General features: G+C 67.0%; 51 protein-coding genes (2 of these 51 only partly in view). 31 read left to right on the plus strand and 20 right to left on the minus strand.

The window, feature by feature from the left end:
- The 3 genes in view from QLQ15_RS12640 to QLQ15_RS12650 are tightly spaced (at most 16 nt apart) and all read left to right on the plus strand, a layout consistent with a single transcriptional unit that may run on beyond the window.
- Positions 1–131, plus strand: partial view of an efflux RND transporter periplasmic adaptor subunit gene (locus tag QLQ15_RS12640; RefSeq protein ID WP_283213121.1) — the 3' end only. It extends 1,006 nt beyond the left edge of the window; the window shows 131 of its 1,137 coding nt (coding positions 1,007–1,137); its start codon lies off the left edge, out of view; its stop codon occupies positions 129–131.
- A 16-nt stretch (positions 132–147) separates the two neighbouring features.
- Entirely contained in the window at positions 148–3,618 is a 3,471-nt protein-coding gene (locus QLQ15_RS12645) for an efflux RND transporter permease subunit (protein WP_283213122.1), read from the plus strand.
- A gap of 13 nt (positions 3,619–3,631) precedes the next feature.
- Positions 3,632–6,739, plus strand: a complete 3,108-nt coding sequence (locus tag QLQ15_RS12650; RefSeq protein WP_283213123.1) for an efflux RND transporter permease subunit — start codon at positions 3,632–3,634, stop codon at positions 6,737–6,739.
- Positions 6,740–6,951: 212 nt separating this feature from the next.
- Here the strand turns inward: QLQ15_RS12650 and QLQ15_RS12655 are convergent, their stop codons facing one another.
- The 9 genes from QLQ15_RS12655 to ykgO form a co-directional block, all read right to left on the minus strand.
- Positions 6,952–8,157: a TraB/GumN family protein gene (locus QLQ15_RS12655; RefSeq protein WP_283213124.1), complete on the minus strand. Its 1,206-nt coding sequence runs from the start codon at positions 8,155–8,157 to the stop codon at positions 6,952–6,954.
- 176 nt (positions 8,158–8,333) lie between these two features.
- Positions 8,334–9,257 carry an alpha/beta fold hydrolase gene (locus QLQ15_RS12660; RefSeq protein WP_283213125.1) on the minus strand — a complete coding sequence of 308 codons (924 nt, stop codon included), beginning with the start codon at positions 9,255–9,257 and terminating at the stop codon, positions 8,334–8,336.
- An 18-nt stretch (positions 9,258–9,275) separates the two neighbouring features.
- Positions 9,276–9,884, minus strand: coding sequence for a TetR/AcrR family transcriptional regulator (locus QLQ15_RS12665; RefSeq protein ID WP_283213126.1), 609 nt, complete (start codon positions 9,882–9,884; stop codon positions 9,276–9,278).
- Positions 9,885–9,949: 65 nt separating this feature from the next.
- Positions 9,950–10,513, minus strand: a complete 564-nt coding sequence (locus tag QLQ15_RS12670; RefSeq protein ID WP_283213127.1) for a GNAT family N-acetyltransferase — start codon at positions 10,511–10,513, stop codon at positions 9,950–9,952.
- A 30-nt stretch (positions 10,514–10,543) separates the two neighbouring features.
- A complete protein-coding gene (locus tag QLQ15_RS12675; RefSeq protein ID WP_283213128.1) occupies positions 10,544–11,398 on the minus strand; it encodes an SDR family oxidoreductase in 855 nt (284 codons plus the stop codon).
- Positions 11,399–11,479: 81 nt separating this feature from the next.
- Positions 11,480–12,367 carry a carbon-nitrogen hydrolase gene (locus QLQ15_RS12680; RefSeq protein ID WP_283213129.1) on the minus strand — a complete coding sequence of 296 codons (888 nt, stop codon included), beginning with the start codon at positions 12,365–12,367 and terminating at the stop codon, positions 11,480–11,482.
- Between the two features lie 118 nt (positions 12,368–12,485).
- Complete coding sequence (locus tag QLQ15_RS12685; protein ID WP_283213130.1) at positions 12,486–13,523, minus strand: agmatine deiminase family protein; 1,038 nt, start codon at positions 13,521–13,523, stop codon at positions 12,486–12,488.
- Positions 13,524–13,527: 4 nt separating this feature from the next.
- Positions 13,528–13,857 (minus strand): hypothetical protein, encoded by a 330-nt coding sequence (locus QLQ15_RS12690; RefSeq protein WP_283213131.1) that lies wholly within the window; start codon positions 13,855–13,857, stop codon positions 13,528–13,530.
- A 217-nt stretch (positions 13,858–14,074) separates the two neighbouring features.
- Entirely contained in the window at positions 14,075–14,200 is a 126-nt protein-coding gene (gene ykgO, locus QLQ15_RS12695; protein ID WP_010342887.1) for a type B 50S ribosomal protein L36, read from the minus strand.
- Between the two features lie 182 nt (positions 14,201–14,382).
- Here ykgO and cmk point away from each other — a divergent pair, with 182 nt between their 5' ends.
- The 11 genes from cmk (at position 14,383) to QLQ15_RS12750 (ending at position 24,719) form a co-directional block, all read left to right on the plus strand.
- Positions 14,383–15,075: a (d)CMP kinase gene (cmk, locus tag QLQ15_RS12700; RefSeq protein ID WP_283213132.1), complete on the plus strand. Its 693-nt coding sequence runs from the start codon at positions 14,383–14,385 to the stop codon at positions 15,073–15,075.
- Between the two features lie 189 nt (positions 15,076–15,264).
- A complete protein-coding gene (rpsA, locus tag QLQ15_RS12705) occupies positions 15,265–16,953 on the plus strand; it encodes a 30S ribosomal protein S1 (RefSeq protein WP_283213133.1) in 1,689 nt (562 codons plus the stop codon).
- A gap of 94 nt (positions 16,954–17,047) precedes the next feature.
- Positions 17,048–17,350, plus strand: a complete 303-nt coding sequence (locus QLQ15_RS12710) for an integration host factor subunit beta (protein WP_283213134.1) — start codon at positions 17,048–17,050, stop codon at positions 17,348–17,350.
- A gap of 77 nt (positions 17,351–17,427) precedes the next feature.
- Positions 17,428–17,691: a lipopolysaccharide assembly protein LapA domain-containing protein gene (locus tag QLQ15_RS12715; protein ID WP_283213135.1), complete on the plus strand. Its 264-nt coding sequence runs from the start codon at positions 17,428–17,430 to the stop codon at positions 17,689–17,691.
- A 3-nt stretch (positions 17,692–17,694) separates the two neighbouring features.
- Complete coding sequence (gene lapB, locus QLQ15_RS12720; protein WP_283213136.1) at positions 17,695–18,873, plus strand: lipopolysaccharide assembly protein LapB; 1,179 nt, start codon at positions 17,695–17,697, stop codon at positions 18,871–18,873.
- A gap of 3 nt (positions 18,874–18,876) precedes the next feature.
- Positions 18,877–19,845: an MraY family glycosyltransferase gene (locus QLQ15_RS12725; protein WP_283213137.1), complete on the plus strand. Its 969-nt coding sequence runs from the start codon at positions 18,877–18,879 to the stop codon at positions 19,843–19,845.
- A 25-nt stretch (positions 19,846–19,870) separates the two neighbouring features.
- Positions 19,871–21,781, plus strand: a complete 1,911-nt coding sequence (locus tag QLQ15_RS12730) for a polysaccharide biosynthesis protein (protein WP_283213138.1) — start codon at positions 19,871–19,873, stop codon at positions 21,779–21,781.
- Positions 21,781–22,680, plus strand: coding sequence for a UTP--glucose-1-phosphate uridylyltransferase GalU (galU, locus tag QLQ15_RS12735; protein ID WP_283213139.1), 900 nt, complete (start codon positions 21,781–21,783; stop codon positions 22,678–22,680). The genes QLQ15_RS12730 and galU overlap by 1 nt, the downstream gene beginning before the upstream one ends.
- Before the next feature lie 90 nt (positions 22,681–22,770).
- Positions 22,771–24,072: an NAD(P)/FAD-dependent oxidoreductase gene (locus QLQ15_RS12740; protein ID WP_283213140.1), complete on the plus strand. Its 1,302-nt coding sequence runs from the start codon at positions 22,771–22,773 to the stop codon at positions 24,070–24,072.
- Positions 24,069–24,410: a tRNA-binding protein gene (locus tag QLQ15_RS12745; protein ID WP_283213141.1), complete on the plus strand. Its 342-nt coding sequence runs from the start codon at positions 24,069–24,071 to the stop codon at positions 24,408–24,410. Before QLQ15_RS12740 ends, QLQ15_RS12745 begins: the two co-directional genes overlap by 4 nt.
- Before the next feature lie 99 nt (positions 24,411–24,509).
- The gene (locus tag QLQ15_RS12750; RefSeq protein WP_283213142.1) at positions 24,510–24,719 is read left to right on the plus strand and encodes a hypothetical protein; all 210 of its coding nucleotides are present in this window, start codon (positions 24,510–24,512) and stop codon (positions 24,717–24,719) included.
- Positions 24,720–24,791: 72 nt separating this feature from the next.
- Here QLQ15_RS12750 and QLQ15_RS12755 read toward each other — a convergent pair whose 3' ends face one another.
- The 3 genes from QLQ15_RS12755 to QLQ15_RS12765 are packed head-to-tail and all read right to left on the minus strand — an operon-like array spanning position 24,792 to position 29,058.
- Positions 24,792–26,000: an acetyl-CoA C-acyltransferase gene (locus tag QLQ15_RS12755; protein WP_283213143.1), complete on the minus strand. Its 1,209-nt coding sequence runs from the start codon at positions 25,998–26,000 to the stop codon at positions 24,792–24,794.
- 26 nt (positions 26,001–26,026) lie between these two features.
- Entirely contained in the window at positions 26,027–28,402 is a 2,376-nt protein-coding gene (locus QLQ15_RS12760) for a 3-hydroxyacyl-CoA dehydrogenase/enoyl-CoA hydratase family protein (protein ID WP_283213144.1), read from the minus strand.
- A gap of 35 nt (positions 28,403–28,437) precedes the next feature.
- Entirely contained in the window at positions 28,438–29,058 is a 621-nt protein-coding gene (locus QLQ15_RS12765; protein WP_283213145.1) for a TetR/AcrR family transcriptional regulator, read from the minus strand.
- 215 nt (positions 29,059–29,273) lie between these two features.
- Here QLQ15_RS12765 and ndk point away from each other — a divergent pair, with 215 nt between their 5' ends.
- The 10 genes from ndk (at position 29,274) to moeB (ending at position 39,229) form a co-directional block, all read left to right on the plus strand.
- Complete coding sequence (gene ndk / locus QLQ15_RS12770; RefSeq protein WP_283213146.1) at positions 29,274–29,699, plus strand: nucleoside-diphosphate kinase; 426 nt, start codon at positions 29,274–29,276, stop codon at positions 29,697–29,699.
- A 19-nt stretch (positions 29,700–29,718) separates the two neighbouring features.
- A complete protein-coding gene (gene rlmN / locus QLQ15_RS12775) occupies positions 29,719–30,987 on the plus strand; it encodes a dual-specificity RNA methyltransferase RlmN (protein WP_283213147.1) in 1,269 nt (422 codons plus the stop codon).
- Positions 30,984–31,820 carry a type IV pilus biogenesis/stability protein PilW gene (gene pilW, locus QLQ15_RS12780; RefSeq protein WP_283213148.1) on the plus strand — a complete coding sequence of 279 codons (837 nt, stop codon included), beginning with the start codon at positions 30,984–30,986 and terminating at the stop codon, positions 31,818–31,820. The genes rlmN and pilW overlap by 4 nt, the downstream gene beginning before the upstream one ends.
- Positions 31,820–32,632, plus strand: coding sequence for a helix-turn-helix domain-containing protein (locus QLQ15_RS12785; RefSeq protein ID WP_283213149.1), 813 nt, complete (start codon positions 31,820–31,822; stop codon positions 32,630–32,632). Before pilW ends, QLQ15_RS12785 begins: the two co-directional genes overlap by 1 nt.
- Before the next feature lie 101 nt (positions 32,633–32,733).
- Positions 32,734–33,363, plus strand: a complete 630-nt coding sequence (locus tag QLQ15_RS12790; RefSeq protein WP_283213150.1) for a YfgM family protein — start codon at positions 32,734–32,736, stop codon at positions 33,361–33,363.
- Complete coding sequence (gene bamB / locus QLQ15_RS12795; protein WP_283213151.1) at positions 33,363–34,562, plus strand: outer membrane protein assembly factor BamB; 1,200 nt, start codon at positions 33,363–33,365, stop codon at positions 34,560–34,562. Before QLQ15_RS12790 ends, bamB begins: the two co-directional genes overlap by 1 nt.
- 201 nt (positions 34,563–34,763) lie before the next feature.
- The gene (der, locus tag QLQ15_RS12800; protein WP_283213152.1) at positions 34,764–36,164 is read left to right on the plus strand and encodes a ribosome biogenesis GTPase Der; all 1,401 of its coding nucleotides are present in this window, start codon (positions 34,764–34,766) and stop codon (positions 36,162–36,164) included.
- Positions 36,165–36,265: 101 nt separating this feature from the next.
- A complete protein-coding gene (mobA, locus tag QLQ15_RS12805; RefSeq protein WP_283213153.1) occupies positions 36,266–36,844 on the plus strand; it encodes a molybdenum cofactor guanylyltransferase in 579 nt (192 codons plus the stop codon).
- Entirely contained in the window at positions 36,841–38,064 is a 1,224-nt protein-coding gene (locus tag QLQ15_RS12810) for a molybdopterin molybdotransferase MoeA (protein WP_283213154.1), read from the plus strand. Before mobA ends, QLQ15_RS12810 begins: the two co-directional genes overlap by 4 nt.
- A 28-nt stretch (positions 38,065–38,092) precedes the next feature.
- Positions 38,093–39,229 carry a molybdopterin-synthase adenylyltransferase MoeB gene (gene moeB / locus QLQ15_RS12815; RefSeq protein ID WP_283213155.1) on the plus strand — a complete coding sequence of 379 codons (1,137 nt, stop codon included), beginning with the start codon at positions 38,093–38,095 and terminating at the stop codon, positions 39,227–39,229.
- A 6-nt stretch (positions 39,230–39,235) separates the two neighbouring features.
- Here moeB and QLQ15_RS12820 read toward each other — a convergent pair whose 3' ends face one another.
- A complete protein-coding gene (locus QLQ15_RS12820; protein ID WP_283213156.1) occupies positions 39,236–39,994 on the minus strand; it encodes an alpha/beta hydrolase in 759 nt (252 codons plus the stop codon).
- Between the two features lie 17 nt (positions 39,995–40,011).
- Positions 40,012–40,323, minus strand: coding sequence for a DUF1244 domain-containing protein (locus tag QLQ15_RS12825; protein ID WP_283213157.1), 312 nt, complete (start codon positions 40,321–40,323; stop codon positions 40,012–40,014).
- A gap of 111 nt (positions 40,324–40,434) precedes the next feature.
- On the opposite strand from QLQ15_RS12825, the gene folD reads away from it, so the two are divergent.
- The 4 genes from folD to QLQ15_RS12845 all read left to right on the plus strand — a co-directional run bounded on the left by folD (position 40,435) and on the right by QLQ15_RS12845 (position 45,333).
- Positions 40,435–41,340 (plus strand): bifunctional methylenetetrahydrofolate dehydrogenase/methenyltetrahydrofolate cyclohydrolase FolD, encoded by a 906-nt coding sequence (gene folD / locus QLQ15_RS12830; protein WP_283213158.1) that lies wholly within the window; start codon positions 40,435–40,437, stop codon positions 41,338–41,340.
- 348 nt (positions 41,341–41,688) lie between these two features.
- Positions 41,689–43,146, plus strand: a complete 1,458-nt coding sequence (guaB, locus tag QLQ15_RS12835) for an IMP dehydrogenase (protein WP_283213159.1) — start codon at positions 41,689–41,691, stop codon at positions 43,144–43,146.
- Positions 43,147–43,220: 74 nt separating this feature from the next.
- Positions 43,221–44,786 (plus strand): glutamine-hydrolyzing GMP synthase, encoded by a 1,566-nt coding sequence (gene guaA / locus QLQ15_RS12840; protein WP_283213160.1) that lies wholly within the window; start codon positions 43,221–43,223, stop codon positions 44,784–44,786.
- Between the two features lie 37 nt (positions 44,787–44,823).
- A complete protein-coding gene (locus tag QLQ15_RS12845) occupies positions 44,824–45,333 on the plus strand; it encodes a hypothetical protein (protein ID WP_283213161.1) in 510 nt (169 codons plus the stop codon).
- Positions 45,334–45,590: 257 nt separating this feature from the next.
- On the opposite strand, the gene prpF is transcribed toward QLQ15_RS12845, so the two are convergent.
- From prpF to acnD, 3 genes are all read right to left on the minus strand, one after another.
- Entirely contained in the window at positions 45,591–46,778 is a 1,188-nt protein-coding gene (gene prpF, locus QLQ15_RS12850; RefSeq protein ID WP_283213162.1) for a 2-methylaconitate cis-trans isomerase PrpF, read from the minus strand.
- A gap of 213 nt (positions 46,779–46,991) precedes the next feature.
- Positions 46,992–47,441 (minus strand): SRPBCC family protein, encoded by a 450-nt coding sequence (locus QLQ15_RS12855; RefSeq protein ID WP_283213163.1) that lies wholly within the window; start codon positions 47,439–47,441, stop codon positions 46,992–46,994.
- 38 nt (positions 47,442–47,479) lie between these two features.
- Positions 47,480–50,089 carry a Fe/S-dependent 2-methylisocitrate dehydratase AcnD gene (acnD, locus tag QLQ15_RS12860; RefSeq protein ID WP_283213164.1) on the minus strand — a complete coding sequence of 870 codons (2,610 nt, stop codon included), beginning with the start codon at positions 50,087–50,089 and terminating at the stop codon, positions 47,480–47,482.
- Positions 50,090–50,300: 211 nt separating this feature from the next.
- On the opposite strand from acnD, the gene tadA reads away from it, so the two are divergent.
- Positions 50,301–50,789 (plus strand): tRNA adenosine(34) deaminase TadA, encoded by a 489-nt coding sequence (tadA, locus tag QLQ15_RS12865; RefSeq protein WP_283213165.1) that lies wholly within the window; start codon positions 50,301–50,303, stop codon positions 50,787–50,789.
- Positions 50,790–50,795: 6 nt separating this feature from the next.
- Here the strand turns inward: tadA and QLQ15_RS12870 are convergent, their stop codons facing one another.
- Positions 50,796–51,281 carry a DUF2721 domain-containing protein gene (locus QLQ15_RS12870; RefSeq protein ID WP_283213166.1) on the minus strand — a complete coding sequence of 162 codons (486 nt, stop codon included), beginning with the start codon at positions 51,279–51,281 and terminating at the stop codon, positions 50,796–50,798.
- An 81-nt stretch (positions 51,282–51,362) separates the two neighbouring features.
- Here QLQ15_RS12870 and orn point away from each other — a divergent pair, with 81 nt between their 5' ends.
- Entirely contained in the window at positions 51,363–51,935 is a 573-nt protein-coding gene (gene orn / locus QLQ15_RS12875) for an oligoribonuclease (RefSeq protein WP_283213167.1), read from the plus strand.
- A gap of 6 nt (positions 51,936–51,941) precedes the next feature.
- Here the strand turns inward: orn and QLQ15_RS12880 are convergent, their stop codons facing one another.
- Both QLQ15_RS12880 and ppsA read right to left on the minus strand, forming a co-directional pair.
- Positions 51,942–52,892, minus strand: coding sequence for a mechanosensitive ion channel family protein (locus QLQ15_RS12880; RefSeq protein WP_283213168.1), 951 nt, complete (start codon positions 52,890–52,892; stop codon positions 51,942–51,944).
- A gap of 105 nt (positions 52,893–52,997) precedes the next feature.
- A complete protein-coding gene (gene ppsA / locus QLQ15_RS12885) occupies positions 52,998–55,379 on the minus strand; it encodes a phosphoenolpyruvate synthase (protein WP_283213169.1) in 2,382 nt (793 codons plus the stop codon).
- Between the two features lie 145 nt (positions 55,380–55,524).
- Between ppsA and ppsR the strand changes: the two genes are divergently transcribed.
- Positions 55,525–56,253: the 5' portion of a posphoenolpyruvate synthetase regulatory kinase/phosphorylase PpsR gene (gene ppsR / locus QLQ15_RS12890; protein WP_283213170.1), read on the plus strand. Its footprint extends 93 nt past the window's final position; only the first 729 of its 822 coding nucleotides appear in the window; it begins with the start codon at positions 55,525–55,527; the stop codon falls past the right edge of the window.

A 56,253-nucleotide genomic window follows, 5' to 3' on the forward strand; every position in this document is an offset into this window, starting at 1 on the left:
AGGAAGGCGAGCAGGTCGTCGTGGCCGGCAAGACCGCGCTGCGCGACGGCACGGTGGTGCAGGTGCTGGGCCAACCGCAGGCGAAGAAGCCCGAAGTCGCGGCTGTCGCCAAGACCGACGACAAGAAGTAATCGCGGAGAGCGCAACGTGACGCAACCTGCGAACACGCAAGGATTCAATCTGGTCGAGTTCTCCACCCGTCGACGGGTAACCGTCATGATGGTGACGCTCACCTTCGTCCTGTTCGGCCTGATCGCGCTGGGCGATCTCAAGGTCAACCTGCTGCCGGACCTGAGCTATCCCACGCTCACCGTCCGCACCGAGTACACCGGTGCGGCGCCGGCGGAAATCGAAACCCTGATCAGCGAGCCGGTCGAGGAAGCCGTCGGCGTCGTGAAGGGGCTGCGCAAGCTCAAGTCGGTCTCGCGCACCGGCCAGAGCGACGTGGTGCTGGAGTTCGCCTGGGGCACCGACATGGACCAGGCCAGTCTGGAGGTGCGCGACAAGATGGAAGTCGTGCAGCTGCCGCTGGAGGCCAAGGCACCGGTGCTGCTGCGCTTCAATCCGTCCACGGAGCCGATACTGCGCATTGCGCTGTCGCCCAAGAACCAGGCGTCCAGCGACACCGAGGCCCTGCGCCAGCTCACGGGCATGCGCCGCTATGCGGACGATGACCTGAAGAAGAAGCTCGAGCCGGTGGAAGGCGTGGCGGCCGTGAAGGTCGGCGGCGGCCTTGAGGACGAGATCCAGGTCGACATCGACCAGCAGAAGCTGGCGCAGCTCAACCTGCCCATCGACAACGTTATCCAGCGCCTGCAGCAGGAGAACATCAACATCTCCGGCGGCCGCCTGGAAGAGGGCTCGCAGCGTTACCTCGTGCGCACGGTGAACCAGTTCGCCAGCGTGCCCGAGATCCGCGAGATGCTGGTCACGACGCAGAACGGTGGCGACAACGCTGCCGCGTCGGCGGCCGCGCAGATGGCGGCGATCGCCGCGCAGACCGGTTCGGCGGCGGCGATGGCGGCGGCCGCCTCGGTGCAGAACGCGAACTCCGGCGGCAGTTCCGTGGTCGCGGGCGGACGTCCCGTGCGCCTGAAGGACGTCGCCGATGTCCGCCAGGGCTTCAAGGAACGCGAGGCCATCATCCGCCTGGCCGGCAAGGAAGCGGTCGAGCTGGCCATCTACAAGGAAGGCGACGCCAACACCGTCGCCACCGCGGATGCAATCCAGAAGCGTCTGAAGGAGATCGAGTCGCAGATCCCGCCGGACATCGAACTGACCACCATCGACGACCAGTCGACGTTCATCCGACACGCCATCAGCGACGTCAAGAAGGATGCGGTGATCGGCGGCATGCTGGCGATCCTGATCATCTTCCTGTTCCTGCGCGATGGCTGGAGCACGTTCGTGATCAGCCTGTCGCTGCCGGTCTCGATTATCGCGACGTTCTTCTTCATGGGCCAGATGGGCCTGAGCCTCAACGTCATGTCGCTGGGCGGCCTCGCGCTGGCGACCGGCCTGGTGGTGGACGACTCCATCGTCGTGCTCGAAAGCATCGCCAAGGCACGCGAGCGCGGGCTGGGCATCCTCGATGCAGCCATTGCCGGCACGCGCGAGGTCAGCATGGCCGTGGTCGCGTCCACGCTGACCACCATCGCGGTGTTCCTGCCGCTGGTGTTCGTGCAGGGCATCGCCGGGCAGTTGTTCCGCGATCAGGCGCTGACCGTGGCGCTGGCCATCGGTATCTCGCTGATCGTGTCGATGACGCTGATCCCGATGCTGAGCGCACTGAAGGGCCGTCCGCCGATGGCCTTCCCGGAGGAAGCGCCGCATCCGCGCTGGGAACCCACATCGAAGCTGCAGAAGCCCATCGCCGCGGTCGAACACGGCATCGGCATCGGCACGCGCGGTGCGTTCTTCGGCCTGGCCTGGGCCATCGTGCGCGCATGGCGCGGACTGGTGGCCGTGGTCGGCCCGGTGATGCGCAAGGCCAGCGATCTGGCGATGGCGCCTTACGGCCGCGCCGAGCGTGGTTACCTGAAGTTGTTGCCCAACGCGCTCAAGCGCCCGTGGCTGGTGCTGGGCTCGGCGGCGGTGGCGTTCGCGCTGACCCTGCTGGCCGTGCCGCTGCTGGGTGCCGACCTCATCCCGCAGCTGGCGCAGGACCGCTTCGAGATGACGGTGAAGCTGCCCCCGGGCACGCCGCTGCGCGATACCGACGCCCTGGTGCGCGAGCTGCAGCAGGCGCACGGCAAGGACGAAGGCATCCGCACGCTGTACGGCGTGAGCGGTAGCGGCACGCGACTGGACGCCAACCCCACCGAAAGCGGCGAGAACATCGGCAAGCTGACGGTGGTGATGGCAGACGGCGGCAGCAAGGAAATGGAGGCCAGCGAAACCGAGCGCCTGCGCGAGACGATGAAGTCGCACGCCGGCGTGCAGGTCGACTTCAGCCGTCCGGAGCTCTTCAGCTTCTCCACGCCGCTGGAAATCGAACTGCGCGGCCAGGACCTGCCCGGCATCCAGCAGGCGGGCCAGCAGATGGCCAAGATGCTGCGCGCCAATCCGCACTACGCCGACGTGAAGTCGACGGTGGAAGAGGGCTTCCCGGAGATCCAGATCCGCTTCGACCAGGACCGCGCCGGTGCGCTCGGTCTGACGACGCGCCAGATCGCCGACGTGGTGGTGAAGAAGGTGCGCGGCGACGTCGCCACGCGCTACAGCTTCCGCGACCGCAAGATCGACGTGCTGGTGCGTGCGCGCGAAACCGACCGCGCGTCGGTGGACAGCATCCGCCATCTGATCGTGAACCCGGGCAGCACGCGTCCGGTGACGCTGGACGCGGTGGCCGACGTGGTCGCCACCACCGGCCCGAGCGAAATCCACCGCGCAGACCAGGTGCGCGTGGCCATCGTCTCGGCGAACCTGCGCGATATCGACCTGGGCACGGCCGTGCGCGAAGTGCAGGACATGGTCAGCGAGCAGCCGCTCGGCGCCGGCGTCAGCATGCATATCGGCGGCCAGGGTGAGGAACTCGCCGAATCGGTCCGCTCGCTGCTGTTCGCCTTCGGGCTGGCGATCTTCCTGGTGTACCTGGTGATGGCCTCGCAGTTCGAGTCGCTGCTGCATCCGTTCGTCATCCTGTTCACCATTCCGCTGGCGCTGGTCGGCGCGGTGCTCGCGCTGCTGATCACCAATTCACCGGTGTCGGTGGTGGTGTTCATCGGCCTGATCCTGCTGGTCGGACTGGTGGTGAAGAACGCGATCATCCTGGTCGACAAGGTCAACCAGCTGCGCGAGGCCGGCGTGCCCAAGCGCGAGGCGCTGGTCGAGGGTGCGCGTTCGCGCCTGCGTCCGATCATCATGACCACCATGTGCACGCTGTTCGGCTTCCTGCCGCTCGCGTTGGCGGTGGGCGAGGGTGCGGAAGTGCGTTCGCCGATGGCCATCACCGTGATCGGCGGCCTGCTGGTGTCCACGCTGCTCACCCTGGTGGTGATCCCGGTCGTGTACGACCTGCTGGACCGTCGCGCCGACGAGTACTACGTCAACCGCGCCAAGCGCACCCACGGCAAGCCGGTCGCGGGTGACGCCGACGGCCAGGTCGAGCCGGTCTGAGGAGCCCACGCAGATGACCATTGCGGAGCTCAGCATCAAACGGCCGGTCACGGCGATCATGTTCTTCGTGTCGCTGTTCGTGATCGGCCTGATTGCGGCGATCCGACTGCCGCTTGAAGCGTTCCCGGAAGTCTCGCCGCCCTTCATCTTCGTGCAGCTGCCGTACACCGGCTCCACCCCCGAGGAGGTGGAGCGCACGCTGCTGCGTCCGGTGGAGGAATCGCTGTCGACGATGACCGGCATCAAGCGCATGGATGCCAATGCGCGTGCCGACGGCGCCGAGATCTTCATGCAGTTCTCGGACTGGAACCGCGACGTCGCCATCGCGGCGTCGGAGGCGCGCGAGCGCATCGACGCCATCCGCGACGATCTGCCCGAAGACCTGCAGCGCTTCAACGTCTTCAAGTTCTCCACCACCGACGAACCCGTCCTGCGCGTGCGCCTGGCCAGCAAGAGCGACCTGGGCGGCGCGTACGACATGATCGACCGCGAGTTCAAGCGGCGCATCGAACGCATCCCGGGCGTTGCGCGCGTGGACGTGACCGGTGCGGCGCCGAACGAGGTGGAGATCGCGATCGACCCCGACCGCCTGACCGCGCACAACCTCAGCCTCAACGATCTCAACAAGCGCCTGAAGGAGGTCAATTTCTCGATCTCCGCCGGCCAGATCGACGATGGCGGACGGCGCCTGCGCGTGCAGCCGGTGGGCGAGATCACCGACCTGCAGCAGCTGCGCGACCTGGTGCTCGACGCCAAGGGCGTGCGCCTGGGCGACATCGCGCAGGTGCGGCTGAAGCCGCAGCGCATGAACTACGGTCGTCGCCTGGACGGCCGCCCGGCGATCGGCCTGGACATCTTCAAGGAGCGCAATGCGAACCTGGTCGATGTGTCCAGCAAGGCGCTGGCGGAAGTGGAGGCGATCCGCAAGCAGCCCGAGATGGGCGACATCCGCGTGATCATCATCGACAACCAGGGCGACAACGTCACCAGCTCGCTGCTGGAGCTGGCCGAGGCCGGCGCCATCGGCCTGGTGCTGTCGATCGCGGTGCTGTTCTTCTTCCTGCGCCACTGGCCGTCGACGCTGATGGTGACCCTGGCCATCCCGATCTGCTTCGTGATGACGCTGGGCTTCATGTACTTCACCGGCGTCACGCTCAACATCCTGTCGATGATGGGCCTGCTGCTGGCGGTGGGCATGCTGGTGGACAACGCGGTCGTCGTGGTGGAGAGCATCTACCAGGAACGCGAGCGCATGCCGGACAACCCGGAAGGGGCCTCGATCCTGGGCACCAAGCACGTGGCCATCGCGCTGTCGGCGGGCACGCTGTGCCACTGCATCGTGTTCCTGCCCAACCTGTTCGGTCCCCGCAACTTCCTCAGCATCTACCTGTCGCAGATCGCCATCACCATTTCGGTGTCGCTGCTGGCATCGTGGCTGGTGGCGGTGAGCCTGATCCCGATGATCTCGGCGCGCCTGAAGACGCCGCCGGCGGTGAAGTCGGAAGGCGGCCTGATCCCGCGCATGCAGAAGCGTTACGCGCAGTTCCTGCGCTGGACGCTGGAGCATCGTGGCAGGGCCGTGCTCGGCATCCTGATGATCATCGCCATCAGCATCGTGCCGTTCAGCCTGACCAAGAAGAACATGTTCGGTGGCGACGACGGCACCGAGACCAACATCTTCTACCAGTGGAAGGGTGCGTACACGAAGGAGCAGATGTCGGCGGAGATTCTCAAGATCGAGAAGTTCCTCGACGCGAACCGAAAGAAGTACAACATCACCCAGATCTACTCGTACTACAGCGAGCAGGGCTGGGGTGGTACGCGAATCACCTTCGACGTCGCCAAGATCAGCGAGTCCAAGGGCATCATCGAGCAGCTGCGCAAGGACCTGCCCAAGTCGGCCCGTGCCAACATCGGTATCGGCAACCAGGGCGGTGGTGGCGGTGGCGGCGGTGGCCCTGGACAGAACGTGCAGGTGCAGCTGGTGGGCGACTCGACCGAGACGCTGGTCGAGCTGGCCAACGACATCGTGCCCATCCTGGCCAAGCGCAAGGAACTGCGCGACGTGCGCGTCGACATCGGCGACCAGAACAGCGAGCTGTCGGTGCGCGTGGACCGTGAACGTGCGGCGTCGTTCGGCTTCAGTGCGCAGGAAGTGGCCAGCTTCGTCGGCCTGGCCCTGCGCGGCGCGCCGCTGCGCGAGTTCCGTCGCGGCGACACCGAAGTGCCCGTGTGGGTGCGTTTTGCCGGTGCCGAGCAGTTCGACACGTCCGATATCGCCGGTTTCACGGTGCGCGCGCCGGACGGCCGCACGGTGCCGCTGCTGGCCATGGTGGACGTGGCGGTCAAGCCGTCGGCCACGCAGATCCAGCGCGCGAACCGCCAGACCACGGTCGCCATCCAGGCCAACCTGGGCGACAAGGTGACCGTGCCCGAAGCGCGCAAGGCGATGGAGGAGGTGCTCAAGGCTGTCGCGTTCCCGGCCGGCTACTCCTTCACCTTCGAATCCGGCGCGTTCGAGGACGAGGCTGAGGCGAACCAGCAGATGATGTTCAACCTGCTGATCGCTCTGGTGATGATCTACGTGGTGATGGCGGCGGTGTTCGAATCGCTGCTGTTCCCGTCGGCGATCATGACCGGCGTGCTGTTCTCGGTGTTCGGCGTGTTCTGGCTGTTCTGGCTGACCGGTACCGAGTTCAACATCATGGCCTTCATCGGCATCCTGGTGCTGATGGGCGTGGTGGTGAACAACGGCATCGTGATGATCGAGCACATCAACAACCTGCGACGCCGGGGCCTGTCGCGTACCGACGCACTGGTCGAAGGCAGCCGCGAACGCCTGCGCCCGATCCTCATGACGATGGGCACGGCGATCCTGGCGATGGTGCCCATCTCGCTGACCAACACGCAGATCGGCGGCGACGGCCCGCCGTACTACCCGATGGCGCGCGCCATCGCCGGTGGTCTGGCGTTCTCGACGGTGGTCAGCCTGCTGTTCCTGCCGACGATCTACGCGATCCTCGACGACCTGCGTACCGGTACCTCGCGTCTGGTCCGACGCGCGCGAGGCAACACCGGCGGCGTACCGGCCGCCACGGTGACGGCGCTGAAGGTGGACTAAGCCCAGCAACCAGGCACGACACGAACGGGAGGGCGAAAGCCCTCCCGTTTTTTGTCTGTGTGCTGCGCGCCTTTCCGGCCCGGTCGCACGGGCGGCCTGCTCATGCGCCTGGCACGCATCCGATGACGCGTCAGGCAGACAGCGGGCGCGGCGGTGAATGGCCCGCAGTCGTCGTGGCGGACGAGACCTCGCCGTCGTCCGCTATGCGATGTTCAGCCCACCAGCTTGCCCAGCATGCGCAGGCCGCCGGTCCACACGCCGATCGCGGTGCCCAGGCTGGTCAGGAAGAAGTTGAGCAGTACGCGCGCCACGCGGTTGCGCCACCAGCCTCGCCAGGTCTGCACGTCGTCGCGCAGGGCCATGAAGTCGGCATATGTGGGCTTGCGGATCCAGGCTTCGGTCAGTGCGCTGAGCGTTCCGGAGGCCAGCGCGGGATGCAGCGGGGTGATGGGCGAGGCGACGAAGGCCACCAGGATGCTGAGCGGATGCCCACCGGCGATCGCGCAGCCGATCGCACCCAGCACGCCGGTCGCCAGGACCCATTGCAGGAGCAGGTCGGAGCCGACGTCGATGCCGCCGCGCCAGAAACCCCACGCGAACCCGCCCAGGACGAACACGGCGAGGAAAATGGTGAACCACGGGATGTCGCTCTTCTTCGGCAGCGACTCCAGCTCGGCGACGATGGTCTCCGGTGCGCGGCTCTCTTCCTTCAGGTGGCGCGCAAGGCCCTGCAGGTGGCCTGCACCGACGACGGCCAGCACTTCGCGGGCGTCGCCGTGGCTGTCGCGCAGGCGCGCGGCCATGTAGCGGTCGCGCTCGGCGATGACGCTTTCGTACAGCTCGGGGCTGTCGCTGGCGAATTCGCTGAAGCTCGATTCGAGCATGTCGCCCTGCTTGAGCTTCTCGATGTCTTCCGCACCCACTTCCTCGTCCACGAACAATGCCGCCAGCAGGCCGCCGCCGAGCTTCGCGCGCGACCACCAGCCCAGCTTGCTGGACGCGCGCTTGAAGGTGAGGCCGACATCGCGGTCGATGAGATGCACGGGCAGGTCGCGCTGGCGGGCTTCCAGCACGGCGCGCTTGAGTTCCGCGCCGGGCTCGATGCCCAGCTGTTCGGCCAGACGTCGCTGGTAGGCGGCCAAGGCCAGGTTGGCGGCGAACAGCGCGGTCTTGCCGGTGCGGATCACCTGCACCAGGTCCAGGCGCGCCAGGGCGTCCGGGTCGGTCAGGGCCTGGAGGCGCTGGGCGTCCAGCTCGACCGCGACCGCGTCGAAGGCGCCGCTGCCGACCGCATCGCGGACGGCTTCGACGCTGGCCTGCGACACATGGGCGGTGCCGAGCAGCGTGTAGCGGACGCCATCGCGCTCGACGATCGCGTGAGGCTGGTGTTCGAGCAGGGCCTGCAGCGATTCGGACATGGAATAGGACCGCGTGAAAGAGGGACGGAAACGAAGGTGCGTGCTCGCGCCGGCGGCTTCAAGCGCCCGGCAGCAAGACGGCGCCCTCAGGCGCCGTCGTCTCGCACTTCGTGTGGCTGCGCAGAGCTTAGGGCCTGCGGCGCGGAGGGGCAATGAAGGCCCGCAGGGCGGGCACGTCAGGCCACGCCGAAGGGCAGATTCGGCGAAGACACCAGGCGTTCGCCCACCGCTTCACCGTGCAGGAAGCGCATCGCGGCGGTAATGACCTCGCCATCGTCCAGCACGCGGCGATGCCCCAGCCCACGCGTGGTCAGCAGGCGTGAATCGGGCCAGTAGCGCGCGTAGCGTTCGCCTTCGGACCACGGCACGTCGCGGTCTTCCAGGTCGTGCACGATCAATGCCGGCCGGCCGATCACCGGAGCGGTGTGGTGCGCCTGCTGCTCGTCGAAGGTGATGCCGATGAGGCCTTCGAAGTAGGCGAACATCCGTTGGACGAGGTTGCGCCCCACCCACATGATGTCGGCGAACCGTTCGGCGGCGGCGACCGGATCGGCCGCAGGCGCGATCAGCACCGCGCGTCGTGCCTGCAACCCGCGTGAGAGCGCATTGGCGGTCGCGGCGCCGCCCAGCGAATGACCGATCACGGCTTCGGCGGGCCCGAAGTGCTTCCCGACCGCGAGCAGATGGCGGGTGAAGTCGGGCAGGGTGGCCTGCCGGCCGGGGCTGCGTCCGTGTGCGGGCTGATCGAACGCGACCACGGCGTACCCATCGCGACGCAACTGCGGCAGCCATGCGGCGATGCGCGTGCCGTGGCTGGACCATCCGTGCGCGAAGAGCACGTACGGCTGGCGCGACGGATCACCCCACACGTACGCGGCGATGGTGTGGCCTTCCACGGTCACGCTGACCTCGCGCGCGTCGTGCGTGGGCGCGGCGAGCGCGCGGCTGCGCGAGGAGGGCAGCGGCGTGCAGAACAGGCGGGCCGCGCGATGAAGCGTAACGTTCGGCGCGACCCGGCTGCCCAGGACAAAGCTGAGGCGAAGCCCGTAGAACGCGATATTACGAACGGTCGTGCTAATTTTGGCGATGAGCGGGTACATGGGGGTGCTCCGCAGGACTCAGGGGTGGGGGGCGTAGGAGCGGATCAGCCGCTCGAGCGCACGGCGGCCGCGATCGGCGGCCCGGTCAAAGCTGAACAGCCCGGCGTCGTGGTGAACCAGCAACGCGATGCCGTACAGCTCGAATGCCATCTGATCGGGATCGGTATCCCGGGCGAGTTCGCCGGTCTCGACGGACAGCCCGATGGCTCGGCCGATTTCCTGCCGCCAGCGCTGCTCGTGCTCGATCAGGCGGTCGCGCAGGGTGCCGGGGCGGTCGTCGTACTCGCTGGCGGCGCTGAGCAGGACGCAGCCGCCTTCGGTGTGCCGGTCCCAGTCGAACCAGGCGTCCATGATCGCCAGCAGCCGCGGCAGGCCGCGCGGATGCTTCAGTGCAGGTCGCAGCACATGCGCGATGAAGCGGTCGCCGGCGGCGTCCAGGACGGCCAGCTGGAGGTCTTCCCGCGAGCCGAAATGGGCGAAGACGCCACTCTTGGACATGCCCACGGCCTGGGCCAGCGGGCCGATGGAGAGCCCCTCCAGGCCGGCGGAGCAGGCGATGCCGTACGCCCGCTCGATGATGGCCTCGCGGGTGGCAGCGCCCTTGCTGGTAGCGGTCAGCGCGTTCACGGCAGGGAAAATAGCACGGCCGTTCGTTTTATTTTGACCGTTCGTCGGTCAGGGGCCGCGGGGCCTCATTCGCCTTGCGGCGAGGATTCATTTCCGGTGCCGAGCGCCAGTTGCATCTGCACCGTGTCCAGCCAGCGCCCATGCTTGCGTCCCAGCCCCTGGAAGACCCCGACGGTGCGAAAGCCCAGGCGTTCGTGCAGCGCGATGGAGGCGGCGTTGGTGACGTCGCCGATCACCGCCACCATCTGGCGCAAGTCGAGCGCCGTGCAGTCGTCGATCAAGCGCTGCAGCAGCGCGCGACCGATGCCGCGTCCGATGAAATGCGGGTGCACGTAGACCGTGTCCTCCACCGTCCAGCGATAACCTTCGCGGCTGCGATAGCTGCTCGCATAGGCGTAACCGGCGAAGGCGCCGTCCCATTCGGCCACGACATACGGATAGCCCTGCGCAACCACGCCTTGCCAGCGGCGCGTCATCTCCGCTTCGTCCGGCGTGTCGTACTCATAAGTGGCGACGTTCTCGTCGACCTCGCGCGCGTACAGCGCGGTGATGGCGACCAGGTCGCCCGCGACGGCGGTGCGGATGGCCAGTTGTGCGGCGGTGGTGGTTTCGGGTGGGAGGCTGGGCATGCGGCGAAGCATAACGCGCCGCCTTCGACCTCATCCAAGCAGCGTGGCGCACTCGCTTGCGTAGTTCGCGAAAGTGCGTGGCGCACGTCCTGTGACAGTCCGGATGTCGTCGGTGACACGCGCCGCGGCACCGGAACGGAAGTAGCGTTCCAGGTCGAGCAGGCGATCCGCGATTTCGTCCGGCATGCCCATGTCGACCAGGCCATAGCGCAGCTCGTTGGGCGGCAGGTCGACGTGGAGGATGGTGCGCCCCGTCGCCTGCGTCAGCAGAGTGGCGAGCTCGTCGTAAGTCAGCGCGTCGGGACCGGTCAGCGTATAGGCCTTGCCTTCGTGTGCGGCGTCGGTGAGCGCGCGCACTGCTACCGCAGCGATGTCGCGCACGTCGACATGGCTGATCCGTGCATCGGCGCTGGCGCTGTAGAACGCCGACTCGGCGCGGATCGTCGGGCTCATGAACGTCATGACGTTCTGCATGAAGCTGTTGGGGCGCAGGAACGTCCACGCCATGCCGCTGGCCTCGATGGCCTGTTCGATGGGGCGATGCACGAGGGCGAGGCTGTAGGCCTCGTCCTGCGCGCCCAGCACCGATTGCTTGACGATGCGACGTACTCCCGCTGCGCGTGCCTGATCCACGGCCGCGATCTCCAGCTCGGTCTGGTCGATCGCGTTGTGGCCGAGCAGGAAGAGTGAGTCGCAACCGGTGAAGGCATCGCGCAGCGTGTCGGGATCGGCGTAGTCGATCGCGACGGCGTCCATGCCCCGCGCGCGTGCCGCGTCGGCCTTGTCGTCGGAGTGGAAGGCCGCGCGCAACGGCGCGCCGGCGGCCTGCAATTGCACGAGGACTTCGCTGCCCAGCGTTCCGCCCGCACCGGTCACGCAGATCATCGCCGCCGCTCCTTCCCGGAAGGAGGGCGAACGTAGCCGGCGTTGGGTGACCGCGACGTGCAGGCGTCGCGGTGAAGGTGCTCAGTCGCGGTAGCGCTTGAGCAGGTCGCCATAGGCGTCGATGCGGCGGTCGCGCAGGAACGGCCAGATGCGGCGAACGTGCTCGCTGCGCTGCATGTCGACTTCGGCCATCAGGATTTCCGGTTCGCTCGTGCTGGCCTCGGCCAGGAACTCGCCCTGCGGCCCCAGCACGTGGCTGCTGCCCCAGAAGTCGATGCCGGCGGCATCCATCGGCGACTGTTCGTGGCCGACGCGATTGCAGCTGAGCACGGGCAGGCCGTTGGCGACCGCATGGCCGCGGTGGCTGAGGATCCAGGCATTGCGCTGGCGGTCCTTCTCGGCCTGCTCATCGCCCGGATCCCAGCCGATGGCGGTGGGGTAGAGCAACAGTTCCGCGCCGGCCAGCGCCATCAGTCGCGCGCCTTCGGGGTACCACTGGTCCCAGCACACCATCAGGCCAAGGCGACCCACCGAGGTGTCGATCGGCTCGAAACCCAGATCGCCGGGCGTGAAGTAAAACTTTTCGTAGAAGCCCGGATCGTCCGGGATGTGCATCTTGCGGTACTTGCCGGCCGTCGAGCCGTCGGCGTCGAAGACCACCGCGGTGTTGTGGTACAGGCCGGCCGCGCGCTTCTCGAACAGCGAGCTGACCAGCACCACGCCATGCTGCTTCGCCAGTGCGCCCAGGCGTTGCGTGCTCGGGCCCGGGATAGGCTCGGCCAGGTCGAATTCGTGCACCGACTCGTGCTGGCAGAAATACGGGCCGTTGTGCAGTTCCTGCAGCAGCACGAGCTTCGCGCCGCGCTTGGCGGACTCGGCCACGCGCTGCTCGATCACGGCCAGGTTCGCATCGGCGTCGCCGTGGTTGCGTTCCTGGACCAGCGCGACGGGGAGGGTGGTCTTCTTCATGGAGATCCCGAATCGTGTGTTGCGCGCGCACGGCGCGAAGCGGCCTGCAATTGTAGGCCGCTTGGATGACGCGGATGAAAACGCGGGTGGAACGCAGCGGCGACGACGCCGCGGACGCTCAGGCCACGACGCCCTTCGGCAGCTGCATCGTGATGCAGTGCAGGCTGCCGTTCTGCCAGATCAGCGCACGGCACGGCACCGGCACGATCTCGCGACCCGGGAAGGCTTGCGCCAGGACGGCCTGCGCCTTCGCATCGGCCTCGTCGCCGTAGGCCGGCATCAGCACCGCGCCGTTGACGATGAGGAAGTTGGCGTAGCTCGCGGCAAGGCGGCGGCCGTCGTCGACGATGGGCTTCGCCCACGGCAGCGGGAACAGACGATACGGCTGGCCGTCCTTCGTGCGCAGCGCGGCGATTTCCTCGCCCATGGCCGTGAGCTCGGCGTAATGCGAGTCGGTCGGGTCGTCGCAGGCCTGGAACGTGATGGCATCGGGGCCGGCGAAGCGGGCGAGGGTGTCGACGTGGGCGTCGGTGTCGTCGCCTTCCAAGTAGCCATGGTCGAGCCACAGCACGCGGTCCTGCTGCAGCCAGCCGGCCAGCTTCGCGGTCAGTTCCTCGCGGGAGGTCTCCGGATGGCGCTCATGCAGGCACTGCCAGGTCGTCAGCAACGTGCCGTCGCCATCGGTGTCGATGGCCCCACCTTCCAGTGCAAAATCAATGGATTGCCGTGAACTCTTCGAGAAGATTCCCGCATCGTGCAGGCGCTCGACCAGAAGGTCGTCCTGGCTGGCGTCGAACTTGCCGCCCCAACCAGTGAAACGGAAGTCCAACAGACGGAAGTCGTCGCCCTGGCGCAGGGTGATCGGGCCGGAATCGCGCAGCCAGGTGTCGTCGTAGGGCGCTTCGATGAAATGCACCTTCGACATGTCGATGCGCGCCGAGGACAGGCGCGCACGTGCGTACGCCTCCACGTCCTCGTCGGCCACGCACACGATCGCGTCCTGGAACCGGGTGATCGCCGTAACGAGCGCGATGTAGGTTTCCTCGACCTCGCCGAGCCGGTCGGCCCAGTCGGTGTCGGCGTTGGGCCAGGCGATCAGGACGGCCGACTGGGGTTCCCATTCGGCGGGAAAGCGTGCGTGTGCGTTCTGGTTCATAACCTCATCGGATGGGCGGCTTGGGCCCGACTTCCTCGGCGCTCGCCTTGTTGGCCACCGCGTCGATCACCTTGTTCTTCTCGAAGTAGACGGTGAAGGACGGATAGACCCAGCGAGTGATGGCGGGCCACTGGCGCTTCTGTCCACCCTCGGCCTCCAGCTTCTGCGCGGGCGCGCCATAGCTGGCTTCGACCTGGGCCATGGTCTGGCCGCGGGCCGGAAGAGTGGCCTGGTTTTCTTCCTGGACGCGCTCGACCAGCAGCGTGTCGGCCGAGGCGACACCAGCGAAGGCGAGCAGAGCGAACAGCGGAACGGCAGCGAAACGATGCTTCATGGCGAGCCCCCTCGTGAGTAGTGCGGGATTGTACGCACAAGCCTTCCGGACGCGGCAGCGCGCTGCCGTCACGTTTTGAGCATCGCGTCGTCGGTATCGCGATGGACGGTCGCGACGGACGGCATGAAGCAGAAAGGCCGCCCTTCGGCGGCCCTTCGGTGAAACCTCGCGTGGTACATCGGACGAGCCGGGCGCCGAAGCGACCGGACCGCCACGATCAGCGCTGACGCGCCTTGAAACGCGGGTTCGACTTGCAAATCACGAAGACCTTGCCACGACGGCGAACGACCTTGCAGTCGCGGTGACGGGCCTTCGCCGACTTCAGGGAGGACAGGACCTTCATGACAGACCTCGGCTACAGGTAAATAGGTGGATACGGAACGAAGCCCGCAATTCTAGCCGGTAAATTCCCCGTCGATCAAGTGGTTGCGGAGAAAAAGGTCGCGGGCCGTCCGTTGGGCCCCGGTCGGCGACCCGATTCCGGGTTCCTTCGGGGCTGGAGCTCCGACACAGCATAATGACCGGATGAACAGCCCACACCCCTCGAACAACGTTCCCGTTCTCACCATCGATGGCCCCTCCGGCTCCGGCAAGGGCACGATCAGCCGTCTCGTGGCCGCCCGCCAGGGCTGGCACTACCTCGATTCCGGCGCTCTGTACCGGGCGGTCGGCGTGGCTGCCGGCTGGGCCGACGTGGATCTCGCCGACCCGGCCGCCCTGGTCCGGTGCACGTTCGACACCAAGATCGAATTCCTCGAGGACCCGGTGAGCCGGGAGCTCCGGATACTGGTCAACGATCAGGACGCCACCGACGAGCTGCGCACCGAGACCGCCGGAGCCGCCGCCTCGGCGATTGCCGCCATCCCCGAGGTCCGGGCCGCCCTGAAGGACCGCCAGCGCGCGTTTCGGAAGGCGCCCGGGCTGGTTGCCGACGGCCGGGACATGGGTACCGTCATCTTTCCGGACGCCCTCTATAAGGTGTTTCTGACCGCCAGTGCCGAAGAAAGAGCGGAAAGGCGCTATAAGCAGTTGAAAGACAAGGGGGTTTCCGTTAATTTAGACGGTCTGCTGCGGGAGATCCTTGCCCGCGACGCCCGCGATGCCAGTCGCGCGGTGGCTCCGTTGCGCCCGGCCGACGACGCCGTGCGTATCGATACCACCGGCCTTGGCATCGATGTCGTCGTCGAGCGCGTGCTGGCGTTGTTGCCGGCGCACTGAATCTCTCGCAACAGAAACGTTCCATCGCACGGCGCCGCAAGGCGACGGGCGATGGGTTAATCCACCAACACATGGCGCAGTGTCATCGCGCCACACAACGGGTGGGTCGACCACGCGCTGCTTGATGCCCTCCGACGCGGATGGCCCTGACAGCCGGTGCGGCCCGTGTGTTCAACAGAGTATTTTTCAATGACCGAATCATTTGCCGAACTGTTTGAGCAGAGCCAGACCAATCTGGCCAAGCTGAAGCCGGGTGCCATCGTCACCGGTGTTGTCGTGGAAGTCCGCGGCGACGTGGTGGTGATCAACGCCGGCCTGAAGTCCGAAGGCATCGTGCCGATCGAACAGTTCCGGAACGACGCCGGTGAAATCGACGTGGGCGTGGGCGACGAAGTCAAGGTCGCACTCGACTCGATCGAAAACGGCTTCGGCGAGACCGTGCTCTCGCGCGAGAAGGCCAAGCGCGCCATGGTGTGGGACGAACTCGAGCAGGCGCTCGAGAAGAACGAGACCATCACCGGCCGCATCAGCGGCAAGGTCAAGGGCGGCTTCACCGTCGACATCAAGGACGTGCGCGGCTTCCTGCCGGGCTCCCTGGTCGACGTGCGCCCCGTGCGCGACTCGGCCTACCTCGAGGGCAAGGAACTCGAGTTCAAGCTCATCAAGCTGGACCGCAAGCGCAACAACATCGTCGTCTCCCGCCGTGCGGTGGTTGAGAGCGAGTACAGCGTCGAGCGCGAGCAGCTGCTCGAGAAGCTGCAGGAAGGCGCGATCCTCAAGGGCGTGGTCAAGAACCTCACCGACTACGGCGCGTTCGTCGACCTCGGCGGCATCGATGGCCTGCTGCACATCACCGACATGGCGTGGAAGCGCGTGCGTCACCCGTCGGAAGTCGTGGAAGTCGGCCAGGAGCTGGACGTCCGCGTGCTCAAGTACGACCGCGAGCGCAACCGCGTCAGCCTCGGCCTGAAGCAGCTGGGCGAGGATCCGTGGGACAACATCGCCCGTCGCTACCCCGCCAACACCCGCGTGTTCGGCAAGGTCTCCAACGTCACCGATTACGGCGCGTTCGTCGAGATCGAGCCGGGCGTGGAAGGCCTGGTGCACGTGTCCGAGATGGACTGGACCAACAAGAACGTCAACCCGTCCAAGATCGTGCAGGTCGGCGACGAGGTTCAGGTCATGGTCCTGGACGTCGACGAGGAGCGTCGCCGCATCTCGCTGGGCATGAAGCAGGTCACGAGCAACCCGTGGGAAACCTTCTCCGTGCTGCACAAGAAGGGCGACAAGGTGTCGGGCCAGATCAAGTCGATCACCGACTTCGGCATCTTCATCGGCCTGGACGGCGGCATCGACGGTCTGGTGCACCTGTCCGACCTCAGCTGGAACACCACCGGCGAAGACGTGGTCCGCAACTTCAAGAAGGGCGACACGCTGGAAGCCGTTGTTCTTGCCGTGGACCCGGAGCGCGAGCGCATCAGCCTGGGCGTCAAGCAGCTTGAGCAGGACCCGATGGGTCACTACGTCGCTTCCAACGCCAAGGGCTCGATCGTCAAGGGCAAGGTGAAGGAAGTCGACGCCAAGGGCGCCGTGGTCGAGCTGGACGGTGGCGTCGAGGGCTACATCGCCGCTCGCGACATCGCCAAGGAGCGCGTCGAAGACGCTTCGCAGTACCTGAAGGTCGGCCAGGAAATCGAGGCCAAGATCATCGGTACGGACCGCAAGGGCCGCTCGATGCAGCTGTCGATCAAGGCCAAGGACGAAGCCGAGCAGCAGGAAGCCCTGGCGGATTACAACCGCGCCTCGGCCGATGCCTCCAGCGGCACGACCAAGCTGGGCGCGCTGCTGCGCGAGCAGCTGGGCAACAAGTCCGAGTAATACCCCCGCAGTAACGTGGTAACCGCGAAGGCGGTCCGGCTCGCCGGGCCGCCTTCCTTTCGAAAGCACAAAACGCGAGCAACCCTTCGCACCCATGACCAAATCCGAGCTCATCGAGATCCTCTCCCAGCGTCAGGCCCATCTGAAGGGCGAGGACGTGGATCTGGCGGTGAAAGCGCTCCTGGAAATGATGGGCGGGTCGCTCGCCACCGGAGAGCGGATCGAAATCCGCGGCTTCGGCAGTTTTTCCCTGCATTACCGCCCGCCGCGCCTGGGTCGCAATCCGAAGACGGGCGAATCCGTCGCGCTGCCGGGCAAGCACGTACCGCACTTCAAGCCCGGCAAGGAACTGCGCGAACGCGTCAGTGGCGTGGTGCCGCTGGACGAGGCGGGCTGACGTCCCTGCGTTCCGCGCTGGACCTGCGCACACGGTCCGTTAAGCTAACGTGGACCGAGTGCGGTCCCGGAGGCTGCATGCGACTGCTTCGATTCCTCATCGCGATCCTCTTCCTCGCGGCCGGTGCCATCGTCGGCGCATTGAACCGTGCACCGGTGGTGATCGATCTAGCATTCGCGCGCATGCCCGCGAACCTGGGTGTGTCGTTGCTGGTCGCGCTGCTGCTCGGCGTGCTGCTCGGCGGTCTGGCCATCAGTGCCAGCGTGGTGCTGCCGCTGCGCCGCCGTCTTGCCCGCGCCGAGCGTCGTGACGCGAGCGCACCCCTTTCTTCCGGAACGTGATGCATGGCCTTCATCAGCGAGTGGTTCTGGTTCTTCCTGCTGCTTCCGATCGCTGCCGTCAGCGGTTGGATCATCGGCCGTCGTGGCGGTGAACGTCACAGCGACACACAGGTCAGCCGGCTGTCGACCACCTATTTCCGCGGCCTGAACTATCTGCTCAACGAGCAGCCCGACAAGGCGATCGAACTGTTCCTGCACATCGCGGAGCTGGACAAGGACACCTTCGAGACGCAGGTCGCGCTGGGGCATCTGTTCCGTCGCCGCGGAGAGGTCGACCGCGCCATCCGCCTGCACCAGGCGCTGGTGCAGCGACCAGGCCTGAGCGATCAGCAGCGCGTGCAGGCATTGCTCGCGCTGGGCGAGGACTACATGCGTTCGGGTCTGCTCGATCGCGCCGAGACCGTCTTCTCCGACCTGGTCGCGCTGGACATGCGCGCGCCGCTGGCACTGCGTCATCTCATCGGCATCTACCAGTCCGAGCGCGACTGGGACAAGGCCATCGAGAACGCACGCCGCTACGAAGAGGCGACGGGCGAACCCATGGGCAAACTCATCGCCCAGTTCGAGTGCGAGCTGGCGGACCGCCATCGCGCCGCGGGTGACGTCGATGCGGCGCGCCAAGCAGTCAAGCGCGCGTACGAGGCCGACGCCAACTCCGTGCGTGCCGGCATGATCGAAGGGCGGCTGGACGTGGATTCGGGCAACGATGCCGGCGCGATTCGCGCCTTCGAGCGCGTCGCCCGCGTGGATCCGGATTACCTGCCTGAAATCCTGCCGCCGCTGCTCGACTGCTATGCGCGTGTCGGCGATGCGCCCGGCGCGCGAGCGTTCCTGGCGGAGATGACCGAACACTACCGCGGCATCTCGCCGGTGCTGGCGCTCACGCGGATGGTCGAGAACGAAGATGGCGTGCCGGCGGCACGCGCTTACCTGGCCCGCCAGTTGAAGGACCGTCCGTCCGTGCGGGGCGAGGCGGCGCTGATCGATCTGACCTTGGCTGAAGGTGCCGACCCCGCCGCGACGTTGCACGACCTCAAGCACATCACCGACCAGTTGCTGGTGCGCAATCCCAGCTATCGCTGCAACCGCTGCGGTTTCGGTGCGCGCAGTCACCACTGGCAATGCCCGAGCTGCAAGGAGTGGGGCACGATCAAGCCGCTGCTGAACTACGCGGTGGTCTGACCGATGCTCGAATGGCTGGTGGTGTACGTCTGCATGGGCGTGGCGGGCACGTGGCTGGCCCGCCGCTATGCCTTGCATCGCGCGTTGATCGACCAACCCGGAGAGCGTCGCAGCCATAGCGTGGCGACGCCGCGCGGTGGCGGGATCTCGATCGTGATCGCGCTGCTGGTGGCGACCGTCGCACTGGGAATCCGCCAGCCCACGCAGGCACCGTTGCTGTTGGCTTTCGGTACGGGTCTGCTGCTCGTGGCCGGCATCGGCTGGATCGATGACCACCGCCCGCTGTCGCCCTGGTGGCGGTTGGCCGTGCACGTGCTGGCGGCGGGGCTGTTCGCACTTGCCGTGGGCGATCTCCACTCATCCTTCACATGGGCGGTGTGCGCGTTCGTCGCGACACTGGTACTGACGAACGTCTGGAACTTCATGGACGGGATCGATGGGCTGGCGGCGAGCCAGGCCCTGCTGGCCGCGGTGGGCCTCAGCGCCTGGGCGGGCGGGGCGTGGGGGTGGCTGGCGCTGGCCCTCGCGGCGGCATGCGCGGGGTTCCTGCCTTTCAATTTTCCCCGTGCCCGCATCTTCATGGGTGACGTCGGCAGTGGCGCGCTGGGCTATGCCCTGGGCGCACTGGTGGCGGTGTCAGCAGTCCGCCTTGAGGGACGGGCCGCGCTCGTCCTGTTGCCCGTTTCGGTCTTCCTGGTCGACGCCACCCTCACCCTTGCGCGGCGAATATTGCGTGGCGAACGGTGGTGGTCCCCGCATACCCAGCATGCCTATCAGGCATGGGCCCGTCGTGCAGGTCACATATCGGTGACTGTTGCCTATGCACTGGTTTCGCTTGTAGTCATAATTTGCGCGTGGGCGCTGGCTTTCCGCGGCGGCGCCTTCATCACCGGTATCACGATCGCGTGGTATACGTGCTGCACTTTTTTCTGGCTGGGCCTGCAAAAGAAGTACGCGGGCGCAGTCTCCTGAGCAGTGGTCGGACGAGGGGCATGGAATGAGCTCATGGCGTGATCGTGTCAAAGGCGGATTGCCGCGCGTCGCGGTGGTCCTGCACGATCTCGGCATGGTCTGGCTCGTCTGGCAGGCGTTGCACCGGTTGCGTTGGGGCATGGAACCCAATGCGCCGAACGTACCGCTCTGGTCGGCCGAGATCGCCCTGGTGCTGGCCGCGCAAGGTCTGGTGTTCTGGCAGGTCGGCTTGTATCGCGGTCTGTGGCGTTTCGCTGGCGTGCCGGACCTGTGGAACATCCTCAAGGCGTCCGTGCTGGGCCTGTTCGCCATCGTGCTAGGCCTGTTCCTCTACAACCGCCTGGGCACAGTGCCGCGCACGGTGCTGGTGCTGTATCCGCTCGTGCTGATGGGCATGCTCGGCGCTCCGCGCCTGCTGTACCGCGCATGGAAGGACAGCCGCGTCGATTCGGCGCACAAGTCGTCGGTGCGTATCCTGATCCTCGGCGCGGGCCATGCCGGCGAAGCATTGGTCCGCGACCTGCGTCGTTCCGGTACGTACCAGCCTGTCGGTTTCCTTGACGATGCGCTGCGCCTTCGCGGTACGAAGGTGCAGGGCGTGCCCGTGCTGGGCCGCGTGCAGGACGTGGCGGAAATCGCACGCGAGACCGCCGCCAAACTGCTGGTCATTGCCATGCCCTCGGCCGATGCCAATGCGCTGCAGCGCGTGGTCGTCGCCTGCGAACGCACGGGCTTGCCGTTCCGCATGGTGCCCAAGCTGCAGGATGTGATGGAAGGTCGTTCGCTGCCGGGCGAACTGAAGGAAGTCGCCATCGAGGACCTGCTTGGCCGCAAGCCGGTCATGCCCGACTGGAAGTCCATCCGTGCCTGGCTCGGTGCGCGCTCGGTCCTCGTCACCGGTTCCGGTGGTTCGATCGGTTCGGAACTGTGTCGCCAGTGCGCCCGTCATGGCGCGCGCCGCATCGCGCTCATCGAGATCGACGAGCTCGCGCTGACCACCACCGAAGCGGCGCTGCGTCGCGACTTCCCCGATCTGGAATACATCGCCATCCTCGGCGATTGCGGCGATCCGGCCGTGATCAAGTACGCGCTTGAGCGCGCCGAGCCCGACGCCGTGTTCCATGCGGCCGCTTACAAGCAGGTGCCGTTGCTCGAACTGCAGTTGCGCGAAGCCGTGCGAAACAATGCATTGGCCACCGAAACCGTCGCACGCGCCTGTCGCGATGCGGGCGTCGGCACGTTCGTGCTGATTTCCACCGACAAGGCGGTCGATCCGGTCAACGTGCTGGGCGCCACCAAGCGACTGGCGGAGATGGCCTGCCAGGCGCTGGCCGACCATCGCTCCACGCGCTTCGTCACGGTGCGTTTCGGCAACGTGCTCGATTCGGCCGGCAGCGTGGTGCCGCTGTTTCGCGAGCAGATCCGCGCCGGTGGGCCGGTGACCGTGACCGACCCCGAGGTCACGCGCTTCTTCATGACCATTCCCGAGGCCTGCCAGCTCATCCTGCAGGCATCGGCCATCGGCACGCACGAGGCCATCTACACGCTCGACATGGGCGAGCCGGTGCCGATCCGCCTGCTTGCCGAACAGATGATCCGTCTGGCGGGCAAGCATCCCGGACGCGACATCGCCATCGTGTACACAGGCCTGCGGCCGGGCGAGAAGCTGCACGAGACACTGTTCCACGCGGACGAGCGCTACCGCCGCACTGCGCATCCCAAAATCCTGCAGGCCGAACCGCGCGACGTGTCGACCGCGCACATCGACAACGCCATCGGCCAATTGCGCGAAGCCAGTGGTCGCTACGATCTCGAAGCCCTTGGCCACCTGTTGCGGATGGCCGTGCCGGAGTTCGAGCCGGTCGGTGCACATCCCGATTACAAGGAATCGGCCACGGTGGTCGCATTCCCCGCCCGTAACGCCAGGAAGGTTTGATGTCGCAGCGCATTCGCAAGGCCGTTTTCCCGGTTGCAGGACTCGGTACCCGGTTCCTTCCCGCAACCAAGACCGTTCCGAAGGAAATGCTGCCGATCATCGATCGGCCGCTGATCCAGTACGCCGTCGATGAGGCCATCGAAGCCGGCTGCGACACGCTGGTGTTCGTGACCAACCGTTACAAGCACGCGGTGGCGGACTATTTCGACAAGGCCTACGAGCTCGAGCAGAAACTGGAGCGCAGCGGCAAGACCGAACAGCTGGAGCTGGTGCGAAACGTGCTGCCCGAGGGCGTGCGCGCGGTGTTCGTCACCCAGGCCGAAGCGCTGGGACTCGGGCACGCGGTGCTGTGCGCGAAGGCGGTCATTGGCGACGAGCCTTTCGCCGTGGTGCTACCGGACGACCTCATCTGGAATCGCGGCCCGGGCGCGCTCAAGCAGATGGCCGATGCCGCCGAAGCCTCCGGCGCCAGCATGATCGCCGTGCAGGACGTGCCCCGCGAGCAGACCGCGAGCTACGGCATCGTCGCGACGGATGCGTTCCAGTCCCGTCAGGGTCGGATCCGCGCGATCGTCGAGAAGCCCCAGCCCGAAGTGGCGCCGAGCAATCTGGCTGTGGTGGGTCGCTACGTGCTGAACCCGCGCATCTTCTCGCTGCTGGAATCGACCCGACCCGGCGCGGGCGGCGAGATCCAGCTGACCGACGCGATCGCCGCGCTGCTGGAAGAAGAGGCCGTCAACGCCTACCGCTTCCAGGGCACGCGCTTCGACTGCGGCACGCACATCGGCTTGATCGAGGCCACCATCCGCTACGCGCTGGACCACGAAAAGCTCAGCGATTCCGCGCGCCAGCTGATGCAGAACGCACTGTCCGAACTGGGCGTCGAAGAGCTGGGCTGATCGCGCGCAGCGCGATGGAGCACCGCCAGACTGGCCGCTAGACTGTTCCGATCGTGACGGCCACCGGCCGTCGCCTGCGGATGTCGACACATGGCGGGTCTGGATTCCAATTACTACGTAGTGACCACGCCCGACCGCGGCGTGGGCGAAGGGTCGCTGCGCGGTGCGCGCAGCGCCAGCGTGTGCGTGGTGGGCGGAGGGTTCGCCGGTCTGAACACCGCGCTGGGCCTGGCCGAACGCGGCGTTCGCGATGTCGTTCTGCTGGAATCCGAGCGTGTCGGTTTCGGCGCCTCCGGGCGCAACGGCGGTTTCGTGTTCGGCGGTTTCTCGCGCGGCGAAGACAGCCTGCTGCGCGAACTGGGCCCCGAGCGTGCGCGCCGGCTGTACGCGGGCACAACTTCCGCCGTTGAGCTGATCCGCGAAAGAACGGATCGCCATCGCATCGACTGCGATCGCGTCGACGCCGGCATCATCTGGGCGAACTGGTTCCGGGATCCGCACGTCCTGCGCGAACGCCAGCGCCTGTTGGCCGACAACTTCGGTACGCACTGGCGGTGGATGCCGGCGCAGGAGCTGCGCGGGCTCGTTCGCAGCACGCGCTACCACGATGCGTTGTTCGAACCCCAGGCGTTCCACTTCCATCCATTGAAGTACGCGCGCGGTATCGCCGAAGCCGCCATCGCGCAGGGCGTCGCGATCCACGAACGCAGTCCCGCCATCGGCCTGGAACGCGACGGCACGGGGTGGCGCGTGCGTACTGCCAATGGCGTGGTCGAGGCGGAGCAGGTGGTGCTGGCGTGCGGCGGTTATCTGGCGGGTCTGCGCGCACAGGTCGACCGAGGCGTGTTGCCGATCGCGACCTACGTGATGGTCAGCGAACCGTTGGGTGCGCGGATGGATGAGATCCTGCATACACGCGCCGCGGTCTACGACACGCGCTTCGCGTTCGACTACTACCGCCCGCTGCCGGACACGCGCCTGTTGTGGGGCGGTCGCATCTCCGTGCTGGATCGTTCAGCGGCAGAGGTGGAGCGGCTGCTGTTTCGCGACATGCTCAAAGTCTTTCCGCAGCTGGACGGCGTACGCATCGAGCACGCATGGTCGGGCCTGATGAGCTACGCGCGGCACCAGATGCCGCAGATCGGCCAGATCGACGCGGGGCTGTGGTTGGCACAGGCCTTCGGCGGGCATGGCGTGGCGCCGACCACGTTCGCGGGCGAGTGCCTGGCCAGCGCCATCGCCGAGGGCGACACGCGCTGGCGCGAGTTCGCCGACTATGGGCTGGTGTCCGCGATGAAACCCGCCGGTTTCGTCGGCGCACAGCTGAGCTATTGGTGGGCGGAATTCAAGGACGCGTGGAAGGATCGGATGGAACAGGCGAGGGCAGCATGAGCGAACACGGCACGATCAGCTGGGGCGATTTCGAGAAGGTGCTGATCTGCGCCGGCACGGTGCAGCGCGTGGAGGAATTCCCGGAAGCGCGCAAACCGGCGTGGAAGCTGTGGGTGGACTTCGGCCCGCACGGGGTTCGCAAGACCAGCGCGCAGGTCAAACATCTGTACGGTGCGCAGGATCTGGTCGGGCGGCAGATCGTCGGCGTCCTCAATTTTCCGCCCAAGCAGGTCGGCCCGTTCGAGTCGGAGTTCCTGCTGACGGGATTCCCCACCGACGAGGGCGTCGTCATCACTACGGTGGAGCGCCCCGTACCCAATGGGACGCGGTTGGCGTAAGGCGGATTACCGGCGCGTAATGCGGCGGAAAGGCGCGCGCAAGGCGGGCGTGCGCAGGATGGGGTCTCCGTCCTGACGGACATTCACGGAGAACGCGCCATGGCACTTTCCCCCAGGATCCCGCTCGCCGTCGCGCTGCTGTCGCTGGCCTTCGGTGCGGTCGCCGCACCCGCACCGACCGCGTCGACGTCCAAGCCCGCGGCAACGCAGTGCCGCGACAAGAGCGGCAAGTTCGTGGCGTGCCCGCACCCGCAGAAGGCCAAGGCCTGCCGCGATGCCAAGGGCAAGTTCGTCGCCTGCCCGAAGTAGCGCGACGCGTGGCACGCCATCAACGACGAAGGCGGCCCTGGGGCCGCCTTCGTTCTGTCCGGGACGTGGACCTTACAGCGCTTCGAAGATGCCGGCCGCGCCCATGCCGGTGCCGATGCACATCGTCACCATGCCGTACTTCTGCTGGCGGCGACGCAGGCCGTGCACGATGGTCGCGGTGCGGATCGCACCGGTCGCACCGAGCGGGTGGCCCAACGCGATGGCGCCGCCCAGCGGATTGACCTTGGACGGGTCCAGGTCGCTGTCGCGGATCACGGCCAGCGCCTGTGCGGCGAAGGCTTCGTTGAGTTCGATCCAGTCCAGCTGGTCCTTGGTCAGGCCGGCCTGCCGGAGCGCCTTGGGAATCGCGGCGATCGGACCGATGCCCATCACTTCCGGCCGCACGCCGGCGACCGAGAAGCTGACGAAGCGGGCCAGCGGCGTCAGGCCGTAATCCTTCACCGCCTGGCCGGAAGCCAGCAGCACCGCCGCGGCGCCATCGCTCATCTGCGAGCTGTTGCCCGCGGTGACCGTGCCGCCGAACTGGGCGTTGCGGAACACCGGCTTCAGCTTGGCCAGGCCTTCGATGGAGGAATCCGGACGCGGGCCTTCGTCGATCTCGACGATCGACTTCTTCACGCGCACCGCATTGCCGGCGAGGTCCGGGATGCGCGAGATCACTTCGTACGGCGAGATCTCGCTCCTGAATTCACCGGCCTGGATCGCGGCAATGGCCTTCTGGTGCGAGGCCATCGCGAAGGCGTCCTGGTCCTCGCGCGAGACCTTCCATTCCTCGGCGACCTTCTCGGCGGTGATGCCCATGCCGTAGGCGATGGCGACGTTCTCGTCCTTGGCGAACACCTGCGGGCTCAGCGCGACCTTGTTGCCCATCATCGGCACCATCGACATCGACTCGGTGCCGCCGGCCAGCATCAGGTCGGCGTTGCCCAGGCGGATCTGGTCGGCGGCCATGGCGACGGCCTGCAGACCCGAGGAGCAGAAACGATTGATGGTCTGCGCGGCGATGGTGTTGGGCAGGCCGGCCAGCAGCGCGCCGATGCGCGCCACGTTCATGCCTTGCTCGCCCTCGGGCATGGCGCAGCCGATGATGGCGTCGTCGATGCGGTTGACGTCGATGCCCGGCGCCTGCGCGACCACGGCCTTCAGCACGTGGGCGAGCATTTCGTCGGGACGGGTGTTGCGGAACACGCCGCGCGGCGCCTTGCCGACCGGAGTGCGGGTGGCGGCGACGATGTAGGCGTCTTGAACTTGCTTGGTCATGGTTCTGTGTCCTGTGTCGTCGTCGCTTAGTTGCGCAGCGGCTTGCCGGTCTTGAGCATGTGCGCGATGCGTTCCTGCGTCTTGGGCATCTGCGCCAGGGCGACGAAGTGTTCGCGTTCGAGCTTGAGCAGCCATTCCTCGTCGACGAGGGCGCCACGATCGACCTCGCCGCCACACAGCACGGTGGCGATGCGCGACGCTATCTCGTAGTCGTGCGGCGAGATGAAGCGGCCTTCCAGCATGTTCACCAGCATCATCTTGAAGGTGGCGATGCCGACGTCGCCGGCGACCTGGATGCGGCGGGCGGGCAGGGGCGGACGGTAGCCGGATTCGGCCAGTGCGCGCGCCTGCGCCTTCGCCACGTGCAGCAGTTCGAAGGCGTTGAACACGACGGCGTCGTTGTCGCGGGCCAGCTTCAGCTCTCGCGCTTCGAAGGCGGATGCCGAGACCTTGCCCATCGCCACGCTTTCGAACGCGGTCTTGAGCTGCGCGAACACGTCGCCGCCGGGGCCGGCGGCCTCGGATGCACGCACCGCGAATTCCTTCAGGCCGCCGCCGGCCGGCAGCAGGCCCACGCCCGCTTCGACCAGGCCGATGTAGCTTTCCAGTGCGAACACGGACTTGGCCGCGTGCATCTGGAACTCGCAACCACCGCCCAGCGCGAGGCCGCGCACGGCCGCGACAACCGGCACCAGCGCGTACTTGATGCGCTGGCTGGTGGCCTGGAAGTTGGCGACCATGGCCTCGAAGCCCTTCACGTCGCCGGCCTGCAGCAGGCCAAGCGCGCCGGCGAGATCCGCGCCCGCGGAGAACGGTTCCTTCGGCTGCCAGATCACCAGGCCGGCGAAGTCGCGCTCGGCGATGCCGATGGCTTCCTGCAGACCGTTGAGCACGTGGTCGTTGACCGTGTGCATCTTGGTCTTGAAGCTGACCACGGCGATGTCGTCGCCCTCGTCGGCCCACATGCGGATGCCTTCGTTCTCGAAGACGGTGCGGCCCTGGCTGAAGCTTTCACCCAGCAGCGGGTCCGGGAAGCGCTGGCGTGCGTAGACCGGATTGGACGAGCGCGGCACCTGCGCCTTGCGCGCGGGGCTGTAGCTGCCGTCCTTGTCGTGCACGCCGGCGCGGCCGTCGAACACCCAGTCCGGCAGCGGCGCGCTGCTCATCGCCTTGCCGGCGACGATGTCCTCGGCGATCCAGTCGGCGACCTGCTTCCAGCCGGCGGCCTGCCAGCTTTCGAACGGACCCAGCGACCAGCCGTAGCCCCAGCGCATCGCGAAGTCGATGTCGCGTGCGGTCTCGGCGATCGATTCCAGGTGGTAGGCGCTGTAGTGGAACGTGTCGCGGAAGATCGCCCACAGGAACTGCGCCTGCGGGTTCGAACTGGCGCGCAGTGCGGCGAACTTCTTCGCCGGGTCCCGTTCCTTCAGCAGCGCGGCGACTTCGGCGTCGGGCTCGCCGGCCGAAGCGCGGTAGTCCTGTGCCTTGAGGTCGAGCACCAGGATGTCCTTGCCGCGCTTGGTGTACACGCCGGCGCCGGTCTTCTGGCCCAGCGCGCCCTTTTCGATCAGCGCCGCCAGCCACTTGGGCGCCTTGAAGAATGCGTGCCACGGGTCGTCGGGCAGGGTGTCGGCCATCGTCTTGATGACGTGCGCCATGGTGTCCAGGCCGACCACGTCCGCGGTGCGGAACGTCGCCGACTTCGGTCGGCCGATCGCCGGGCCGGTCAGCGCATCGACGGTGTCGAAGCCCAGGCCGAACTCTTCGGTGTGGTGCATGCCGGCCAGCATCGAGAACACACCGATGCGGTTGCCGATGAAGTTCGGCGTGTCCTTGGCGATCACCACGCCCTTGCCAAGCGCGGTGGTCAGGAAGGTTTCCAGCGCGGTGAGGACGTCGGCGTCGGTGGTCCTGGCCGGGATCAGCTCCGCCAGGTGCATGTAGCGCGGCGGGTTGAAGAAGTGCACGCCGCAGAAGCGATGGCGCAGTTGTTCGGGCAGCACTTCGGCCAGCTTGTTGATGCCCAGGCCCGACGTGTTGCTGGCCAGGATGCAGTGCTCCGGCACGAACGGCGCGATCTTCTTGTAGAGGTCCTGCTTCCAGTCCATCCGCTCGGCGATGGCCTCGATGATCAGGTCGCAGTCGCGCAGCTGTTCCAGGCCGGTCTCGTAGTTGGCCGGGGTGATGCGCTCGGCCAGCGTCTTGCTGGCGAGCGGGGCAGGGCTGAGCTTGCCCAGGTTCGCGATGGCCTTGGCGACGATGCCGTTCGGGTCGCCTTCCTTGGCCGGAAGGTCGAACAGCACGGTGTCCACACCGGCATTGGTCAGGTGGGCGGCGATCTGCGCGCCCATCACGCCGGCGCCGAGCACGGCGACTCGCCGTGCAAGCAGTTTCTTAGACATTTTACTCAAGTCCTTGTTTTAACAAGAAGTCAGAATCAACTTTTGAAGCCGGCGGCCGCGAAGCGGATGAGTTCGCGCGCGGCACGTTCACGATGCGCCGCCTCGGTGACACCGGCGGGTCGCTTGATCAGGCCGAAATCGGCCATGGCGTAGGTCAGTGCGCCGGCCAGGAAGTCCAGGCGCCAGTAAAGCTCTTCTTTCGTCAGCCCGGGCACGCAGCCGGCGATGGCCTTGGCGAAGTCGCGCAGCACGTGGCCGTAGTGGTCGGAGAGGAACTTGCGCAGGCGGTCGTTCTTCTCGGCGTACGCGCGGGCCACGACGCGCACGAATGCGCCGCCGCCGTGGCGGTCCTGGGCCATCGCCAGGGCCGGTTGCACGAAGGCGGCCAGGATCGGCTCCAGCTCGCCAGGGTGCTGTTCCAGGGCGGCCTTGAGGGCGCCCAGGCGCTGCGCGCTCATGTCGTCCATGCGGCGGCGGAACACCTCGTTGACGAGGTTTTCCTTGCTGCCGAAGTGGTAGTTGACCGCAGCGATGTTGACGTCGGCGCGGCTGGTGACTTGCCGGAGGGAAGTGCCGGTGAATCCGAACTGTGCGAACAGTTCCTCGGCGGCGCCAAGGATGCGGTCCTTGGTGGAGAAGTGGGCGGTAGTGGCCATGGGTCCTGCTGGGCTGAATCAAACGCTTGTTTGATGCTATGCCGGGTGCCCTGAACCGTCAATGGAATCTTCAGGCCAGACGGTGCAAATCGTGTGGGCATTCCGCTAGAATTACCGGAGCCTTGTTGGCTAAACCCGCGTCCTGACGCGGGTTTTTCTGTTATCCTCGGGCGTGAACCTGGTGGTTCAGACGCCCGCCTACCCGGAGAGAATCCATGGCGCTCGAGCGCACCCTGTCCATCATCAAGCCCGACGCCGTCGCCAAGAACGTCATCGGCGAGATCTACTCCCGTTTCGAGAAGTCCGGCCTCAAGGTCGTCGCTTCGAAGATGAAGCAGCTGTCGAAGCAGGAAGCCGAAGGTTTCTACGCCGTGCACCGTGAGCGTCCGTTCTTCAGCGCGCTCGTCGAGTTCATGATCTCCGGCCCGGTGATGATCCAGGTGCTCGAAGGCGAAGGCGCGGTGCTGAAGAACCGTGACCTGATGGGCGCCACCAATCCGAAGGACGCAGCGCCGGGCACGATCCGCGCCGACTTCGCCGACAGCATCGACGCCAACGCCGTGCACGGTTCCGACAGCCTGGAGAACGCCGCGATCGAAGTCGCGTACTTCTTCCCGGCCACCGACGTGTACGCCCGCTGAGGACGACACAGGCAACGCCATGACCACGCAACGCGACACCATCGAACTCCAGCTCGCCGACGCGAACCTTGCGGCGTCGACGGAGTCGGCCGCGCGCGTGGAAGCGGGCGTTGCCGCCAAGAGCGCGGTCGAGGGTGCGAAGACGAATCTCTTCGACCTCGATCGCGTTTCGCTCGAGCGGTTCTTCGAGGAATCGCTCGGCGAGAAGAAGTTCCGTGCGCATCAGGTGATGAAGTGGATCCATCACCGTTACGTCACCAACTTCAGCGAGATGACCGACCTGGGCAAGGCGCTGCGCGCCAAGCTCGAGCAGCACGCCGAAGTCCGCGTGCCGCAGGTCCTGTTCGACAAGGCCTCCACCGACGGCACGCACAAGTGGCTGCTCGGCATGGACCCGAAGAACGCTATCGAGACCGTCTACATCCCCGACAAGGGGCGCGGCACGCTGTGCGTGTCGTCGCAGGTGGGCTGCGCGCTCAACTGCCAGTTCTGCTCGACCGCGACGCAGGGCTTCAACCGCAATCTGTCGACCGCCGAGATCATCGGTCAGGTCTGGGTGGCGGCGCGCCATCTGGGCAATGTCCCGCACCAGCAACGCCGCCTCACCAACGTGGTGATGATGGGCATGGGCGAGCCGCTGGCGAATTTCGACAACGTCGTGCGCGCGATGAGCATCATGCGCGACGATCTGGGCTATGGCCTGGCCAACAAGCGCGTCACCCTGTCCACTGCCGGCATGGTCCCCATGATCGACCGCCTGGCGCTGGAGAGCGACGTGTCGCTCGCCGTGTCGTTGCATGCACCCAACGACGAGCTGCGCAGCGAGCTGGTGCCGCTCAACAAGAAGTACCCCATCGAACAGCTGATGGACGCGTGCGTGCGTTACGCGCTGCGCAAGCGCGGCACCTCGGTCACGTTCGAGTACACGCTCATGAAGGGCGTGAACGACCAGCCGCAACACGCGCGTGGGCTGCTGCGTCTGATGCGCCAGTTCGACAACGCCGTGCAGATGAAGGACGCGGCGAAGGTCAACCTCATCCCGTTCAACCCGTTCCCCGGCACGCGTTTCGAGCGACCGGACGACGCGGCCATCCGCTCGTTCCAGAAACTGCTCAACGACGCCGGCATGATTGCCCCGGTGCGCCGCACGCGTGGCGACGACATCGATGCGGCCTGTGGCCAGTTGAAAGGCCAGGTCATGGACCGCACGCGCCGGCAGGCCGATTTCCGGCGACACCTGCAGGAGCAGGGGCTGGGCGACGAGGCCGCATACGACTGCCAGCCATGAACCTCCGCGGCCGCCCGCTGATCCTTGTTGCCACGATCGTCCTGGCGGTCGCGACGCTTGCGACCGGTGCGTGCAGCCGACTCACCTTCGTGAGGCAGGACTTCAGCCGCGAAGGCTACGAGCGCACTTCGCCCGAGGTCGACGTCAGCGGCAAACCGGGCAACCGCAACGCATCCGAAGCCATGAAGCACCTTCAGCTGGCCCAGGTGCGGCTGATGAGCGGCGACATCGACACCGCCGAACGCGAGGCGAACAAGGCCCTCAAGCTCGATCCCGCGTCGGCCGATGCACACACGGTCCTGGCCGCCGCCGCGGCCCGCCGTGGCGCCCCGGCCGAAGCCGGCCGTCATTACCTTCGCGCCACCGAGCTGGCACCCGGCAACGGTGCGCTGGCCAACAACTATGGCGTCTGGCTGTGCGGGCAGGGGCAGCCGGCCGAGTCGCTGGTCTGGTTCGAACGCGCCCTGGCCGACGCCCGCTATGGCACCCCGGCGCTCGCGCTGGCCAATTCCGGCACCTGCGCCATGCGTGCCGGCCAGGATGTCCGTGCCGGGCGCGAACTGCGCAAGGCCATCGGCCTGGATCCCAACAACGCCCAAGCCTTGGGCGCCCTGGCCGAACTCGAGTTCCGCAAGGGCAATGCCTTCGAAGCCCGGGCTTTCTCGGAGCGCCGCCTGGCGGCAGCTCCGGCGGACCGCAACGCGTTGCAGCTTGCGTCACAAATCGAAGAAAAACTCGGCGACACGGCAGCCGCCGCAAGATACGTTCAGCGAATGAGGGCGGAGTTCCCGCAGACGCGAGGCTCCGGCATGGGGGATGACGGTACGCGATGATGTACTCGAACGAAGCCGCGCCTGAAATGGGCGCCAGTTGCGGCGTGCGCCTGAAGCAGGCCCGCGAGAAGGCGGGGCTGTCGCAGGAAGATGTCGCTGCAAGTCTGAAAATTCCGGTGCGGGTCATCCGCCAGCTCGAGTCGGGGGACCCGAGCCAGCTGGGTGCGCCCGTCTTCGTCCGCGGCCAGATGCGCAGCTATGCGCGCCTGCTCGGCGTGACGCTGGAGGACGAGATGGGCTATGGCGCTTCGCCCGTAGCGCCCTCGGTGCTCGTCAGTCACACGCACACGCCACGCGTGCGCCGTGTGTTCGAACAGGCCACGCGCCGCGCCATCTACATCGTGCTGACGGCGGCCATCGCCGTGCCGATCTGGATGGCCTCCAAGCAGCAACTGAGCAAGCCGCGCGAAGTGGAGTCGCTTGAGGTCGCCACGGCGGCAACGGGTTCGACCGCCACGCCGAGCGCGCCGTCCGCGACGACCGCTACGGCAACCAACCACCGCACGCCGCTGGTCGCATCGATGGCGACGCTTCCCGCCGCGACCCAATCGGCCCTGTCGTTGAACTTCACCGGCAACAGCTGGGTGGAAGTGCGCAGTGCCGACGGCCGCGTGCTCGAAAGCGGCGAACTCGGGGCGGGGCAGCAGCGCAGCTACTCAGCCAACGAAGTCTCCCGGGTGGTGCTCGGCAACTCGTCCGTGGTGGAGGTCCGCCAGGCAGGTCGCACGGTCGATCTGACACCGTTCAGCCGAGCGAACGTCGCCCGCTTTACGCTATCCTCTGACGGTTCCCTCACGCCGGTCTCCGACTGACCTGCGTTGAGTGATTCCCCGGCACCGGCCTGCCTTGCGGGCCGGTGTTCCTCATTGGGTTCCCGCATAACCGCGGGGCGACAGAGCATGGCAGCCCACGAATGGCGTTAGACGATCTTCTCGACGAGCACGAACAAAGCGAACGTGTCCTGCAGTGGCTGCGCAACAACGGCGCTGGCCTGATCGGCGGCATCGCCCTGGGCCTGGCGGCCATCGGCGGCTGGAAGTGGTGGGAACACCGCGGCGAAGCACAGCGCATGGACCAGGCCACCCAGTACCAAGCCGCCGTCGACGCCGTCGAGGCGAAGGACAAGCAGGCCGAGGCGAAAGTTCGGGCGCTGGGTGAGGGCACTTACCGTGCGCTGGCCTCGCTGGAGCTGGCCCGTTCGCAGGTCGAAGCCAAGCAGTACGACGCCGCGATCGCCACGCTGCGCAGCATCCATACCGACGACGCTGCCATCACCGGCATCGCCAACCAGCGCCTTGCCCGTCTGCTGATCGAAGCCAAGCAGGCCGATGCCGCGCTGAAGCTGGTCGCCAATGCCAGCACCGCCTCTGCCCTGGAAGTGCGTGGCGACGCGCAGTTCGCCCTGGGCCAGCTGGAGCAGGCGCGTACGTCGTATTCGCAGGCCCTGGCCAAGCTCGACGTGGCCTCGCCGCAGCGCCGCCTGATCGAACTCAAGCTCACTGAAGTCGGCGGCACGCCCGCCAAACCCGAGGGCAAGTCCTGATGAATCACCGCTCGATGCTGCTGCGTTCCTCCCTGGTGTTGCTGTGCGCGGCCTCGCTGGCTGGCTGCTCCACCGTCAAGGGCTGGTTCGGCGGTGACAAGAAGAAGGACGATGGCAAGCCGACCGATCCGGTCGAGCTGGTCAAGATCACCCCGACGGTGACGGTCTCCAAGATCTGGTCGGCCAACGCGGGCAAGGGCGAGGGTCGCATGGGCCTGCGCCAGGGCCCGGTCGTGGCGGATGGTCGCGTGTTCGCGGCCGCCGTCGAAGGCGGCGTGCACGCTTTCGACCTGCAGACCGGCAAGCAGATCTGGGAATACCGCCCGGACAAGAAGGCCAACGTGCAGATCTCCGGTGGCCCCGGCGTGGGCGACGGCCTGGTCGTGGTCGGTGGCCTCGATGGCCAGGTGATCGCGCTGGACGCCAGCACCGGCGAGGAGAAGTGGCAGGCGAAGGTGCCCAACGAGGTGATCGCCGCCCCGTCCATCGGCATGAACATGGTGTTCGTGCGTTCCAACGATGGCCGTGTGACCGCGCTGGACGCCGCCACCGGCGAACGTCGCTGGTTCTGGGTGCAGGACGTGCCGATGCTCTCCGTGCGCGGCAACGATTCCCCGGTGCTCGGTCCGGGCTTCGTCTTTGTCGGCAGCGATGACGGCACCGTCTCCGCACTGTCGGCGACCGACGGCCGCCCGCTGTGGGAAATCCCGGTGGCACAGCCGGAAGGCCGTACGGAACTGGACCGCATGTCCGACATCGACGGCTCGCCGGTGCTGGAAGGCACCACGCTGTTCGTCAGCAGCTTCAAGAAGACCACCATGGCCATCGACGCCCCCAGCGGCCGTCCGATGTGGTCCTCCGAGCATGGCGGCCCGGGCCGCCTCGGCGTGGGCTCCGAACGCCTGGTCGTGACGGATCCGACCGGTCTGGTGTTCGGCCTGGACAAGGCCGGCGGCAGCGCCATGTGGCAGCAGGACGGCCTGGCCCGTCGCAACGTCACCGGCGCCGCGATCCAGGGCGATTACGCCATCGTCGGCGACTTCGACGGTTACGTGCACTGGCTCAAGCTCGAGGACGGGTCGTTCGCCGCGCGTGAGCGCGTCGGCGGCAAGGCGCTGCGTGCGGCGCCCGTGGTTGCCGACGGCATCGCCATCGTCCAGAACGTCGGCGGCGAGCTGACCGCCTTCCGCCTGCAGTAATTCGCTGGCGCGCAGTACCCCGGAACGGCCCGGCACCTTGCCCGGGCCGTTTCCCTTTTGCGGGCCGGGCAGTCATCATTTGCATCGCCCCGGCGCCCCGGCCCGCCTTTGCGGGCGCGACGGCCGACCGGCCGGACCGGCTTTCACGTCGCCCCTGCGATGCTGGTCCCGCGACTCCTTCCACTTCTTCCGGCTTCCACCATGCTCCCGCTCGTTGCCCTCGTTGGTCGCCCCAACGTTGGAAAATCCACCCTGTTCAATGCGCTGACGCGCAGCCGCGACGCCCTGGTCCACGACCAGCCCGGTGTCACGCGTGATCGCAACTACGGCGTGGTCCGGCCCGAGGACAAGCGTCCCTTCGCGCTGGTGGACACCGGCGGCATCGCCGGCGAAGACGAAGGCCTGGCCGGCGCCACCGCGCGCCAGGCGCGTGCGGCGGCCGAGGAAGCCGACCTGGTCCTGTTCGTGGTCGATGGCCGCGAAGGCGCCTCCGCGCTGGACGACGACATCCTCGCCTGGCTGCGCAAGTCCGCGCGCCCGGCGATGCTGGTGGTCAACAAGACCGACGGCCTCGATGCGCAGGCGTGCATCAACGAGTTCGCCCGCTACGGCATCACCGACGTCATCGCGGTGTCGTCGGCGCACCGCCAGGGCATCGACACGCTCATCGACCGCGTGCTGGGGCGTGTGCCCGAAGAGGGCGCCGCAACCGAACTCGATGCCGACCCCGCGCGCATCCGCGTGGCGTTCATCGGCCGCCCCAACGTGGGCAAGTCGACGCTGGTCAACCGCCTCCTCGGCGAAGAACGCATGATCGCGTCCGAAGTCCCGGGCACCACCCGCGACTCGGTCTCCATCGACATGGAACGCGACGGACGCCTGTACCGCCTGATCGACACCGCCGGTCTGCGCCGCAAGGCGCGCGTGGAGGAGGCGGTCGAGAAGTTTTCCATCGTGAAGACGCTGCAGGCGATCGAGCAGTGCCAGGTTGCGGTCGTGCTGCTGGATGCCAGCGAGGGCATCACCGATCAGGACGCGACCGTGCTGGGCCATGCGCTCGATGCCGGCCGCGCGCTCGTGGTCGCGGTGAACAAGTGGGACGGCCTGACCGACTACCAGCGCCAGCAGGCCGAGGCGCTGCTGACGCGCAAGCTCGGTTTCGTCGAATGGGCCGAAGCGGTGCGCATCAGTGCCAAGCACGGCTCGGGCCTGCGTGAGCTTTTCCGTGCGATCCACCGCGCGCATGCCTCGGCCACGCACGAGTTCAGCACCAGCGAAGTGAACAAGGCGCTGGAAATCGCCTACGAAACCAACCCGCCGCCGACCGTCCGCGGCCACGTGGCCAAGCTGCGCTATGCGCACCCGGCGGCCAACAATCCGCCCACCTTCGTCGTGCATGGCACGCGCCTGCGCACGCTGGGCGATACGTACAAGCGCTATCTGGAGAACTTCTTCCGCAAGCGCTTCAAGCTGGTTGGTACGCCGGTGCGCTTCGTGTTCAAGGAAGGCACCAACCCGTACGAAGGCAAGAAGAACGTACTGACCGAGCGTCAGGTCGCGAAGAAGCGGCGCATGATCCGGCACGTGAAACGCGGGAAGTAAGCGTTCCATCCGTCGGGGGCAGGCACGCCGGGAATGGCGAAGGCTGGATTCCGTCCGTGGAAGTGACGAAGCAGTCCAGCCCTGCGCCGTACACTGTCGCCATGATCCCGACCCCGTCCGATATCACCCTCGGCATCCTCGCCGGTGGCAGGGCGACGCGACTGGGCGGCCTGGACAAGGCGTGGCTCGAACGCGACGGCGTGGCGCAGGTATTGCGCTGGCAGCGGCGTTTCGCGCATGAGGTCGACACGATTCTGGTGAGCGCCAATCGCGATCTTCATCGCTATCGCGCCGCCGGCCTGCACGTCGTCGTGGATCGCAGCGAGCGCGACATCGGTCCGATTGCGGGCCTGGACGCACTGGCCGCGGCGTGCGCGACACCGTGGATGCTCACGCTGCCGGTCGACCTGGTCGGCGTCAACGAATGCCTGCTGCCCACGCTGGCGTCTACCGCCGGTGACGCCGGCGCATTCGCCATCGACGACGATGGCCCGCAGCCGCTGGTCGCGCTGTGGCGCGCGGCCCCGCTGCGCGATGCGATGGACGATGCGCTTGCCGGCAGCGGCGCGATCCATGCGCTGCAGCACGCGCTTGGCATGGCGTCCGTTCGCCTGGCGGGCGTACGCTTCGGCAACCTCAACACACCCGACGACCTGGCCAACGCCGGGATCACGACATGACGAACCGCGAATTCCCCACCGGCCTTTCCTACGACGACGCCATCGCCATCGTGCGCCAGGTGGCCGCCGAACACCGGCTGGAGACGGAAACGCTGCCGTTGTCGCGCACGCATGGTCGCATCCTGGCCGTGGACGTCGACGCGCCGATGGCGTTGCCGCCGTTCGACAACAGCGCCATGGACGGATTCGCCGTTCGCCATGTCGATCTGTCCACGGATGAAACGGCGCTGCGCGTGGTTGGCGAGCAGTTCGCGGGACGCGCGCGCGACATCACGGTGGGCGAGGGCGAATGCGTGCGCATCACCACCGGCGCGCCGATGCCGGCCGGCGCGGACACCGTCGTCATCAAGGAAAACACCCGTGATGACGACGAACGCATCGTCGTGCTGCAAGCGCCCGCATACGACGCCAACGTGCGCCACGCCGGTGAAGACGTCGCCGCGGGTGAACGCGTGCTCCATGCAGGTTCGCGCCTCACGCCGGCGCGCGTGTCGCTGGCGGCCTCGCTGGGTCTGGCTTCGCTGCCGGTGTCGCGTCGCCCGACGGTGGCGGTCTTCAGCAGCGGCGATGAACTGGTGGAACCCGGTCTCGCGCTCGCGCCGGGCGAGATCCACGACAGCAACCGCGAGCTGTTGATGGGTCTGCTGCGCGCCGAGGGCCTGGAGCCCACCGCGTGGCCGCGGCTGCCGGACGATCCGAAGCGGGTCGAGATAGCGCTGCGCGATGCGGGCTGCGCGTTCGATCTGATCGTCACCTGCGGTGCGGTGTCCGCCGGCGAGAAGGACCACATTCCCGCGGTGATCGAGCGGTTCGGTCAGGTGCATTTCTGGAAAGTCCGGATGAAGCCCGGCATGCCGGTGCTGTTCGGCAGTCTGGACCAGGCGCGCGTGCTGGCGCTGCCGGGCAATCCGGTGTCGGTCTTCGCCACGTTCCTGGGCTTCGGACGTGCCCTTATCGACGCCCTGCAGGGACGCACCGAACCGCGCCCGGTGGAGCGGGCGCAACTGGTCGCGCCAATCGACAAGTCGCATGCGCGCCGCGAGTTCATGCGTGCCCAGGTGTTCTGCGATGAACGTGGCGTGCTGCACGCCGATCCCAATCCGGCGGTCGGGTCGCACCGGCTGCGCGCGGTGAGCGACTCCAACGCACTGATCGTGATCCCGGATGGACCGCAGCGTCTCGCGGCTGGCGCCGTCGTGGAGGTCCTGCGTTACGCCTGAGTCGGGCCATAGGCGCGATAATCCCGCCATGGACATCCAAACGCCCATCGAGCTCATCGACCCGGCCGAGGCCCTGCGTCGCCAGCGAGCGGGAGCCGTCATCGTCGACGTGCGCGAGACGCACGAGCGCGCCACCGGCTTTGCCGCGGGTGCGCTGGGCATCGCCAAGGCCGAGCTGGAAGCGGACCCGGGCGCCGTGTTGCCCGATCGCGACGCCACCGTGCTGCTGATCTGCCAGTCGGGCAAACGCTCGCTCTCCGCGGCCGAGGCATTGCGCGCGGCTGGGTATCGCCGCGTGGTATCGATCGAAGGCGGCACCACGCGCTGGATCGCCGAAGGCCTGCCCGTCGAACGCGATGAGGCGAACTTCGACTTCTACGACCGCTACTCACGCCACCTGCGGCTGCCGGAAGTGGGCGAGGCCGGGCAGCGCCGGCTGCAGGCCGCGCGCATCGCGATGGTGGGCGCGGGAGGCCTGGGTTCCCCGGCCGCGTTCTACCTCGCGGCGGCCGGCGTGGGCACGCTGGTGCTGGCCGATGACGACATCGTCGATCGCAGCAACCTGCAGCGTCAGATCCTGCACACCGAGCAGCGTATCGGCGTGCCGAAGGTGGAGTCGGCGCGCATCGCGCTGGCCGCGCTCAATCCGACCGTGGCCATCGAGGCTTTCCCGGAGCGCATCACCGCCGACAACGTCGAGCGCTTGATCGAAGGTGCCGACGTGGTGATCGACGGCGCCGACAACTTCCCGGTGCGTTACCTGCTCAACGACGCCTGCGTGAAGCTCGGCAAGCCGCTGGTGTACGGCGCGGTGCATCGCTTCGAAGGGCAGGTGAGCGTGTTCGACGCGGGCCGGCAGCGCGGCCATGCGCCGTGCTATCGCTGCCTGTTTCCCGAACCGCCCCCGCCGGAAGCCGCACCGAACTGCGCGGAAGCCGGCGTGCTGGGCGTGCTTCCCGGCGTGATCGGCCTGTTGCAGGCCACCGAGGCGATCAAGCTGGTTCTCGGTCTCGGCGAGCCGCTCACCGGGCGCCTGTTGCATTTCGACGCGCTGGGCATGCGTTTTCGCGAAACGCGGTTGTCGGCCGATCCGGAGTGCCCCGTGTGCGCGGCCGGTCGCGCATTCCCGGGCTACATCGACTACGTGCGCTTCTGCGCGGCGTAGTCGCCTTCAGCGCAGGAAGTCCGCCAGCGCGTTCTCGAAGCCGGGATCGCCGCCGATGGTGTTGTGGTCGGCTTCCGGCAGGTCGGCCACGCGTGGCGGTTTGCCGAACGCGGCGATGAGCCGGTCGGTGTTGGACGGCGGTACGACCTGGTCGCGGCCCGCACGGATCACCAGCGCGTCGCCTTCGTAACCGTGCAGGTTCGCGGCGGAATCGAAACGGTCCTTCACCAGCCATCGGACCGGAAACATCGGGTAGTGGGCCTGTGCCACGGCCACCAGGCTGTCGAACGGCGCCACCAGCACCAGCTTCGACACCGGTCGCCGCGACGCCACGTAGCTGGCCACGCCGCTGCCGAGGCTGGAACCGACCACCGCGATCGGCTCGTCCGGATGGCGTGCGCGCACGGTGTCGAACACCGCCAGCGCGTCGCCGAACAGCGCTTCTTCGCTCGGGGCGCCGCCGCTGGCGCCATAGCCGCGGTACGAAACCAGATAGACACTGTGGTCCGGCAACAGGCGGCCCAGCTGTTCGCGCCGGTTCTGGATGCTCTCGGCGTTGCCGCCGAAGTAGATCACCGGATTGCGCGCCTGCGGATTGAGTACCCATCCGTGCAACTGCACATCGCCGCGGGCCAGCGTGAAATCGGTCTGCGCCGCGTCGACACGCGTGCCCTGCGGGAGGTAGATGAGGTCGCGCTGCTTGGAGAACAGCCAGGCGGAGATCCCTGCATAGCCCAGCACCGGCAATGCTGCCCACCAGATCATTTGTTTGCGCATATGGCTCAGCCTGCGTGACGGCGTTGCGCCGCTTCGAATGCGGCCAGCTGTTCGGGTGTGGCTTCGCGCTGGTGCTGCGATTTCCATTGCGCGAAGGGCATGCCGTAGACCGCCTCCCTGGCTTCGTCCTTGGTCATCGTGATGCCGCGCTGTTCGGCGGCGTCGCGGTACCAGTCGGACAGGCAGTTGCGGCAGAACCCGGCATGGATCATCAGGTCGATGTTCTGCACGTCCGTGCGTTCCTGCATGAGGTGCTGGAGCAGGCTCCGGAACGCGGCGGCCTGGATCTGTGTGGTTTCGAAATCGGATTCGGTCATGGCGAGCCTCCGTCGGAGGCGGAGCTTCGGGGCGAAAAGACCGGCAGGTGCCGGGTCCTTGGGCGATAATGCACGGCCCGACTGTAGCGCAGTCCTCATCCAGTCCACGGCATGACCGCTCCCACGACTCAGGCTCCCGCCCGCATCCTCGACGGCAAGCGCATCGCCGAGGACCTGCTCGACAACCTCAAGAGCCGGGTCGACGTGCGCGTGGCCGCGGGCAAATCGCGCCCCGGGCTGGCGGTGGTGCTGGTCGGCAACGACCCTGCCTCCAGCGTCTATGTGAAGAACAAACGTCGTGCCGCGCAGAAGGTGGGCATCCGCGCGATCGACTACGACCTGCCGGCCGATACCGGCAACGAAGAGCTGCTGGCGCTGATCGACCGGCTCAACGCCGATCCCGAGGTCCACGGCATCCTGGTGCAGCTGCCGCTGCCGGACCGCCGCGACGCGACCGAGCTGATCCATCGCATCGACCCGCGCAAGGACGTGGACGGTTTCCATCCGGAAAACGTGGGACACCTGGCCCTGCGTCAGTTCGGCCTGCGTCCGTGCACGCCGCGTGGCATCACCACGCTGCTGGCCTACACCGATCGCCCGGTGCGTGGGCAGAGCGCGACCATCGTCGGCGTGTCCAACCACGTCGGCCGGCCGATGGCGCTGGAGCTGCTGATCGCCGGCTGCACCGTCACCAGCTGCCACAAGTTCACCCCGCCGCAGGTGCTGGAAGCCTCGATCCGCAACGCCGACATCCTGGTCGTCGCCGCGGGCCGTCCGGGCCTGATCCCGGGTGAATGGGTAAAGCCCGGCGCGGTGGTCATCGACGTGGGCATCAACCGCCTGGACGACGGCCGCCTGGTGGGCGACGTGGGGTTCGAAGCGGCCGCAGAGCGCGCCAGCTGGATCACCCCGGTTCCCGGCGGCGTGGGCCCTATGACGGTCGCCACGCTGATGCAGAACACGCTGGAGGCCGCGGAAGCGGCGGATTCGGGGCGGGGCTGGACCCAAGCGCGCTGAACTCGGAGCGGCGGTGTGGGCGGCTGCTCGGCTTCGTCCAAGCACGCGATCTGCGAGATACCGCACGCCCCGACCCTCACCCCAACCCCTCTCCCGGAGGAAAGGGGCTCAAAGCGCGAGCCAGCCAACCGAAGCCGGGCTGTTGCTCCAGCCCCTAAGTCAGGGGCGGTCGCGCCTGCAGGGCGCGAGGGGCGGGTATGGCGCTGGTGTGGGACGTGATTTGCGAAGCAAATCGCGTCAAGCGCGTTCCGTACCGTCCGTAGAACGGCACGTCCCGACGCGCCGCGAGCGTTGAAGGGGTCAGTCGCGTTACAATAACGCGCTTCATCCGCCTCCCGGCCCCCGCCCATGCTGCGCATCCAGGCTGAAGCACTTACCTTCGACGACGTCTCGCTCGTCCCGGCCCACTCGACGGTCCTGCCCAAGGACGTCTCGCTCTCCACGCGCCTGACCCGCGACCTCACCATCCGGCTGCCGATCCTCTCGGCGGCGATGGACACGGTCAGCGAAGCGCGCCTGGCCATTGCGATGGCGCAATTGGGCGGCATCAGCATCGTCCACAAGAACATGAGCCTGGAAGCCCAGGCCGCGCAGATCGCCTCGGTCAAGAAGTTCGAGGCGGGCGTGATCAAGGAGCCCTTCACCGTCGGGCCCGACACCACCATCGCCGAGGTGCTCAAGCTCACCCGCGCGCGCAACATCTCCGGCGTGCCGGTGGTGGACGGTGGCCAGCTCGTCGGCATCGTCACCAGCCGCGACATGCGCTTCGAGAAGAAGCTGGACGATCCGGTGCGCCACATCATGACCAAGAAGGATCGCCTGGTCACGGTGCGCGAAGGCGCCACCGACGAGGAAGTCCTGGACCTGCTGCACAAGCACCGTATCGAGAAGGTGCTGGTGGTCAACGACGGCTTCGAGCTGCGCGGCCTGATCACGGTGAAGGACATCCAGAAGAAGTCCGACAATCCCAACGCCGCCTACGACAGCAGCGAACGCCTGCTCGTGGGCGCCGCGGTCGGCGTCGGCGGCGACACCGAGGCGCGCGTGGAAGCGCTCGCCGCGGCCGGCGTGGACGTGGTGGTGGTCGACACCGCGCACGGCCATTCGCAGGGCGTGCTGGACCGCGTGAAGTGGGTGAAGAAGACCTTCCCGCAGCTGCAGGTGATCGGCGGGAACATCGTCACCGGCGATGCGGCATTGGCCCTCATGGACCACGGCGCGGACGCGGTTAAGGTCGGCGTCGGCCCGGGCTCGATCTGCACCACGCGCATCGTCGCAGGCGTCGGCGTGCCGCAGATCACGGCGGTGGCGATGGTCGCCGAGGCGCTGCAGGACCGCATTCCGCTGATCGCCGACGGTGGCATCCGCTATTCGGGCGACATCGGCAAGGCCATCGTCGCGGGTGCTTCCAGCGTGATGATCGGCGGCCTGTTCGCCGGCACCGAGGAAGCCCCGGGTGAGGTCGAACTGTTCCAGGGTCGCAGCTACAAGAGCTACCGCGGCATGGGCTCGCTGGGCGCGATGGAGCAGGGCTCCAAGGACCGTTACTTCCAGGACGCTTCCGACGCCGACAAGCTGGTGCCCGAGGGCATCGAAGGCCGCGTGCCGTACCGCGGTCCGCTGCGCAACGTGGTCCACCAGTTGGCCGGTGGCCTGCGCGCGACGATGGGCTATGTCGGCTGCGCGTCCATCGAGGACATGCGCAAGAAACCCAGCTTCGTGCGCATCACCAACGCCGGCGCACGCGAAAGCCACGTGCACGACGTGCAGATCACGAAGGAACCGCCGAACTATCGGGCGAGTTGATTGTTTGCAGGCAAGGGAGACGCGAGTTTCCCTTTCTTGTTTTTGAGCTTGTGCTTACTGAAATCCACGGCCCCATGACCAACATCCACACCGACAAGATCCTCATCCTCGATTTCGGCGCGCAGTACACGCAGCTGATCGCCCGCCGCATCCGCGAGATCGGCGTCTACTGCGAGATCTGGGCCTGGGACCACGATCCGGCCGAGATCGCCGCGTTCGGCGCGAAGGGCATCATCCTGTCGGGCGGTCCGGAATCGACGACCGAGCAGGGCGCGCCGAAGGCGCCGCAGGAAGTGTTCGACGCCGGGCTGCCGATCCTGGGCATCTGCTACGGGATGCAGACGCTGGCCGCGCAGCTGGGCGGCACCACCGAAGCGGCCGATGCGCGTGAGTTCGGCCATGCCGAGGTCGAGCTGGTCGCGCGCGATGCGCTGCTGGGCGGCTTGTCCGACCACGATGGCGAGCCCCGCATCGACGTGTGGATGAGCCACGGCGACCACGTCGCCAAGGCGCCGCCGGGCTGGACCGTCACCGCCGTTACCGACCGCATTCCCGTCGCCGCGATGGCGCTGGAGGAAAAGCGCTGGTACGGCGTGCAGTTCCATCCGGAAGTCACCCACACCAAGCAGGGCCAGACGCTGCTGCGCCGTTTCGTGGCCGACATCTGCGGCTGCCGCACGCTGTGGACCGCGGCCAACATCATCGACGACCAGATCGCGCGCGTGCGCGAGCAGGTCGGCAGCGACGAGGTCATCCTCGGCCTGTCCGGCGGCGTGGATTCCTCCGTCGTCGCAGCGCTGCTGCACAAGGCCATCGGCACGCAGCTGACCTGCGTGTTCGTCGATACCGGCCTGCTGCGCTGGAACGAAGGCGACCAGGTGATGGCGATGTTCGCCGAGCACATGGGCGTGAAGGTCGTGCGCGTGAACGCGGCCGACCGCTACTTCAAGGCGCTGGAAGGCGTCAGCGATCCGGAAGCCAAGCGCAAGATCATCGGCAACCTGTTCATCGAGATCTTCGACGAGGAGTCGGCCAGGCTCTCCAACGCGAAGTGGCTGGCGCAGGGCACGATCTATCCGGACGTGATCGAGTCCGCCGGCAGCAAGACCGGCAAGGCGCACGTCATCAAGAGCCACCACAACGTGGGCGGCCTGCCGGAAAACATGAAGCTGGGCCTGGTCGAACCGCTGCGCGAGCTGTTCAAGGACGAAGTGCGCCGCCTGGGCGTGGAACTGGGACTGCCGCAGGCGATGGTCTACCGCCATCCGTTCCCGGGCCCCGGGCTGGGCGTGCGCATCCTGGGCGAGGTCAAGCGCGAATACGCTGAACTTCTTGCGCGCGCGGACCATATCTTCATCGAGGAACTGCGCAAGGCCGACCTGTACGACCGCGTCAGTCAGGCCTTCGCGGTATTCCTGCCAGTGAAGTCGGTGGGTGTGGTCGGCGATGCCCGGGCCTACGAGTGGGTCATCGCGCTGCGCGCGGTGGAAACCATCGACTTCATGACCGCGCACTGGGCGCACCTGCCGTACGATTTCCTCGGTCGCGTGTCCAATCGCATCATCAACGAGTTGCGCGGTGTTTCGCGCGTGGTGTATGACATCAGCGGGAAGCCGCCGGCCACCATCGAGTGGGAGTGACCGCGCGGTAAGGACAACCTGAAGGCTAGGGGGCCTCATGGGGAAATGGATTCTGCTGGCCCTGGTGGCCGGCTACGGCGCCTGGTGGTTCTTCCATGCCGGGCGCCAGATGAGCGAGGACGCCATCGAGGCCCAGTACGCCGTCGAGGGGCAGGCGATGGCGAAGCTGGACGCGGACTACCTCTGCGACCGCATGACGGACGACTTCCGGCATGAAGCCATCGCGTTCACCCTCAACGGCACGCAGCGCGAAACGCTGGACAAGCAGCGCTCGTGCGAGGACCTGCGCGAGGGCTTCCGTGCGTTCAAGCGTGTCAACGCGCTGACCAACGGCGCGATGGGGCTGTCCTTCGATCACCGCATCGTCGAGGTGTCGCTGGCCGACGACCGCAAGACCGCGGACGTCGAGGCGGTGGCGACGGTGCGAATCGGCGGTCGCCTGCTCAGCAAGACGCATTCCATCGATCGCGTGATCCGTCGCAACGGACGGATCCTGCACGAGGCATCGCAGTCGAAGTCGTGGGTGTATATCCCGGTCGCGGACTGAGCACGGGAACTCGCCACAACGGCGATGGGAATTGCGCGGTGCTCCCTTCTCTCCTCGCGGGAGAAGGGGCCCCGAAGGGGCGGAAGAGGGGGTTGTTCGCGCTGAAGCGCGTGCCCCTCTCCCGACGCGCTGCGCGCGTCGACCTCTCCCGCAAGGGGAGAGGTAAAAGCACCAGATGCGCGCTGCGCTCGTCGACCTCTCCCGCAAGAGGAGAGGTAAAACCCCGCATCTCGCCTACGCGTAGCGCGCGTCGTCCCTCAGAACGAATCCGACGGCACGCGCACGTGGCCGTCCATCAGTACGCGGGCACTGCGGCTCATGATCGCCTTGGTGACGGTCCATTGGCCGTCGACGAGCTTCGCCTGCGCGCCGACACGCAACGTGCCGGACGGGTGGCCAAAGCGCACGGCTTCGCGTTCGCCACCGCCGGCGGCCAGGTTCACCAGCGTGCCGGGAATCGACGCCGCGGTGCCGATGGCGACCGCAGCGGTGCCCATCATCGCGTGGTGCAGCTTGCCCATCGACATCGCGCGCGCGTGCACATCGATGTCGGTGGCGGCGATGCGCTTTCCGCTTGAGGTGACGTAATCCTGCGCGGGGGCGACGAACGCCACCTTCGGCGTGTGCTGGCGCTTGGCGGCGTCCTCGACGCGCTCGATCAGGCCCATGCGCACGGCACCGTGCGCGCGGATGGTTTCGAACATCGCCAGCGTCTTCTGATTGTCGTTGATCGCCGGTTGCAGCTCGGTGCCGGTGAAGCCCAGGTCCGAAGCGTTGAGGAAGATCGTCGGAATGCCCGCGTTGATCATCGTGACCTTGAACGTGCCGATGCCCGGCACCTCCAGGTCGTCGACGAGGTTGCCGGTGGGGAACATCGCGCCGCCGCCTTCGCCGTCGTCGGACGGGTCGAGGAATTCCAGCGCGATCTCCGCTGCCGGGAAGGTCACGCCATCCAGCTCGAAGTCGCCGGTTTCCTGCACTTCGCCGTTGCGGACGGGCACATGCGCGACGATGGTCTTGCCGATGTTCGCCTGCCAGATGCGCACGGTGACGGTGCCATCGCGCGGGATGCGCGCCGGATCGATGAAGCCGTTGGCGATCGCGAACGGCCCCACGGCCGAGGACAGGTTGCCGCAGTTGCCGCTCCAGTCGACGAAGGCCGTGTCGATGGACACCTGGCCGTAGAGGTAGTCGACGTCGTGATCGGGCACGGAAGCCGCGGAGATGATCACGCACTTGCTGGTGCTGGACGTCGCGCCGCCCATGCCGTCGGTGTGCTTGCCGTACGGGTCGGGCGAACCGATCACGCGCATCAGCAACGCATCGCGCACCTTGCCAGGCACCTGTGCCGGCACCGGAAGGTCCTGCAGGCGGAAGAACACGCCCTTGCTGGTGCCGCCGCGCATGTAGGTGGCGGGAATGCGGATCTGCGGTGCGTGGGTCATGGCGTGTTCGTTCCGTGTTGCTGTTCGAAGATGTCGCGCTGTTTGAAAGTGTCGCGCCGTTCGAGGATGTCATCCCCGTGAAAAGGCGGGGATCCAACTATCCGATGCGTCACACCTTTCGAAGGCCGTGATGACAAGTTGCGCTGGATGGTGCCGCCCTGCGGCGGCCCGAAAGCCCCGCCTTCGCGGGAATGGCGGCATTGATGCCCTGGTTTACGCCCCGTCGGGAATCTCGGGCTCGACCAGCCGGACCAGCATATCCAGCGACTCCTGCCAGCCCAGGTAGCAGAATTCCACCGGGATGGCGTCGGGAATGCCCTTCTGCACGATGCTCACGTCGGTGCCGACCATGCCGGGCTTCAGCGTGACCTCCACTTCCATCGTGCCCGGCAACCCGGGGTTGTCGAACTGGTCGTTGTAGCGCAGCTTCTGGCCAGGCACGAGTTCGAGATACGTGCCGCCGAACGAATGGCTGCCGCCCGTGCCGAAATTGGTGAACGACATGCGGTAGCTGCCGCCGACGCGTGCGTCCATCGAATGCACTTCGCCGGTGAATCCGTGCGGCGGAAGCCACTTCACCATCGCGGCGGGCGTGATGAACGCGCGGTAGATGCGTTCGGCCGGAGCGCGGATGACGCGGTGCAGGGTGACGGTGCCGGGCATGTCGTTACCTCCGTTGCGTGGGTGGACCAACGTTTGGATCAGGCGGCCTTCGACGACTCCAGGAAGTCCTGCGCGAAGCGCTGCAGCACGCCGCCGGCTTCGTAGATCGACACTTCCTCGTCGCTGTCCAGGCGGCAGGTGACGGGCACGTCCACGCGCTCGCCGTTGCGGCGGTGGATGACCAGCGTCAGCGTGGCGCGCGGTTTGCGCTCGCCAGTGACATCGAAGGTCTCGGTGCCGTCGATGCCCAGCGTCAGGCGGTTCGTGCCCGGTTTGAACTCCAGCGGCAGCACGCCCATGCCGATCAGGTTGGTGCGGTGGATGCGTTCGAACCCTTCGGCGACGATCACTTCCACACCCGCCAGGCGCACGCCCTTGGCCGCCCAGTCGCGCGACGAACCCTGGCCGTAGTCGGCACCGGCGATGATGATCAGCGGCTGCTTGCGCTCCATGTAGGTCTCGATGGCCTCCCACATGCGAACGATCTGGCCTTCCGGTTCGATGCGCGCCAGCGAGCCCTTCTTCACCGCGCCATCGACCACCGCCATCTCGTTGATGAGCGTCGGGTTGGCGAAGGTGGCGCGCTGCGCGGTGAGGTGGTCGCCGCGGTGCGTGGCGTACGAATTGAAGTCCTCTTCCGGCAGGCCCATCTTGTGCAGGTACTCGCCGGCCGCGCTGTTCATCAGGATCGCGTTGGACGGCGACAGGTGATCGGTGGTGATGTTGTCGCCCAGCACCGCCAACGGCCGCAGGCCGCGCAGCGTGCGCTCACCGGCCAGTGCACCTTCCCAGTACGGCGGACGGCGGATGTAGGTGCTCTGAGGACGCCAGTCGTACAGCGGGCTGACGCGCTCGCCGTGCTCGACGCGGATGTTGAACATCGGCTCGTACACGCGCCGGAACTGCTCGGGCTTCACGCTCTGCGCGACGATGGCGTCGATTTCCTCGTCGCTGGGCCAGAGGTCCTTCAGCGTCACGGGCTTGCCGTCGGCGTCGTGGCCCAGCACGTCGCGTTCGATGTCGAAGCGCACGGTACCGGCGATCGCGTAGGCCACCACCAGCGGCGGCGAGGCGAGGAAGGCCTGCTTCGCATACGGATGGATGCGGCCGTCGAAATTGCGATTACCCGAGAGCACGGCCGTCGCGTACAGGTCGCGATCGATGATTTCCTGCTGGATCGCGGGGTCCAGCGCGCCGGACATGCCGTTGCAGGTGGTGCAGGCGAACGCGACGATGCCGAAGCCCAGTTGTTCCAGCTCCGGCAGCAGCTTCGCTTCTTCCAGGTACAGCTGCACGGCCTTCGAACCCGGTGCCAGCGAGGTCTTCACCCACGGCTTGCGCGTGAGGCCACGTGCATTCGCGTTGCGGGCGAGCAGACCGGCGGCGATCACGTTGCGCGGGTTGCTGGTGTTGGTGCAGCTGGTGATGGCGGCGATGATCACCGCGCCGTCCGGCATCAGGCCTTCGGCTTCCTGCGCCAGCGCGTTGTCCAGGTTCACGGCGATGCCGCGCTGTGCGAGGTCGGACGTCGGCAGGCGCTTGTGCGGGTTCGACGGGCCGGCCATGTTGCGCACGACGGTGGAAAGGTCGAAGTGCAGCGTGCGCTCGTACTGTGCGCTCTTCAGGCTGTCGGCCCACAGGCCGGCCGTCTTCGCGTAGGTCTCCACCAGCTTCACCTGGGCATCCTCGCGGCCGGTGAGGCGCAGGTAGTCCAGCGTCTGGTCGTCGATGAAGAACATCGCCGCGGTCGCGCCGTACTCGGGCGCCATGTTGGAGATCGTCGCGCGATCGCCCAGCGTCAGGCTGGCTGCGCCTTCGCCGCGGAATTCCAGATACGCACCGACGACCTTCTCCTTGCGCAGGAATTCGGTCAACGCCAGCACGATGTCGGTGGCGGTGATGCCCGGCTGGCGCCGGCCCGTGAGTTCGACGCCGATGATGTCCGGCAGGCGCATCCACGAGGCGCGGCCCAGCATCACGTTCTCGGCTTCAAGGCCGCCGACGCCGATGGCGATCACGCCCAGCGCATCGACATGCGGCGTGTGGCTGTCGGTGCCGACGCAGGTGTCGGGGAAGGCGACGCCGTGTTGCGCCTGGATCACCGGCGACATCTTCTCCAGGTTGATCTGGTGCATGATCCCGTTGCCCGGCGGGATCACGTCGACGTTCTTGAACGCCAGCTTCGTCCAGTCGATGAAGTGGAAACGGTCCTCGTTGCGGCGGTCCTCGATGGCGCGGTTCTTCGCGAACGCATCGGGATCGAAGCCGCCGCATTCCACGGCCAGCGAGTGGTCGACGATCAGCTGCACCGGCACCACCGGATTGACCTTGGCCGGGTCGCCGCCCTGGTCGGCGATGGCATCGCGCAGGCCGGCCAGGTCCACCAGCGCGGTCTGGCCGAGGATGTCGTGGCACACCACGCGTGCCGGGAACCACGGGAAGTCGAGGTCGCGCCTGCGTTCGATCAACTGATTGAGCGAGTCGATCAACGTGTCCGGATCGCAGCGCCGCACCAGGTTTTCCGCCAGCACGCGCGAGGTGTAGGGCAGGGTGTCGTAGGCAGCCGGCTTGATCGCCTCGACGGCGGCGCGCGCGTCGAAGTAATCCAGCGAGGTACCCGGGAGCGGCTTGCGGTATTGGGTGTTCATGGACGGGCGTTCGGTCCTGGAATGGCGGGCGGCCGTGGCACGAGGCTGTCGGTGGCTGGCTGGCCGCAGGCGCGGAACCGTAATTTTGCCATTTTCGGCCACCCCGGTGGCTGATCGAATGGGGCCGGAAGGCGTCCGTCGTGCGTTGGCATGGCGCGGAAAGGATGTCTGCGGCATCCTTTCGTACATGGTTCAGGAAGCCGAAAACCCCTTGGAATCGTTCGACGACGACACACGCTGGATGCGCCACGCCCTTGCGCTGGCCGATCGCGCGGAACGCGAAGACGACGAGATCCCTGTCGGCGCGGTGCTGGTGTCGGCGGCCGGTGAGGTGCTGGGCGAAGGCTGGAATCGCAACATCACCGAGCGCGACCCGACCGCGCACGCGGAGATCGTCGCCATGCGCCAGGCCGGCGTGCGCGTGGACAACCACCGCCTGCTCGGCGCGACCCTCTACGTGACGCTGGAACCGTGCGCGATGTGCGCGATGGCGATGGTGCATGCGCGCATCGCACGCGTGGTCTACGGCGCGAGCGACCCCAAGACCGGCGCCGCGGGCAGCGTGTTCGACCTGCTCGCCGATCCGCGCCACAACCACCGCGTGCAGATCACCGGCGGCGTGCTCGGCGACGAGGCCGGCGCACGGCTCACGGCGTATTTCCGGCGCAAGCGCGGCAAGATCGATCCGCCGCAGGGCTGAGCCCGCTCAGTCGTGGCGCAGGTCCAGTCGGTCCTTCGCCAGCTGCTCGTCCAGTTCCCGGTCGAGCATGCGCAGGCCCAGTTTGGCTTCATGGCCCAGGCACAGCGACGCGCCCAGCATCAGCAGCACGCCCAGCACGGCCAGGCCCGTGGGCACCAGGTCGAGCCGATAGCCGAAGAAGGCATCCACGGCGATGCCCATGCTGGTGCCGACGAAGGCGGTGATCGCGCCGTAGAGCATGCGCACCGATGCCAGCACGAGGTAGGAGCGTCGACGGTGGATCGCGATGCGCCCTTCCAGTGCGAAGCGTTCTTGCCCCTGCTCGGTGGCGCGCAGCACTTCGATCTCGCTGCGCATGCGGTCGACCACGCGCGCCAACCGGTTGTTCGATGAGATCAGCAGCGAGCTGGCCGCGGTCAGGAAGAACGCGGGCGTGATCATGGCGGAGACGACGGCGTAGTGCGAAGGGTCGATCGCGACGGGCGAGGGCATGCGGTTTTCCGTGAGCGCTGTGCGAGGCCGCCATGACGGGCTGGCTGTATGATGCTGCCGACCTTACCCCAGTGCGAGCGCATGGCGACAGCCACCCCCAACGACGAGCATCTGATCTGGATCGATCTGGAGATGACCGGCCTGGACACGGACCGCGATTCGATCCTCGAGATCGCCACGCTGGTGACGGACAAGCAGCTCAACGTACTGGCCGAGGGGCCGGAACTGGCGATTGCCCATCCGCTGTCCCGGCTCGAAGCCATGGACGAGTGGAACCGCAACCAGCACGGCCGTTCCGGCCTGTGGCAGCGCGTGCTCGACAGCCAGGTGGGCCTGGCGGAAGCCGAGTCGCTCACGCTGGATTTCCTGGTGCAGTGGGTGCCGCCGGGCAAGTCGCCCATCTGCGGCAATTCGATCTGCCAGGACCGTCGCTTCCTGCATCGTCTGATGCCGCGACTGGAACGGCATTTCCATTACCGCAACCTGGACGTGAGCACCATCAAGGAGCTCGCGCGGCGCTGGGCGCCGGACGTTCTGGCCGGCGTCAGCAAGGAGTCGCGCCACACCGCACTGAGCGACGTGCGCGACTCCATCGCCGAGCTGCGCCATTACCGCGCCGCGATGGGCCATCTCGGCGGCCTGCCGGACGCCTGACGGAGCTCAGCTCTTCTCGGACCGCGAGTGGTCCAGCGTTACCGTCACGTTGGCGGTTTCGGTGACGCGCCGCACGGCACGGATATCGCGCTGCGCCGCCTGGATGCTGATGCCAGCCTCGTCGAAGGCCTTCTTGATGCGTTCGTTGAGGTCGCACTTCGTTGCGAAGTGGTTGGCATTGGTGACGTGGCAGCGGATGCCCAGGCGCACCGCGCTGTCGGCCAGTTCGTAGACGACGACGTCGGCCGCGGGGTTCTGCAGGATCCGGTCGTCGGCGTTCATGATGTCCATGATCACCTTGCGCGTGGCGTCGATGTCGTCCTCGTAGCCGATGCCGATGATCAGCTCGATGCGACGGCGCGTGTCCGGCGTGAGGTTGACGATCGGCGCGGTGGTGATGAGGTTGTTCGGCAGCACGATGGTCTGGTTGTCGGCGCCGCGCAGCCGCGTCTGGAAGATGCTCACCGCTTCCACCGTGCCGCTGCTGCCACCGATCTGCACCACGTCGCCCACGCGGAACGGCTTGAGCGTCACCAGCATCACGCCGGAGGCGACGTTCGACAGCGAATCCTTCAGCGCGAGGCCGATGGCCAGGCCGGCCGCGCCGAGGATGGCGATGAAGGATGTGGGCGCAAGGCCGAAGAAGCCCTGCAGGATCGCCAGCAGCAGCACGATCAGCAGTGCGATGTAGATGACGCGGCTGATGAACTGCAGCGAGGTGGTTTCCACGTGCGCCCGCGTCATGGCACGCCCGACGGCCCGCACGATCCACTTCGCCAGGTGATGGCCGATGTAGAAGACGAGCAGGGCGCCGCCGATCTTGATGCCGACGTCGCCGGCCCACGCCCAGAACTGCTCGGCCGACAGGGTGGAAAGGTGTGCCGGCGGCGCCAGCTCCTTCGTCAGGTTGGGCAGCGAATCCTGCAGCAGGACCTCGGGGCTGGTGGTGCGGGACAAGACGACCTCCTTGCGAACGTGCCGAATGCGGCTTCTCTAAAACATGACGCCCCGCATGAGCGGGGCGTCGATGATGTTACCGCTTGCGACCTTGCCTGAGCGTGATCAGGCGCCGGCCTTGGCCTTCGCCTTGGCCAGGCGCAGCCAGGTGTCGACGACCGTATCGGGATTGAGCGACACCGATTCGATGCCCTGTTCCATCAGCCATTCGGCGAGGTCGGGATGGTCGCTCGGACCCTGACCGCAGATGCCGACGTACTTGCCCTTGGCGCGCGCGGCCTTGATCGCCAGCGAGAGCAGCTTCTTCACCGCCGGATCGCGTTCGTCGAACAGCTGCGCGACGATGCCCGAGTCGCGGTCCAGGCCGAGCGTGAGCTGGGTGAGATCGTTGGAGCCGATCGAGAAGCCGTCGAAGATGTCGAGGAACTCGTCCGCCAGCAGCGCATTGGACGGCACCTCGCACATCATGATGATCTTGAGCCCGCCCTTGCCCTGTTCCAGACCGTTGGCACGCAGCACTTCGACGACCTTGCGGCCTTCTTCCAGCGTACGCACGAACGGGATCATCACCCAGCAGTTGGTCAGGCCCATCTGCTCGCGCACCTTCAGCACCGCGCGGCATTCCAGCGCGAAGGCTTCGGTGAAGCTGGGGTCGACGTAACGGCTGGCGCCGCGGAAGCCGATCATCGGGTTCTCTTCATGCGGCTCGTAACGCGAACCGCCGATGAGGTTGGCGTACTCGTTGGACTTGAAGTCCGACAGGCGCACGATGACCGGATGCGGCGCGAAGGAGGCGGTGATGGTGGCGATGCCCTCGGCCAGGCGGTCCACATAGAAATCGACCGGGCTGCTGTAACCAGCCATCTTCTCGTCGATCTTCTTCTTCGTCGCCGCGTCCTGCTGGTTGTATTCCAGCAGCGCCTTGGGATGCACGCCGATGTGGCTGGCGATGATCATCTCCAGGCGCGCCAGGCCGACGCCGGCGTTGGGCAGCATGGCGAAGTCGAAAGCGCGCTCCGGGTTGGCGACGTTCATCATCACCTTGAGCGGGGCTTCCGGCATCTTGTCGAGGTCGGCGGTGTGGCGTTCGAAGGGCAGGGCGCCCTTGTAGATGAAGCCGGTATCGCCCTCGGCGCAGCTGATGGTGACTTCCTGGCCGTCCTGGATGGTGTCCAGTGCGTTGCCGGTGCCGACGACCGCCGGCACGCCCAGCTCGCGCGCGATGATCGCGGCGTGGCAGGTGCGACCGCCGCGGTTGGTGACGATGGCGGCCGAACGCTTCATCACCGGCTCCCAGTCGGGGTCGGTCATGTCGGCAACGAGCACGTCACCGGGCTGCACGCGGCTCATGTCCGCCAGCGAGCGCACCACGCGTGCCACGCCGGTGCCGATCTTCTGGCCGATGGCGCGGCCTTCGCAGACCACTTCGCCGCGCTTGGTGAGCTGGTAGCGCTCGATCTGCGTGGCCTTGGCGCGCGACTTCACGGTCTCCGGACGCGCCTGCACGATGAAGAGCTTGCCGCTGACGCCGTCCTTCGCCCACTCGATGTCCATCGGGCGGCCGTAGTGCTTCTCGATGGTGAGCGCCTGACGGGCCAGCTCGTGCACGTCCTCGTCGCTGATGGAGAACGCGTTGCGCAGCTCGGCCGGCGTCTCTTCAGTGCGTACGCGCTCGCCGGGCTGGTCGGAATACACCATGCGCAGCTGCTTGGCGCCCATGCCGCGGCGCAGGATGGCCTGCTTGCCCTGCAGCAGCGTGGGCTTGTAGACGTAGAACTCGTCCGGGTTGACCGCGCCCTGCACGACCATCTCGCCCAGGCCGTAGCTGGAGGTGATGAAGACGACATCGCGGAAGCCGGATTCGGTGTCCAGCGTGAACAGCACGCCGGAGGAGCCAACGTTGGAGCGCACCATCAGCTGCACGCCGGCGGACAGGAACACGTCCTCGTGCTTGAAGCCGTGGTGCACGCGGTAGGCGATCGCGCGGTCGTTGTAGAGCGAGGCGAAGACTTCCTTGACCTTGTGCACGACATCGTCGGCACCGGTGACATTGAGGAAGGTTTCCTGCTGGCCGGCGAAGGAGGCGTCCGGCAGGTCCTCCGCGGTCGCGGAGGAGCGCACCGCGACGGCGACGTCGCCACCGCCGTTCTCGTCGCACAGCTGCTTGTAGGCCTTGCGGATGTCGGCGTCCAGGTCGGCCTGGAGCGGGGCGTCGATGACCCAGCCGCGGATTTCCGCGCCGGCGGCGGTCAGCGCCGGGACGTCCTCAACGTCCAGCGTCGCCAGCTTGTCGTAGATGCGCTGGTGCAGGTTGTTGTGGTCGATGAAGGCCTTGAAGGCCTCGGCGGTGGTTGCGTAGCCGCCCGGTACGGAGACGCCAAGGCCGGCCAGGTTGCCGATCATTTCGCCCAGCGACGAATTCTTGCCGCCTACGCGGGCCAGATCGGTAAGGCGCAGCGCGTGCAGCCAGAGGATGTTCTCGTTCAAGCGGGCGTTCTCCAGGGAAAGTCGGTACGCACCCGGCGCGTGGTGCGCTTTCGATCCGGATATGATCGCCGCTGCGCCGGGGGCATACAAGCTTGATTCATCGGCGTTTTTTGTATTGTGAACGGCCAGTTCAGGAGAAAAACCGATGTCAGGCGTGCGTCCCGTGTTCTACGTGTCCGATGGTACCGGTATCACTGCCGAGACCATCGGCCACAGCCTGCTCACCCAGTTCACGCAGACCCGGTTCGTCACGGACCGGATTCCCTTCGTCGACAGCGTCGAGCGCGCCCACGAAGTGGCCGAGAAGATCCGCAGCGCGGCCGAGGCCCATGGCGTGCGACCGGTGGTCATCAACTCCTGCATGGACACCGATGTGGGCGCGGCGCTGGCGGAGAGCGGGGCGCTGATGCTGGACGTGTTCGCACCCTTCATCGAGCCGCTGGAGCGGGAACTGCACCAGACCCGTGAGCGGCGCATCGGCCAGGCCCACGGCCTGGTGGACTTCGATACCTACCATCGCCGCATCAACGCGATGAACTTCGCGCTCACCCACGACGACGGCCAGAGCGTGGACTACAACGACGCCGACCTGATACTGGTGGCCGTATCGCGCGCGGGCAAGACGCCGACCTGCGTGTACCTGGCGCTGCACTACGGCGTGCGTGCGGCGAACTACCCGCTGACCGAGGAAGATCTGGAACACGACCGTCTGCCGCCGCGCCTGCGTCCTTACCGCAACAAGCTGTTCGGCCTGACGATCGATCCGGTGCGCCTGCAGCAGATCCGCCAGGAGCGACGGCCAAATTCGCGCTATGCGCAGCTGGAAACCTGCCGCCGCGAAGTGGCCGCGGCGGAAGCGATGTTCCGTGCCGAG

It is taken from the genome of Lysobacter stagni, assembly GCF_030053425.1.
Classification (GTDB): domain Bacteria; phylum Pseudomonadota; class Gammaproteobacteria; order Xanthomonadales; family Xanthomonadaceae; genus Lysobacter_J; species Lysobacter_J stagni.

Bases quoted from the DNA above. Each gene is read 5' to 3' on its own strand.
- rlmN (WP_283213147.1), top strand. From the start codon at position 29,719: ATGACCACGCAACGCGACACCATCGAACTCCAGCTCGCCGACGCGAAC.
- rpsA (WP_283213133.1), top strand. From the start codon at position 15,265: ATGACCGAATCATTTGCCGAACTGTTTGAGCAGAGCCAGACCAATCTG.
- QLQ15_RS12715 (WP_283213135.1), top strand. From the start codon at position 17,428: ATGCGACTGCTTCGATTCCTCATCGCGATCCTCTTCCTCGCGGCCGGT.
- QLQ15_RS12820 (WP_283213156.1), bottom strand. From the start codon at position 39,994: ATGATCTGGTGGGCAGCATTGCCGGTGCTGGGCTATGCAGGGATCTCC.
- QLQ15_RS12755 (WP_283213143.1), bottom strand. From the start codon at position 26,000: ATGACCAAGCAAGTTCAAGACGCCTACATCGTCGCCGCCACCCGCACT.
- QLQ15_RS12760 (WP_283213144.1), bottom strand. From the start codon at position 28,402: ATGTCTAAGAAACTGCTTGCACGGCGAGTCGCCGTGCTCGGCGCCGGC.
- QLQ15_RS12845 (WP_283213161.1), top strand. From the start codon at position 44,824: ATGGGGAAATGGATTCTGCTGGCCCTGGTGGCCGGCTACGGCGCCTGG.
- pilW (WP_283213148.1), top strand. From the start codon at position 30,984: ATGAACCTCCGCGGCCGCCCGCTGATCCTTGTTGCCACGATCGTCCTG.
- ykgO (WP_010342887.1), bottom strand. From the start codon at position 14,200: ATGAAGGTCCTGTCCTCCCTGAAGTCGGCGAAGGCCCGTCACCGCGAC.
- QLQ15_RS12765 (WP_283213145.1), bottom strand. From the start codon at position 29,058: ATGGCCACTACCGCCCACTTCTCCACCAAGGACCGCATCCTTGGCGCC.
- mobA (WP_283213153.1), top strand. From the start codon at position 36,266: ATGATCCCGACCCCGTCCGATATCACCCTCGGCATCCTCGCCGGTGGC.
- QLQ15_RS12660 (WP_283213125.1), bottom strand. From the start codon at position 9,257: ATGTACCCGCTCATCGCCAAAATTAGCACGACCGTTCGTAATATCGCG.
- galU (WP_283213139.1), top strand. From the start codon at position 21,781: ATGTCGCAGCGCATTCGCAAGGCCGTTTTCCCGGTTGCAGGACTCGGT.
- QLQ15_RS12740 (WP_283213140.1), top strand. From the start codon at position 22,771: ATGGCGGGTCTGGATTCCAATTACTACGTAGTGACCACGCCCGACCGC.
- QLQ15_RS12655 (WP_283213124.1), bottom strand. From the start codon at position 8,157: ATGTCCGAATCGCTGCAGGCCCTGCTCGAACACCAGCCTCACGCGATC.
- QLQ15_RS12750 (WP_283213142.1), top strand. From the start codon at position 24,510: ATGGCACTTTCCCCCAGGATCCCGCTCGCCGTCGCGCTGCTGTCGCTG.
- QLQ15_RS12675 (WP_283213128.1), bottom strand. From the start codon at position 11,398: ATGATCTGCGTGACCGGTGCGGGCGGAACGCTGGGCAGCGAAGTCCTC.
- QLQ15_RS12710 (WP_283213134.1), top strand. From the start codon at position 17,048: ATGACCAAATCCGAGCTCATCGAGATCCTCTCCCAGCGTCAGGCCCAT.
- guaA (WP_283213160.1), top strand. From the start codon at position 43,221: ATGACCAACATCCACACCGACAAGATCCTCATCCTCGATTTCGGCGCG.
- QLQ15_RS12855 (WP_283213163.1), bottom strand. From the start codon at position 47,441: ATGCCCGGCACCGTCACCCTGCACCGCGTCATCCGCGCTCCGGCCGAA.
- bamB (WP_283213151.1), top strand. From the start codon at position 33,363: ATGAATCACCGCTCGATGCTGCTGCGTTCCTCCCTGGTGTTGCTGTGC.
- prpF (WP_283213162.1), bottom strand. From the start codon at position 46,778: ATGACCCACGCACCGCAGATCCGCATTCCCGCCACCTACATGCGCGGC.
- QLQ15_RS12725 (WP_283213137.1), top strand. From the start codon at position 18,877: ATGCTCGAATGGCTGGTGGTGTACGTCTGCATGGGCGTGGCGGGCACG.
- QLQ15_RS12650 (WP_283213123.1), top strand. From the start codon at position 3,632: ATGACCATTGCGGAGCTCAGCATCAAACGGCCGGTCACGGCGATCATG.
- ndk (WP_283213146.1), top strand. From the start codon at position 29,274: ATGGCGCTCGAGCGCACCCTGTCCATCATCAAGCCCGACGCCGTCGCC.
- QLQ15_RS12685 (WP_283213130.1), bottom strand. From the start codon at position 13,523: ATGAACCAGAACGCACACGCACGCTTTCCCGCCGAATGGGAACCCCAG.
- QLQ15_RS12730 (WP_283213138.1), top strand. From the start codon at position 19,871: ATGAGCTCATGGCGTGATCGTGTCAAAGGCGGATTGCCGCGCGTCGCG.
- QLQ15_RS12670 (WP_283213127.1), bottom strand. From the start codon at position 10,513: ATGCCCAGCCTCCCACCCGAAACCACCACCGCCGCACAACTGGCCATC.
- cmk (WP_283213132.1), top strand. From the start codon at position 14,383: ATGAACAGCCCACACCCCTCGAACAACGTTCCCGTTCTCACCATCGAT.
- QLQ15_RS12785 (WP_283213149.1), top strand. From the start codon at position 31,820: ATGTACTCGAACGAAGCCGCGCCTGAAATGGGCGCCAGTTGCGGCGTG.
- folD (WP_283213158.1), top strand. From the start codon at position 40,435: ATGACCGCTCCCACGACTCAGGCTCCCGCCCGCATCCTCGACGGCAAG.
- QLQ15_RS12790 (WP_283213150.1), top strand. From the start codon at position 32,734: ATGGCGTTAGACGATCTTCTCGACGAGCACGAACAAAGCGAACGTGTC.
- QLQ15_RS12680 (WP_283213129.1), bottom strand. From the start codon at position 12,367: ATGAAGAAGACCACCCTCCCCGTCGCGCTGGTCCAGGAACGCAACCAC.
- orn (WP_283213167.1), top strand. From the start codon at position 51,363: ATGGCGACAGCCACCCCCAACGACGAGCATCTGATCTGGATCGATCTG.
- QLQ15_RS12825 (WP_283213157.1), bottom strand. From the start codon at position 40,323: ATGACCGAATCCGATTTCGAAACCACACAGATCCAGGCCGCCGCGTTC.
- QLQ15_RS12690 (WP_283213131.1), bottom strand. From the start codon at position 13,857: ATGAAGCATCGTTTCGCTGCCGTTCCGCTGTTCGCTCTGCTCGCCTTC.
- QLQ15_RS12745 (WP_283213141.1), top strand. From the start codon at position 24,069: ATGAGCGAACACGGCACGATCAGCTGGGGCGATTTCGAGAAGGTGCTG.
- QLQ15_RS12810 (WP_283213154.1), top strand. From the start codon at position 36,841: ATGACGAACCGCGAATTCCCCACCGGCCTTTCCTACGACGACGCCATC.
- guaB (WP_283213159.1), top strand. From the start codon at position 41,689: ATGCTGCGCATCCAGGCTGAAGCACTTACCTTCGACGACGTCTCGCTC.
- moeB (WP_283213155.1), top strand. From the start codon at position 38,093: ATGGACATCCAAACGCCCATCGAGCTCATCGACCCGGCCGAGGCCCTG.
- lapB (WP_283213136.1), top strand. From the start codon at position 17,695: ATGGCCTTCATCAGCGAGTGGTTCTGGTTCTTCCTGCTGCTTCCGATC.
- acnD (WP_283213164.1), bottom strand. From the start codon at position 50,089: ATGAACACCCAATACCGCAAGCCGCTCCCGGGTACCTCGCTGGATTAC.
- QLQ15_RS12870 (WP_283213166.1), bottom strand. From the start codon at position 51,281: ATGCCCTCGCCCGTCGCGATCGACCCTTCGCACTACGCCGTCGTCTCC.
- der (WP_283213152.1), top strand. From the start codon at position 34,764: ATGCTCCCGCTCGTTGCCCTCGTTGGTCGCCCCAACGTTGGAAAATCC.